The 54,266-nt window shown below is 63.0% G+C and carries 60 protein-coding genes and 1 tRNA gene (1 of these 61 running past the window's edge); 18 read left to right on the plus strand and 43 right to left on the minus strand.

All coding sequences use genetic code 11. The annotated features are described in order from the left end of the window. From AC1DVW_RS12085 to AC1DVW_RS12095, 3 genes are all read right to left on the minus strand, one after another. The coding region (locus tag AC1DVW_RS12085; RefSeq protein WP_477323787.1) for a helix-turn-helix domain-containing protein at positions 1-155 on the minus strand (155 nt) is incomplete at its 3' end. A gap of 165 nt (positions 156-320) precedes the next feature. Then, positions 321-396, minus strand: a tRNA-Lys gene (locus AC1DVW_RS12090). A gap of 345 nt (positions 397-741) precedes the next feature. Beyond that, complete coding sequence (locus AC1DVW_RS12095; protein WP_477323341.1) at positions 742-1,650, minus strand: PhzF family phenazine biosynthesis protein; 909 nt, start codon at positions 1,648-1,650, stop codon at positions 742-744. A gap of 101 nt (positions 1,651-1,751) precedes the next feature. Between AC1DVW_RS12095 and AC1DVW_RS12100 the strand changes: the two genes are divergently transcribed. From AC1DVW_RS12100 to AC1DVW_RS12110, 3 genes are read left to right on the plus strand one after another with little or no spacing between them, the layout of a single operon-like run. Then, a complete protein-coding gene (locus AC1DVW_RS12100) occupies positions 1,752-3,047 on the plus strand; it encodes an efflux RND transporter periplasmic adaptor subunit (protein WP_477323343.1) in 1,296 nt (431 codons plus the stop codon). A gap of 4 nt (positions 3,048-3,051) precedes the next feature. After that, positions 3,052-3,759 (plus strand): ABC transporter ATP-binding protein, encoded by a 708-nt coding sequence (locus tag AC1DVW_RS12105; protein ID WP_477323345.1) that lies wholly within the window; start codon positions 3,052-3,054, stop codon positions 3,757-3,759. 2 nt (positions 3,760-3,761) lie between these two features. After that, positions 3,762-4,979: an ABC transporter permease gene (locus AC1DVW_RS12110; RefSeq protein WP_477323347.1), complete on the plus strand. Its 1,218-nt coding sequence runs from the start codon at positions 3,762-3,764 to the stop codon at positions 4,977-4,979. A 117-nt stretch (positions 4,980-5,096) separates the two neighbouring features. Here AC1DVW_RS12110 and AC1DVW_RS12115 read toward each other — a convergent pair whose 3' ends face one another. Together AC1DVW_RS12115 and AC1DVW_RS12120 are read right to left on the minus strand one after the other, a co-directional pair. Then, positions 5,097-5,585: an SRPBCC domain-containing protein gene (locus AC1DVW_RS12115; protein WP_477323349.1), complete on the minus strand. Its 489-nt coding sequence runs from the start codon at positions 5,583-5,585 to the stop codon at positions 5,097-5,099. Positions 5,586-5,589: 4 nt separating this feature from the next. After that, on the minus strand, positions 5,590-5,955 hold the full coding sequence (locus AC1DVW_RS12120; RefSeq protein ID WP_477323351.1) for an ArsR/SmtB family transcription factor: 366 nt from the start codon (positions 5,953-5,955) through the stop codon (positions 5,590-5,592). A gap of 168 nt (positions 5,956-6,123) precedes the next feature. Here AC1DVW_RS12120 and AC1DVW_RS12125 point away from each other — a divergent pair, with 168 nt between their 5' ends. Further along, positions 6,124-6,366, plus strand: coding sequence for a hypothetical protein (locus AC1DVW_RS12125; RefSeq protein ID WP_477323353.1), 243 nt, complete (start codon positions 6,124-6,126; stop codon positions 6,364-6,366). A 27-nt stretch (positions 6,367-6,393) separates the two neighbouring features. On the opposite strand, the gene AC1DVW_RS12130 is transcribed toward AC1DVW_RS12125, so the two are convergent. After that, entirely contained in the window at positions 6,394-6,870 is a 477-nt protein-coding gene (locus tag AC1DVW_RS12130; protein ID WP_477323355.1) for an Lrp/AsnC family transcriptional regulator, read from the minus strand. Between the two features lie 146 nt (positions 6,871-7,016). On the opposite strand from AC1DVW_RS12130, the gene AC1DVW_RS12135 reads away from it, so the two are divergent. Continuing rightward, a complete protein-coding gene (locus AC1DVW_RS12135) occupies positions 7,017-8,138 on the plus strand; it encodes a 1-aminocyclopropane-1-carboxylate deaminase (RefSeq protein WP_477323357.1) in 1,122 nt (373 codons plus the stop codon). Between the two features lie 36 nt (positions 8,139-8,174). On the opposite strand, the gene AC1DVW_RS12140 is transcribed toward AC1DVW_RS12135, so the two are convergent. After that, positions 8,175-8,921 carry a hypothetical protein gene (locus AC1DVW_RS12140; RefSeq protein WP_477323359.1) on the minus strand — a complete coding sequence of 249 codons (747 nt, stop codon included), beginning with the start codon at positions 8,919-8,921 and terminating at the stop codon, positions 8,175-8,177. A gap of 7 nt (positions 8,922-8,928) precedes the next feature. Then, on the minus strand, positions 8,929-10,041 hold the full coding sequence (locus AC1DVW_RS12145; protein ID WP_477244833.1) for an endonuclease/exonuclease/phosphatase family protein: 1,113 nt from the start codon (positions 10,039-10,041) through the stop codon (positions 8,929-8,931). Between the two features lie 168 nt (positions 10,042-10,209). Between AC1DVW_RS12145 and AC1DVW_RS12150 the strand changes: the two genes are divergently transcribed. Continuing rightward, positions 10,210-10,815 carry a BA14K family protein gene (locus tag AC1DVW_RS12150; protein WP_477244831.1) on the plus strand — a complete coding sequence of 202 codons (606 nt, stop codon included), beginning with the start codon at positions 10,210-10,212 and terminating at the stop codon, positions 10,813-10,815. Positions 10,816-10,990: 175 nt separating this feature from the next. Next, positions 10,991-11,281, plus strand: a complete 291-nt coding sequence (locus AC1DVW_RS12155; RefSeq protein WP_477244829.1) for a PilZ domain-containing protein — start codon at positions 10,991-10,993, stop codon at positions 11,279-11,281. Positions 11,282-11,319: 38 nt separating this feature from the next. On the opposite strand, the gene AC1DVW_RS12160 is transcribed toward AC1DVW_RS12155, so the two are convergent. After that, on the minus strand, positions 11,320-11,811 hold the full coding sequence (locus tag AC1DVW_RS12160; protein WP_477244827.1) for a MarR family winged helix-turn-helix transcriptional regulator: 492 nt from the start codon (positions 11,809-11,811) through the stop codon (positions 11,320-11,322). 57 nt (positions 11,812-11,868) lie between these two features. Between AC1DVW_RS12160 and AC1DVW_RS12165 the strand changes: the two genes are divergently transcribed. Beyond that, on the plus strand, positions 11,869-12,288 hold the full coding sequence (locus AC1DVW_RS12165; protein ID WP_477244825.1) for a cupin domain-containing protein: 420 nt from the start codon (positions 11,869-11,871) through the stop codon (positions 12,286-12,288). A 119-nt stretch (positions 12,289-12,407) separates the two neighbouring features. Here the strand turns inward: AC1DVW_RS12165 and AC1DVW_RS12170 are convergent, their stop codons facing one another. Both AC1DVW_RS12170 and AC1DVW_RS12175 read right to left on the minus strand, forming a co-directional pair. Beyond that, positions 12,408-13,028: a hypothetical protein gene (locus tag AC1DVW_RS12170; RefSeq protein WP_477244823.1), complete on the minus strand. Its 621-nt coding sequence runs from the start codon at positions 13,026-13,028 to the stop codon at positions 12,408-12,410. Then, a complete protein-coding gene (locus AC1DVW_RS12175; RefSeq protein ID WP_477323361.1) occupies positions 13,021-13,542 on the minus strand; it encodes a hypothetical protein in 522 nt (173 codons plus the stop codon). Before AC1DVW_RS12175 ends, AC1DVW_RS12170 begins: the two co-directional genes overlap by 8 nt. A gap of 73 nt (positions 13,543-13,615) precedes the next feature. Here AC1DVW_RS12175 and AC1DVW_RS12180 point away from each other — a divergent pair, with 73 nt between their 5' ends. Next, on the plus strand, positions 13,616-13,975 hold the full coding sequence (locus AC1DVW_RS12180; RefSeq protein WP_477244819.1) for a hypothetical protein: 360 nt from the start codon (positions 13,616-13,618) through the stop codon (positions 13,973-13,975). Positions 13,976-13,994: 19 nt separating this feature from the next. On the opposite strand, the gene AC1DVW_RS12185 is transcribed toward AC1DVW_RS12180, so the two are convergent. The 5 genes from AC1DVW_RS12185 to AC1DVW_RS12205 all read right to left on the minus strand — a co-directional run bounded on the left by AC1DVW_RS12185 (position 13,995) and on the right by AC1DVW_RS12205 (position 17,789). Next, complete coding sequence (locus tag AC1DVW_RS12185; RefSeq protein ID WP_477244817.1) at positions 13,995-14,945, minus strand: DUF3592 domain-containing protein; 951 nt, start codon at positions 14,943-14,945, stop codon at positions 13,995-13,997. Between the two features lie 128 nt (positions 14,946-15,073). Then, complete coding sequence (locus AC1DVW_RS12190) at positions 15,074-15,382, minus strand: hypothetical protein (protein ID WP_477244816.1); 309 nt, start codon at positions 15,380-15,382, stop codon at positions 15,074-15,076. 98 nt (positions 15,383-15,480) lie between these two features. Continuing rightward, positions 15,481-16,500, minus strand: coding sequence for a ketol-acid reductoisomerase (gene ilvC / locus AC1DVW_RS12195; RefSeq protein ID WP_477244814.1), 1,020 nt, complete (start codon positions 16,498-16,500; stop codon positions 15,481-15,483). Positions 16,501-16,525: 25 nt separating this feature from the next. Next, the gene (locus tag AC1DVW_RS12200; RefSeq protein ID WP_477323789.1) at positions 16,526-17,176 is read right to left on the minus strand and encodes a TetR/AcrR family transcriptional regulator; all 651 of its coding nucleotides are present in this window, start codon (positions 17,174-17,176) and stop codon (positions 16,526-16,528) included. A 154-nt stretch (positions 17,177-17,330) separates the two neighbouring features. Beyond that, positions 17,331-17,789 (minus strand): MarR family winged helix-turn-helix transcriptional regulator, encoded by a 459-nt coding sequence (locus AC1DVW_RS12205; RefSeq protein ID WP_477323362.1) that lies wholly within the window; start codon positions 17,787-17,789, stop codon positions 17,331-17,333. A 97-nt stretch (positions 17,790-17,886) separates the two neighbouring features. On the opposite strand from AC1DVW_RS12205, the gene AC1DVW_RS12210 reads away from it, so the two are divergent. After that, positions 17,887-18,192, plus strand: coding sequence for a Rieske (2Fe-2S) protein (locus tag AC1DVW_RS12210; RefSeq protein ID WP_477277093.1), 306 nt, complete (start codon positions 17,887-17,889; stop codon positions 18,190-18,192). A gap of 1 nt (position 18,193) precedes the next feature. Continuing rightward, positions 18,194-18,925 carry a glutathione S-transferase family protein gene (locus tag AC1DVW_RS12215; protein WP_477323364.1) on the plus strand — a complete coding sequence of 244 codons (732 nt, stop codon included), beginning with the start codon at positions 18,194-18,196 and terminating at the stop codon, positions 18,923-18,925. On the opposite strand, the gene AC1DVW_RS12220 is transcribed toward AC1DVW_RS12215, so the two are convergent. Both AC1DVW_RS12220 and AC1DVW_RS12225 read right to left on the minus strand, forming a co-directional pair. Beyond that, positions 18,873-20,108, minus strand: a complete 1,236-nt coding sequence (locus AC1DVW_RS12220; RefSeq protein WP_477323366.1) for an FAD-dependent oxidoreductase — start codon at positions 20,106-20,108, stop codon at positions 18,873-18,875. The genes AC1DVW_RS12215 and AC1DVW_RS12220 overlap by 53 nt on opposite strands. 71 nt (positions 20,109-20,179) lie before the next feature. Then, positions 20,180-20,590: a winged helix-turn-helix transcriptional regulator gene (locus tag AC1DVW_RS12225; RefSeq protein ID WP_477323368.1), complete on the minus strand. Its 411-nt coding sequence runs from the start codon at positions 20,588-20,590 to the stop codon at positions 20,180-20,182. A 138-nt stretch (positions 20,591-20,728) separates the two neighbouring features. Between AC1DVW_RS12225 and AC1DVW_RS12230 the strand changes: the two genes are divergently transcribed. Continuing rightward, a complete protein-coding gene (locus tag AC1DVW_RS12230; RefSeq protein ID WP_477323370.1) occupies positions 20,729-21,622 on the plus strand; it encodes an SDR family oxidoreductase in 894 nt (297 codons plus the stop codon). Here the strand turns inward: AC1DVW_RS12230 and AC1DVW_RS12235 are convergent. From AC1DVW_RS12235 to AC1DVW_RS12245, 3 genes are all read right to left on the minus strand, one after another. Continuing rightward, entirely contained in the window at positions 21,515-22,708 is a 1,194-nt protein-coding gene (locus AC1DVW_RS12235; RefSeq protein ID WP_477323372.1) for an SDR family oxidoreductase, read from the minus strand. The two genes, AC1DVW_RS12230 and AC1DVW_RS12235, sit on opposite strands and share 108 nt — an antisense overlap. 137 nt (positions 22,709-22,845) lie before the next feature. Then, positions 22,846-24,765: a potassium transporter Kup gene (locus AC1DVW_RS12240; protein WP_477244798.1), complete on the minus strand. Its 1,920-nt coding sequence runs from the start codon at positions 24,763-24,765 to the stop codon at positions 22,846-22,848. A gap of 103 nt (positions 24,766-24,868) precedes the next feature. After that, positions 24,869-25,609, minus strand: a complete 741-nt coding sequence (locus AC1DVW_RS12245) for a pyridoxine 5'-phosphate synthase (RefSeq protein ID WP_477277104.1) — start codon at positions 25,607-25,609, stop codon at positions 24,869-24,871. 228 nt (positions 25,610-25,837) lie between these two features. Here AC1DVW_RS12245 and AC1DVW_RS12250 point away from each other — a divergent pair, with 228 nt between their 5' ends. Next, on the plus strand, positions 25,838-26,275 hold the full coding sequence (locus tag AC1DVW_RS12250; RefSeq protein ID WP_477323374.1) for a SpoIIAA family protein: 438 nt from the start codon (positions 25,838-25,840) through the stop codon (positions 26,273-26,275). Here the strand turns inward: AC1DVW_RS12250 and AC1DVW_RS12255 are convergent. The 12 genes from AC1DVW_RS12255 to tmpA all read right to left on the minus strand — a co-directional run bounded on the left by AC1DVW_RS12255 (position 26,238) and on the right by tmpA (position 39,788). After that, positions 26,238-27,365: an ATP-dependent DNA helicase gene (locus AC1DVW_RS12255; RefSeq protein WP_477244793.1), complete on the minus strand. Its 1,128-nt coding sequence runs from the start codon at positions 27,363-27,365 to the stop codon at positions 26,238-26,240. The two genes, AC1DVW_RS12250 and AC1DVW_RS12255, sit on opposite strands and share 38 nt — an antisense overlap. Positions 27,366-27,731: 366 nt before the next feature. Beyond that, positions 27,732-28,082 (minus strand): nitrile hydratase accessory protein, encoded by a 351-nt coding sequence (locus AC1DVW_RS12260; protein WP_477323376.1) that lies wholly within the window; start codon positions 28,080-28,082, stop codon positions 27,732-27,734. Continuing rightward, positions 28,069-28,728, minus strand: coding sequence for a nitrile hydratase subunit beta (gene nthB, locus AC1DVW_RS12265; protein WP_477323378.1), 660 nt, complete (start codon positions 28,726-28,728; stop codon positions 28,069-28,071). Before nthB ends, AC1DVW_RS12260 begins: the two co-directional genes overlap by 14 nt. Next, complete coding sequence (nthA, locus tag AC1DVW_RS12270) at positions 28,725-29,330, minus strand: nitrile hydratase subunit alpha (RefSeq protein ID WP_477323380.1); 606 nt, start codon at positions 29,328-29,330, stop codon at positions 28,725-28,727. Before nthA ends, nthB begins: the two co-directional genes overlap by 4 nt. 62 nt (positions 29,331-29,392) lie before the next feature. After that, the gene (locus AC1DVW_RS12275; protein ID WP_477323382.1) at positions 29,393-32,560 is read right to left on the minus strand and encodes an efflux RND transporter permease subunit; all 3,168 of its coding nucleotides are present in this window, start codon (positions 32,558-32,560) and stop codon (positions 29,393-29,395) included. Next, positions 32,557-33,822, minus strand: a complete 1,266-nt coding sequence (locus AC1DVW_RS12280) for an efflux RND transporter periplasmic adaptor subunit (protein ID WP_477323384.1) — start codon at positions 33,820-33,822, stop codon at positions 32,557-32,559. The genes AC1DVW_RS12275 and AC1DVW_RS12280 overlap by 4 nt, the downstream gene beginning before the upstream one ends. A 318-nt stretch (positions 33,823-34,140) precedes the next feature. Beyond that, the gene (locus AC1DVW_RS12285) at positions 34,141-34,737 is read right to left on the minus strand and encodes a LysE family translocator (RefSeq protein ID WP_477323386.1); all 597 of its coding nucleotides are present in this window, start codon (positions 34,735-34,737) and stop codon (positions 34,141-34,143) included. A gap of 136 nt (positions 34,738-34,873) precedes the next feature. Beyond that, positions 34,874-35,077, minus strand: coding sequence for a hypothetical protein (locus AC1DVW_RS12290; protein WP_477323388.1), 204 nt, complete (start codon positions 35,075-35,077; stop codon positions 34,874-34,876). Positions 35,078-35,187: 110 nt separating this feature from the next. Continuing rightward, the gene (gene ilvN, locus AC1DVW_RS12295; protein WP_477244780.1) at positions 35,188-35,760 is read right to left on the minus strand and encodes an acetolactate synthase small subunit; all 573 of its coding nucleotides are present in this window, start codon (positions 35,758-35,760) and stop codon (positions 35,188-35,190) included. A gap of 84 nt (positions 35,761-35,844) precedes the next feature. Continuing rightward, positions 35,845-37,626: an acetolactate synthase 3 large subunit gene (locus AC1DVW_RS12300; protein WP_477323390.1), complete on the minus strand. Its 1,782-nt coding sequence runs from the start codon at positions 37,624-37,626 to the stop codon at positions 35,845-35,847. 429 nt (positions 37,627-38,055) lie between these two features. Next, complete coding sequence (tmpB, locus tag AC1DVW_RS12305; protein ID WP_477323391.1) at positions 38,056-38,640, minus strand: (R)-1-hydroxy-2-trimethylaminoethylphosphonate oxygenase; 585 nt, start codon at positions 38,638-38,640, stop codon at positions 38,056-38,058. Then, positions 38,637-39,788 carry a 2-trimethylaminoethylphosphonate dioxygenase gene (tmpA, locus tag AC1DVW_RS12310; protein WP_477323393.1) on the minus strand — a complete coding sequence of 384 codons (1,152 nt, stop codon included), beginning with the start codon at positions 39,786-39,788 and terminating at the stop codon, positions 38,637-38,639. Before tmpA ends, tmpB begins: the two co-directional genes overlap by 4 nt. Positions 39,789-39,908: 120 nt before the next feature. Between tmpA and AC1DVW_RS12315 the strand changes: the two genes are divergently transcribed. Beyond that, positions 39,909-40,784: a LysR family transcriptional regulator gene (locus AC1DVW_RS12315; RefSeq protein WP_477323395.1), complete on the plus strand. Its 876-nt coding sequence runs from the start codon at positions 39,909-39,911 to the stop codon at positions 40,782-40,784. 175 nt (positions 40,785-40,959) lie between these two features. Beyond that, positions 40,960-42,762, plus strand: a complete 1,803-nt coding sequence (locus tag AC1DVW_RS12320; RefSeq protein ID WP_477244771.1) for an NAD(P)-binding domain-containing protein — start codon at positions 40,960-40,962, stop codon at positions 42,760-42,762. 7 nt (positions 42,763-42,769) lie between these two features. On the opposite strand, the gene AC1DVW_RS12325 is transcribed toward AC1DVW_RS12320, so the two are convergent. The 3 genes from AC1DVW_RS12325 to AC1DVW_RS12335 are packed head-to-tail and all read right to left on the minus strand — an operon-like array spanning position 42,770 to position 44,199. Beyond that, positions 42,770-43,297: a GNAT family N-acetyltransferase gene (locus AC1DVW_RS12325; RefSeq protein ID WP_477323397.1), complete on the minus strand. Its 528-nt coding sequence runs from the start codon at positions 43,295-43,297 to the stop codon at positions 42,770-42,772. Positions 43,298-43,319: 22 nt separating this feature from the next. Continuing rightward, positions 43,320-43,628 (minus strand): hypothetical protein, encoded by a 309-nt coding sequence (locus tag AC1DVW_RS12330; RefSeq protein WP_477277136.1) that lies wholly within the window; start codon positions 43,626-43,628, stop codon positions 43,320-43,322. A 4-nt stretch (positions 43,629-43,632) separates the two neighbouring features. After that, entirely contained in the window at positions 43,633-44,199 is a 567-nt protein-coding gene (locus AC1DVW_RS12335) for a helix-turn-helix domain-containing protein (RefSeq protein ID WP_477323399.1), read from the minus strand. Positions 44,200-44,350: 151 nt separating this feature from the next. Here AC1DVW_RS12335 and AC1DVW_RS12340 point away from each other — a divergent pair, with 151 nt between their 5' ends. After that, positions 44,351-46,177 (plus strand): ATP-binding protein, encoded by a 1,827-nt coding sequence (locus AC1DVW_RS12340; RefSeq protein WP_477323401.1) that lies wholly within the window; start codon positions 44,351-44,353, stop codon positions 46,175-46,177. Positions 46,178-46,452: 275 nt separating this feature from the next. On the opposite strand, the gene AC1DVW_RS12345 is transcribed toward AC1DVW_RS12340, so the two are convergent. Together AC1DVW_RS12345 and miaA are read right to left on the minus strand one after the other, a co-directional pair. Beyond that, on the minus strand, positions 46,453-47,244 hold the full coding sequence (locus tag AC1DVW_RS12345; RefSeq protein WP_477277143.1) for a GGDEF domain-containing protein: 792 nt from the start codon (positions 47,242-47,244) through the stop codon (positions 46,453-46,455). Positions 47,245-47,373: 129 nt separating this feature from the next. Next, positions 47,374-48,342: a tRNA (adenosine(37)-N6)-dimethylallyltransferase MiaA gene (miaA, locus tag AC1DVW_RS12350; protein ID WP_477323403.1), complete on the minus strand. Its 969-nt coding sequence runs from the start codon at positions 48,340-48,342 to the stop codon at positions 47,374-47,376. On the opposite strand from miaA, the gene serB reads away from it, so the two are divergent. Together serB and AC1DVW_RS12360 are read left to right on the plus strand one after the other, a co-directional pair. Continuing rightward, positions 48,332-49,219, plus strand: coding sequence for a phosphoserine phosphatase SerB (gene serB / locus AC1DVW_RS12355; RefSeq protein WP_477323404.1), 888 nt, complete (start codon positions 48,332-48,334; stop codon positions 49,217-49,219). The two genes, miaA and serB, sit on opposite strands and share 11 nt — an antisense overlap. Then, positions 49,216-49,788 carry a GNAT family N-acetyltransferase gene (locus tag AC1DVW_RS12360; RefSeq protein WP_477323406.1) on the plus strand — a complete coding sequence of 191 codons (573 nt, stop codon included), beginning with the start codon at positions 49,216-49,218 and terminating at the stop codon, positions 49,786-49,788. Before serB ends, AC1DVW_RS12360 begins: the two co-directional genes overlap by 4 nt. 46 nt (positions 49,789-49,834) lie before the next feature. Here AC1DVW_RS12360 and AC1DVW_RS12365 read toward each other — a convergent pair whose 3' ends face one another. The 5 genes from AC1DVW_RS12365 to AC1DVW_RS12385 all read right to left on the minus strand — a co-directional run. Next, positions 49,835-51,352, minus strand: coding sequence for a DegQ family serine endoprotease (locus AC1DVW_RS12365; RefSeq protein ID WP_477323408.1), 1,518 nt, complete (start codon positions 51,350-51,352; stop codon positions 49,835-49,837). 123 nt (positions 51,353-51,475) lie between these two features. Continuing rightward, a complete protein-coding gene (locus AC1DVW_RS12370; RefSeq protein WP_477244753.1) occupies positions 51,476-51,667 on the minus strand; it encodes a DUF2065 domain-containing protein in 192 nt (63 codons plus the stop codon). 6 nt (positions 51,668-51,673) lie between these two features. Beyond that, positions 51,674-52,606: a protease modulator HflC gene (gene hflC, locus AC1DVW_RS12375; RefSeq protein ID WP_477277153.1), complete on the minus strand. Its 933-nt coding sequence runs from the start codon at positions 52,604-52,606 to the stop codon at positions 51,674-51,676. Beyond that, the gene (hflK, locus tag AC1DVW_RS12380) at positions 52,606-53,724 is read right to left on the minus strand and encodes an FtsH protease activity modulator HflK (protein WP_477244750.1); all 1,119 of its coding nucleotides are present in this window, start codon (positions 53,722-53,724) and stop codon (positions 52,606-52,608) included. Before hflK ends, hflC begins: the two co-directional genes overlap by 1 nt. A gap of 154 nt (positions 53,725-53,878) precedes the next feature. Further along, positions 53,879-54,266, minus strand: the 3' portion of a protein-coding gene (locus AC1DVW_RS12385) for a dimethylsulfonioproprionate lyase family protein (protein ID WP_477323410.1). It continues 227 nt past the right edge of the window; the window shows 388 of its 615 coding nt (coding positions 228-615); its start codon lies beyond the right edge, outside the window; the stop codon is at positions 53,879-53,881.

The raw sequence follows: 54,266 nt of genomic DNA on the forward strand, positions 1-54,266 counted from the left end.
GCAAGGCTACTCATGTCGCGCAACCGCTGCACCCACCTGATGACGGTGCTGATACCAACCCCATAGCGTGCCGAGGCCTGCCGTCGCGACAGCCCCTCCCGCTCAACCGACGCAACAACCCGTTCGCGAAGATCCATCGAGTAAGGCTTGCCCATCCATGCTGACCTCCTTGTCTCAGCAAGAAGGTTGAATCAGATTTGCACGCCTAAGGGAATCCTCGCCGATTCAGCCTCAATTCATCCCGCTCTAACGGCCGCGACAAAGTCGAAACCGGCTATCGCCGCTTTTCTAAGGTCTTTCCACCAAATCCGGAAGATTTTTGGTGGGTGCGCACAGGATTGAACTGTGGACCCGCTGATTAAGAGTCAGCTGCTCTACCAACTGAGCTACGCACCCACTCGACCGGCAAAAACCGGCGTTGGCGGGCATATAGCCGCCGATACCGGCCGTGTCCAGCCCTGCCGGAATCATTTCCCGACAAATCGCTCCGGGGGTTCGTCATCCCAGGGCGAAGCAGGAGCGAAGCTCCGTCGCGAAGACCCTGGGATCCATGCCGGGGCGTCAACCGAAGAACGCGACGACGCAGAAAAGCATGCACCTGCCAACGAACAGAAAACGGCCGACACGGTGCGCTCAATCTGCACCGTTGGTATTCTGCCGGACGATCGCGGCATGGATCCTAGGGTCTGCGCTGCGTCGCTTCACTCCTTGCTTCGCCCTAGGATGACGACCTTGGCGCGGTCACACGAACAGCTTGCCTTCCGCCACCTTGATGGCATGGCCGCCGATGCGCGCCGAGGCCAGTTTTCCGCCTTGCACCGTCAGTTCGAGGCGGATGCGCGACGGCCGTCCCATCTCCAGCCCTTGCTCGATCCAAAGCTGCGAACTGCCATCCGTCGGGGCGTCGAAATGCATGATGGCGCCGGCAAAGGCGGCTGCGGCCGAACCGGTCGCCGGGTCTTCATAGGAAGGCGTGCCCGGCACGATCATGCGGACATGGAAGGCACTGTCGTGGTTCACCGTCTCGCGGCAATAGACATACGGGCTGGCGAAGGCCCAGTCGCTCTTGCGCGGCGCCAGTTCCGACCAGGCCTGGTTGTCCAGTTTGATCCGCGCCGCCGCCTCCAGATTGGCGACGGGAATGGTCACATAGGGCACGCCGGCCGACCAGAACGAGACCCGGTGATTCTCGAAGCCGATCTCATGCGGCGTCAGGCCAAGGGCCGCACCAATCGCCTCCGGGTCGGCGGACAGTTCCAGCGGCTCCGGCAGTTTGGCCAGGTCGAACTCGGCGAAGGTGGCGCCATCGTGCTTGCTGACGGCGCAGCGCACCGGGCCGATATTCTCTTCCAGCACAAAGATGCCGGCGCCGCCCTCGCCCGCCAGCTCGGCGAGCGCAATGGCCGAGCCCACGGTCGGATGGCCGGCAAACGGCATTTCGTAGTCGGGCGTGAAAATGCGGATGCGGTTTCGGTGCTTGGGATTGTCCGGCGGCAGCACGAAGACCGATTCGGACAGGTTGAACTCGCGTGCGATGGCCTGCATGGCGGCGGTGTCCAGCCCCTTGCTGTCCAGCACCACGGCCAGCGGATTGCCGGCCAGCCGATCGGTCGTAAACACGTCGTAGAGCAAGTAGTTCCTGGTTTTCATTCTTGCCTCAATCCCAACATGGGCGAAATTTAATTTGATATTCGAACCAGCAAGCCTGATCTGTGCACTGATAGGGACATTGCGCATCATAGGGGTCCGGCGTGGACCAGATTGTCAATCTGCCAAAGACGGAATCGGATTCCGCCATCGAGACGGCGCTCGGCCTTGATCACACAGGGCGGCGCAAGACACGTCGCCGTGGCTGGCTCTATGGCCTGCTGGCGCTGATCATCATCGCCGCAAGCCTCGCCGGTTACCAGTGGTATGCCGGGTCCCCTGCCAAGATCGACTACACCACGGCGCCGGCCGCTGTCGCCGATCTCACCGTCGCGGTCTCCGCGACCGGCACGCTGCAGCCCCTCACCCAGGTCGACATTTCCAGCCAGTTGTCCGGCGTCGTCCGCTCGGTCTCGGTCAACGAGAACCAACAGGTCAAGAAGGGCGACGTACTGGCCGCGCTCGACACCGCCAAGCTGGAGGTGCAGATCGAACGGGCGCAGGCCTCCGCCAAGGCGGCCGCCGCCAATGTCGAGGACGCCACCGTCACGCTGACCGAAAACGAAAAGGCGCTGGTGCGTGCCGCTGAGCTGACCAGGCGCGGCATGGCGACCGACCAGTCGCTCGAAGCAGCGACCGCGACGCGCGACCGCTCCAAGGCGGCGCTCGATAGTGCCGAGGCCAATCTCGCCATCGCCAATGCCGATCTGAAATCACAGCAGACGGACCTTGCCAACAGTACCATCTATGCCCCGATCGACGGCATCGTGCTGACGCGCTCGGTCGATCCCGGCCAGACCGTCGCCTCCTCGCTGCAGGCGCCGGTGCTGTTCATCATCGCCGCCGATCTCAGGAACATGGAACTGGTGGCGGCGGTCGACGAAGCCGACATCGGCGCCGTCAAATCCGGCCAGCATGCCCGCTTCACCGTCGATGCCTTCCCCGACCGGCCGTTCGACGCCGAGATCCGCGACATTTCCTTTGCCTCGCTGACCACGGACGGCGTCGTCACCTACAATGCGCGGCTCGAGGTCGACAACAACGAGCTTTTGTTGCGGCCGGGCATGACCGCCACCGTTTCCGTCGTCACCAGGCAGGCCAAGGGCGTGCTCACCGTGCCGTCCACCGCCTTCCGCTATCGCCCGGCACAACAGGCCGCCCGCGGCTGGAGCCTGAGCGACCTGTTCACCGGCCGCATGGGGCGTCCGGGCGGCAATCGCCAGCGCCAGCAGCAGCCGACACCGCCCACCGACGGCTCGCGCACACTCTACGTGCTGGAGAACGGGCGGCCGCACCCGGTCAAGGTCAAGATCGGCTCCACCGACGGCGAACTGACCGAGATCACCTCCGGCCTTGACGAAGGCGCACTGGTCATCACCGCGTCGCAGCAGCGGAGCTAGTGCCGTGGCGACGGGCGCGACCCTCATCAGCTTCGACAAGGTCTGGAAGACCTATGGCCAGGGCGAAGCCAAGGTGCATGCGCTGGCCGGCGTCGATCTCGCCATCCGCCGCGGCGAGTTCGTCGCCATCATGGGCCCGTCCGGCTCGGGCAAGTCGACGGCGATGAACATCATCGGCTGCCTCGACACGCCGACGGCCGGCACCTACTCCTTCATGGGCATCGACGCCGGCCGGCTCGACCGCAACCGCCGCGCTTTGCTGCGCAATCTCTATGTCGGCTTCGTCTTCCAGGGCTACAATCTCTTGCCACGCACCACGGCGGCGGAAAATGTCGAGCTGCCGCTGATCTATCGTGGCGTCGCCGCCCGCGAGCGCCGCGCTCTCGCCATGGAGGCGCTGGCCGAGGTCGGTCTGGTCGGCCGCGAGCACCACACGCCGGCCGAACTCTCAGGCGGCCAGCAGCAGCGCGTGGCGATCGCGCGCGCCATCGTCACCCGGCCGACGCTGCTCGTCGCCGACGAGCCGACCGGCAATCTCGACACCGCCCGCACCCATGAAATCATGGAACTGTTGACGCGGCTCAACAGCGGGCTTGGCCTGACCATCGCCATGGTCACGCATGAGGCCGACGTCGCCGGCTACGCCGAGCGCACGATCCGCTTCCTCGACGGCCATGTCGCCTCCGACACCAAGAAATTTGAGGTGGCGTAACCATGCTCTGGGAAACCGTCCGCCTGTCGCTCATCTCCATCCGCCGCAATGTGCTGCGCTCGTTCCTGACGCTGCTCGGCATCGTCATCGGCGTCGCCGCCGTCATCGCCATGCTGACCATCGGCTCGGGCACCACCGAGAAGGTCAAGACCGACATCTCCAAGCTCGGCAGCAATCTGCTCGTCGTCCGCTCCGGCCGCCCTGCAGGTCCAGGCGGACCGGGCGGGCTCGACCAGATCGTTCGTCCGCTGGCCGAAAAGGACCTTGCCGCACTGGTCGCGCATTTGACCGGCGCGCGCGCCATTTCGCCGGCCTCGCAAAAACAGGTCCGCGTCATCTTCGGCACCGAGAGCCTGACCTCGGGCGTCACCGGCACCGACAGCGCCTATCTCGATGCGCGCGACTGGAAGCTGGTTTCCGGCCGGCCGTTCAGCGATTCGGAGACACGCTCGGGCACCGGCGTGTGCCTGATCGGCGAGACGGTACGCCAGCAATTCTTCGGCGCCGGCGACCCTGAAGGCGAGATCATCCGCGTCAACCGCACCTCCTGCAAGATCATCGGCCTGCTCGAACCGAAGGGCTATACCGGCTTCGGCCAGGACCAGGACAATGTCGTGTTGATGCCGCTCGCCGCCTACCAGCGCCGCATCGCCGGCAACCGCGACATCGACAACATCTACGTCGCCGCTGATGACCGGACGCCGACCAGCGAATTGCAAACGCGCGTCGACGATATCCTGCGCGACTCTCGCCGCATCCCGCCCGACCGCGAGGATGATTTCTCGATCCGCGACATGACCCAGATCGCCGACGCCATGGCCAGCGCCACCACCACCATGACAGGCATGCTGGGTGCGGTCGCCGGCGTCAGCCTGCTGGTCGGCGGCATCGGCATCATGAACATCATGCTGGTGTCGGTCACCGAGCGCACCCGCGAGATCGGCATCAGGCTCGCCATCGGCGCGCATGAGAAGCACATCCTCATCCAGTTCCTGGTTGAGGCGACGGTGCTGTCGCTACTCGGCGGCATCATCGGCATCCTGATCGGCCTGGCGCTGGCCGGCCTCGCCTCGCTGACGCTGGCCATCCCCTTTGCGCCGAGCCCGGCGGTCATCCTGCTCGCCGTCGGCTTCTCCGCGCTGATTGGCATGGTGTTCGGTTTCTTCCCGGCGCTGCGCGGCGCCAGGCTCGATCCGATCGACGCGCTTCGGCACGAGTAAGATCAGGCCAGCTCCACCACTGCGACCACCATCCGCAACCTTGGATGTTGCCGATTCCCACAATGGTGTCGCCGTCCGATCAGCGACCGGTCAACGCTGCTCCATGCGTGGACGACTTCATGACCCTCCGCCGCCCGCGCCCAGGGCGACGAGAAGTTCATCCAGTTGCTCGAACTGCTCGCCCATCGCATCCGCCGCCCCGGTCCCGGCAGCGTCGAGAGCTTCCTTCGAGGGATAGAGCTCGTGCAGGACCACCAGCGTCTTGCCACCCTTTTCCTCGAAGGTCACCGTGGTGACGGGTCCAACATCACCAACTTCGTCATTGGTCCAGACGATGCGCGAGTGCGGTATCACTTCGATATACCTGCCGAAGAACTCGTCAGAGTTTGAGGCATCGTGGCCGAACGCCAGGCGGTACGTGCCACCGGTACGAACATCCATCTCGCAGGAACGCAGGAACATGCCCATCGACTTCGGCGCCCACCACCGCTTGAACAGCTCGGGCTTGGTCCACGCCTCGAACACGATGCGCGCCGGGCCGTTGACGGTTCGCGTAACGACCAGCTCTCGGTCGGACTTCCGTTCGACCGTCGTGCGGTTGTTCATGGGCTCACTCTCGCTTCTTTTGTCCATCGGCTTTCTCCTTCTGTTTCAATTCCTCGACAACCTTGTCCAACGCGTCGAAGCGTGCGTCCCAGACCTGGCGGTACCTCTCGATCCATGCCGCCTCTTCCTCCAGTCGGCGCAGGCCGAGCTTGCAGGTTCGCACGCGCCCGACCTTTTCCGTGGTGACGAGCCCCGCCTGCTCCAAGACGCCGACATGCTTCTTCATGCCCGTGAGGGTCATGTGGAACTTCTCGGCGAGCTCCGTGATCGAAGCATCGGAACGTCCGAGCTGCTCCAGAACGCCGCGTCGGGTGGTGTCCGAGAGCGCGGCGAACGAGGCATCGAGATGGGGGCGAATATACTGAACCATATGGTTCAGTATCTAGCAGACGAATTGGCGGCATGCAAGGGGGCCCGAGCCCGTGCCGCGTTGCCGGCCGCCTTCGCTCCCAAATCGACGTCATTCGATGTAGATTCGATCGACTCGGCGATCTCCTGGCCCTAAGGCAAGATATCTTTGGTCGGAGGCGAACAACGCATGAGCAAGAAGGCACGACTGATCTTGGTGATGTTCATCATCGAGGCCGCGCTGGCAGGCCTCTGGTGGTATCTCGCCCGCTACGGCATGGCCAACCCCGATCGCGTCCACGCCGACTTCCAAGAGGTCGTCGGCCAGACGATGGGAATGGCGATGGGCGGATTGCTCGGTCTTGGCGTCATCCTGTTCTTTGTCGCCGCCCGCAACGACCGCAAGGCAGCGCAGAACAAGGCGCCGCACTGACCCTCGCTCGCCGTTTGGTTGCCGCTGTCAAAACGGAAGCCGCGCATTCTCCTTGACCTCCTTCATGACGAAGAAAGTCCGGGTTTGCCGAACACCAGGTAGCGCAATCAGCTTCTGCCCGTGGAGCTTGTTGAAATCCGCCATGTCGCGAACTCTTATCTTCAACAGATAGTCGAAGTCGCCGGCCACGAGATTGCAATCCAACACCTCGTTGAGCTCGTGCACGGCCGCCTCGAAAGCGGCGAAGCTTTCTGGTGTCGAGCGGTCGAGCACGACGCCGACCATCACCAGCGCGCCAAGCCCCACCGCAGCGGGCGCGATCTCGGCCCTGACCCCTTTGATGTAGCCTTCATCGAACAGGCGTTGTGTGCGCCGATGGCAGGTGGCTGCGCTGACATTCACGCGGGTCGCCAGGTCCGCATTGGTCAGCCGTCCCTCGGCCTGAAGGAGGCGCAGGATCCTGACGTCGACGCGGTCGAGAGCTTCATCGGAAGATTCTTCCATTTCTTAGGATCCAAGTGGATGATTAGGCCAATGATACCGCAATTTTTTGTATTGCGTGTAAATTCCACAAGCAAGTTCGAGAGCACCTTTCGCATGAGTCCGCTTATGATCAGCCCATAGAAAACGACCACGGCGGAGACAGATCGATGTCACTTCTCGCAAAGTTCGAACGCTATCCGCTGACCTTCGGCCCCACGCCGATCGAGCATCTGCCGCGGCTGAGCGCGGCGCTGGGCGGGAAGGTGCAGGTTTACGCCAAGCGTGACGATTGCAATTCCGGGCTCGCAATGGGCGGAAACAAACTGCGAAAGCTCGAATACATCGTGCCTGACGCTATTCGCTCCGGTGCCGACACGCTGGTGTCGATTGGCGGTGTCCAGTCGAACCATACGCGCATGGTCGCCGCGACGGCCGCCAAGATCGGCATGAAGTGCGTGGTGATCCAGGAGAAGTGGGTGCCCCACTATGATGCGGTCTACGATCGGGTCGGAAACATCCTGATGACGCGCTTGATGGGTGCGGACTGCCGGCTCGTCGACGACGGTTTCGACATCGGCATCCGCAAAAGCTGGGAGGACGCGATCCAGTCGGTCAAAGACGCAGGCGGCAAGCCCTATCCAATCCCGGCCGGCGCCTCGGTGCACAAGTTCGGCGGGCTGGGCTATGTCGGCTTCGCCGAGGAGGTAGCGAGCCAGGAGGCCGAGCTCGGTTTCACCTTCGACTACATCATCGTGTGCGTCGTCACTGGTTCGACGCAGGCCGGCATGATCGTTGGCTTCGCCGCACAAGACCGCGCCGACCGGGTGATCGGCATCGACGCCTCCGGGACTCCAGACCAGACTCGCGCGCAGGTCCGCCGCATCGTCGACGACACCGCCGCCCTCGTCGGGCTTGGCCGCACTGTGCGCGACGACGAAATCGTGATCAATCCGGACTATGCCTATCCGGCCTATGGCGTTCCGTCGGACGCCACGAACGATGCGATCAGGCTGGCAGCCCGAACGGAGGCCATGATCACGGATCCGGTGTACGAGGGGAAATCGATGCAGGGCCTGATCGATCTAACTGCGAAAGGCTTTTTCCCTGAGGGCTCCAGAGTTCTCTACGCGCATCTGGGTGGCGCCCCGGCCATCAACGGTTACAGCTATTACTACAAGGACGACGGCGCCCGCCTTCCGAACCGGCCGAACCAAGCGGTGGTCCCAGCGGACGAACCTAGCAGCCGGGACAACTCGCAGTACGACGCGCTGCCGCCACTCTTCCCGTAGTTCGGTTTCGATTCAGGCGCTCACTCTGACGACGAGTCACCGCTCGGCGACATCACAGGCCGGGTCCAGTTCACCACCCGCAAAATGCCACTCGACCAGCGGCTTCATGTGCGGCGATAGCCCGTCCGGCAGGTCGGTGGCATGGCGGATGATGACTGGCCCCTCGATCTCCGGATCGGCCTCGGTCGAGACGAAGGCGCTGATGCGTTGAGCGATCTCGTCGGCGGGCGCAGTCTCGTGATAGCGGCGGAAGATCACCGTGCCGCTGTTGGTCGACAGGGCATGCCAGCGCTTGCCGCGTTTTGCACCGGACAGGTCGAGGCCGGTCTCCTCGCGCACCTCGCGGATCATGTTGAAATCGACATCGACCAGCCCGTCGCGAAAATCGATCGGTTCGAACGAGCCGGCGGCGAAATAGACACGGCCGGCATTGACCGTGTGCGCGCTCATGCGGATCGCCACCAGCGCATTGTCACCGGCCACCAGCATGGCATGGGCATAGGCGTGCTCGGCGCCGGAATTCTCGCGCCGCTTGCGCCAAAGCATGAAGGTCGAATAGCCGACGGCGTGGCAGCGGCCGACGAGGCGGTTGTCGCGCCATGCAAGTTGCGAGAGCAACACCACCGTGCCGTCGAACAGGGCCGGGTTGGCTATTGTCTCGCGCTGCCAGTTTTCGGCAATCGCCTCCGCATTATCCAGCGCGAACGGGTGCGGGCCGGGATCCAGCCGCACGTCGATGGCGTCGACCGGCAGGATGACGTTGCGTGGCAGATCGAAACTCAACGCAGCCTCAGACCATATCCAGGGTGATCGCCACCGGGCAATGGTCGGAGGCCTTCGGCCGGTCCCAGCCGGCGCGCGGAAAGCGGTCCACCGCCTGTCCCGCCGGGAATATGGTGCGCCAGGGTTGGCCGTTGCGGATGATGTCGGGAACGGCCGTCGCGTTGCTGGCCGCCAAACCCTTCGACAACAGGATGTAGTCGAGCTGGCACAGATGCCGCTCCTCCGGTCCGCGCGTGTGATAAAAGCTCCAGCGGTCCATTTCCGGCCGCCGCTCAACGACGTTTTCGCAAAAGCCTCCAGCGGTGAGCACATTGAGGCAGGACTGGCTCTCGTCGACCACCGTGAAGCGATAGCCATCGATATTGTCGCCCTCGATCTTCACCCGTTGCCGGTAGTCGTTCATGTCGCCGCAGATCGCCCAGCGCTTGTCGGCGGCATGGTCCTTGCTGAAGCGCTCCTCGATGATGCGGCGCACCGCTTGCGCCTCGGCGATACGCACCGGCATTGTCGCCTCGCGTCCGTCGAGACCGTTGCGCGGCGAGCCCATCGATTTGAAATGCACGAGGTAGAGCGTCAGCGGCACGCCACCCACCGTCACATCGACCTCGAGGCAGTCGCGCCGGAAGATCCGCTCATTGGCCTGGTTTCCCAGTGCCGCCAGCTCCGGCGTATGCAGGCCGAACTGCTCGAACGTGACATAGGCATGGCTGGTCATGCGCACGAATTCGATCGGCTGGCCCTGCGCGGTCTCGTTGCGCATCATCACCGCAACGTCGATGCCGCGCGAATCATTGCCGGCGGTTGTGTATTTCTGCCGGTAGCCCTGCCCCACCATCTTGAACAGATAGCCGTATTCGAAAGCCTTCAGCGCCTCGATATTGTCGACCTCCTGCATGCAGATGATGTCCGCGCGCGTCGCAGCTATAGCCAGCGCCGTCAGCTGGCGCGTGTCGTCGGACTGCGCGATGGCGCGGGCCTGCTCCAGCATCTTGTATTCGGCCTCGCTCTGGATATCGAAAAGCGCCAGCGTGCGATCTTCGTTGAGCTGGTTGCGGTAGCCGGAGAAATCGAACCTGTTCATCAGGTTTTCGACATTGAAGGTAGCAAGGCGCAGCGACATGACCGTGACCTTTGCCTGCAAGCGGCCGCGAAGACAAGGGGCCGCTCCCATGCCCGTCATGGTTGATGGAACCTTTCCGTTCATCCTCCGTTCAGACGGGAAGTTCCATCAATACGGTTCTTCCCCGGGGTAGTCTGGGCGTGGGGCCTGTATCTCCAGGAGAGTGCAATGAACTCGCTCTTTTTGTCTTCTGTCCGGTCCGGGGTAATGACCCTCGGTCTTTTGGCGAGCCTGACGGCCCCATCCCTGGCCGGGCCCATCCTGCAACCCGATCCATCGGTCCCGGCCAATGCCGCGGCGCCGGAAATCATACCTGTCCGCGACGAGTGGGCCGGCAGCGGCCCCAACGGGCAAAACGAGGAGGATTGGCGCTGGCGCCGCCACGATGGCCGTCGGTGGTCCAACAATTTCGGCGAGCGCCGTTTTACCCGGTCGAACGATTGGGACAATGGCAACTGGAACGGCGGAGACAACTGGCGTTGGCGCCATCATCGCCATCATCGCGGCGGCGATTTTGATGGCGGCGCCGCGATTCTCGGCCTCGGTCTAGGGCTCGGCCTCGGCAGCATCTACAACAATGGGTACTACAACAACGGCTACTACAATGGCGGCTACTACGTGCAGCCGGCACCGCGCCGCTACTATCGGGCGCAGCGGCTTTCCAGCGCCCATGTCCAGTGGTGCTATGATCGTTACCGGTCGTATCGGGTTCGGGACAACACCTTCCAGCCTTACAACGGCCCGCGCCAGCAGTGCTGGTCGCCCTATAGCTGAGCAAGGCAGCCTGGCGAATTCCCTACGGCGCCGCGCATCGCGGCGCCGTTTTTCGTCAGCAGGCACCACAAAATCTGCGCAGCATTCCCGACGCTAACGCTATGTTTATCCGGCAGGACTATCGCTCAATTGATCAGACCGCTCCCCACGCGACGATCGCCCGGGATTTTGTGCGATGGCCGACGACGAACACGAACACAGAGACAAACACAGACAGCGCGTCCTCAAGGGCGCGACGATCCTGACCGGCCTGACCAATTCCGAGGTCAAGTGCACGGTGCGCAACATGCATGCCGGCGGTGCCGAGCTGAAAGTAGCGATCGACGCGCGCGTGCCGGACGAATTCCTGCTCTACGTGCCAACCGACGGCATCGGCTACAAGGCGGTGGTCCGCTGGCGCCGTGAAGACCGCATCGGCATCGTGTTCACCGGCACCGAGCCGAAACCCCACTGGCACTACGGCTGAACACAACACACCGTCGCGATCGTTCGGCTTGTTGACTGCTAGCCTGGATCTTTGGCGTGGTCCTCCTGCGCCCTGGCGGACAGCTGCTTCAACACGTCAAGGAAGGCGTTGAATCGCTCCTCACCGATCTCCGCCGCCCATTCCGCGTGCAACCGCCGCAGGCAGGTGAAAATCGTCTCGACAAGCTGCCACCCGCGCGCGCTCAGGTAGATGAGGCGCCGGTCGCTGCCCTCGGGAGAGCGCCGCTCGATATAGCCGAGCTCCTCGAGCTGGATGAGGAGGTAGTTGATCGCCTGCCTCGACATTCGCTTCTGGCGAGCCAGTTCCGACGGCCTTACGCCATCCGGAAGGGGATAGGAGAACACGGCGAAGTGAGCGTCCTGGAAGTCGGTGAAGCCGGCGTCATGAATGGCCTTGTGCATCTGGTTGCGAACGTGCTGCCAGGTGATGCGCAGGAGAGCCCCGAAGAAGGGCGGGCGCAGCTCCCTGTCGGGCTTCGGCGGTTCTTCCGTCTGACTGGCTGTTGACATTGTTGTAAAGTCCTTTTACAAATTCTGTAAAACCACTTTACAACAAGGAGCATGTCGATGGAAGCGGGTACACAGAGCGTCTTGAGGATCGGTGAGCTGGAATTGCGCTTCCTGGTCACCGACAAGGGTGCAACCGTGTTTGAATTCGTTGTCCCGTCCCGCGCCCGCGTACCGGCGCCCCACTTCCATCAGGAGGCGGACGAAACGCTGTATGGGCTGGAGGGCATTTTGACGATCACCGTTGATGGGCGAAAGCAGGAACTCGGCGCCGGCGATGCCATCTTCATTCCGCGTGGAAGTGTCCACCACCACGAGAACCTGCACGACGATGTGTCGCGGACTTTGGCCGTGATGACGCCGGGGTCCATCGGGCGCAGCTACTTCGACGAGATTGCCGAGGTGATCAACGTCCCCGGCAAGCCCGACCTGGCCAAGGCGAAGGAGGTCATGCTGCGCCACGGGCTCGTGCCCGCGTAGGTCCCCAGCTGCGACGACCGCGTCGGCGTGCTGTTCACCGGCACCGAGCCAAAACCGCGCTGGCACTACGGCTGAACACCTCCGGGAATCGCTACTCTTTGCAGCCGGCGAGCGCGCGTCTAGCCAGGCGGCAGGATTTTCAGTGTCTGCTCGTCAAACAAGGGTTCGTCCTGGCCGACGCGAACAAACAGAAGTCTATCCGACTCGGACGATTGCACCTCGAAATACTGGATGCCATCGGGGGCTTCACCCCATTCGCCGCAAGGCGGCTCGCCAACCTCATCGGGATTGGCAAGGGCCTTCAACTCCTTTGCATAGGCGGCATTGGGGCTGAAAGTGTAGCGGATGACCCCCGCGGGCGTGGTCCCTTCGGTGTAACGCGTCAGCTCGCAGCGTTTGGCGACAGCCTTGTCGGTCTTTTCCTGGAATATGCGCTGCAATGCAGCCTCGGCGGTTTCGCCCGGCTGGACGTCGAAGACCTCGACCAGCGGATCGGCCGCGCCGCCATCGCTGTATTTGATGGCAAGTGCTCTGCCGACAAACTCGAAATGGATCTGGCGAAAGCCGAAATCACAGCGCTGCACCCAGGCGGCAAGCCCGACGCCCTGGTCCGCCAGCCTTTCCCAGGCGCATTTGTCGACAGGCGGACGTGACGGCTTGCCTTTGGCGGCATGCGCCCCGCCAGACATGGCGACAAGCGCCAACAGGGCGCGGGCGAACAATCTCACGCTTCTATTCATCGCTGCATCCAGTCAAGGTGAAGGCATCCCAGGCCGCGCTGTCGGGATTGGCATTGGCAAAATCGGGCCATTCGACAAAGGTCGCACCAAAATCCGGCAGCAACAGCCCTGTCGGCGCCGGCGACGCCTCATGGGCGTTCAGTTGCTCGGCACCACCTGCGTTCAACGCATAGACCTGCCCGTCCCACACCCGGCACAATCCACTGCCATCCTCGCGGCCAGCGTCGCGGTCATCGTCGGTGCAGGGATGCCGGATCGTGCCCAGTGGAAAAGAGTTCTTGCCATTGGTCCAGGTGATGTCGGACGGCAAACGGATGTCGGTATTGGGCACCGTCAGTGAAAACACCTCGGTCGTGAGCGCCGCCGGCTCGTTGGCGATGGGCCGGAACTGCATGGTCGCTCCCGAGCGCGGTTCGCGATAGGTAGCGTGGCTCAACAGACATTCCTTCGCATTCGCGACCTGCAACAGGCTGAGCATGCTCAGAACGATGACGCCTGCCTTGCGGATGATCATTGATTTCCCCCGTGAAGCATCAAGCGTGTAGCATCCGACCAGGGTCGTGGCCAAAGGGAAAGAAAATCCGGTGATGCAGCGTCTGATGGTGACGATCTCGATATGCGCATTGCTGGGCGGTCCTGCCCTCGGCGCCGAGCCCTATGTCGGCACCTGGTCTACGAATCGGCTGAACTGCACGGCTGCCGCCGACGTCCAGCGCCAGACGGTCTACACTCTGTACCGGAAAGCCCTTTCGGCTCCCGATCTCGGCTGCGAGCAGGCGAAATTTCGCAAGGACGCCACAGGCTGGCTGGTGCGGGCAAGCCAATGCTACGGCTCCGATCCATCGGCCGAAGAGCCATTCTCGCGGATCATCCATGTCGTTACCGACGGAGCGCTGTTGCGGTTGACCTGGCCTGGCTTCGACAGTGGACCGCTGGTCAGATGCTGAAGACAGTCGAGCTTGTCCCCTAGATCAGCCCGACGAGCAGCGCTGCCCCGCCAAGGAAGCCGGCAGCGCAGACCCAGAGAACCCATAGACCCCACACCTTGCATTCGAGCACGGCCGCGGCGGGATTGGCGGGATCATAGTGCACATCGACCTTGCTGCCCTCGACATAGCGTTTCGACTGGCCGCCGACGAGGCGCGGCAGCGTGGCCGTCAGCGTTCCACCGAAGGCGACGCGATCGGCGCTGTAGCGCTGGCCGGCGACGCTGTAGCTGTAGACGATTCGGGATTTGAAGACCGTGCGCCAGGGGCGGTAGCCACTGTTGCGGGTTTGAAATTCCTGCAGGCCGGAGGTGTCGATGCGTCCGGCGGTGACAGGCCATTTGGCCGCCTGTTCCGCCAGCGACTTCTGGGCAAAGCCCATGCGCAGGATGAACAATCCCATGACCAGCAAAAGCACCGCGGCGCTAAGGTTCTGCGGCTTGGGCAAATGCGGCCCGATCGCTTCCAGCGCACCGCCGACGGAAAGGACCAGCACAAGCGCACCAACCACCAGCCCCGTGGAGAGCGTGGCCATGAACTTGAAGGCGCCTTCAGGCATGGTGCGCTCGATCACGGCCTTGGCCGGATTGGACGGGTCGTAGAAAACGGTGACGGCGGCCCCCTTGGGAAAGCGCGCGAGGGTTTCAGGCACCTCGAAATTTCCGAGGTTCTCCTGCACACTGTAATGCGAACTTTGAAATGACTTGCCACCCACCTTGTACTGAAAGGTGATCGCCGGAAAATTGCGGATCTCGGTCGAAGTGCTGCTGTCCGAGCCGGATCCCGAACTGGTCACCTCACGGGCTTCCACCCGCGACGAGATGATCCTGCCCGGCGTCGGCAACCAGCGGCTGACCGCGCGCACCTCTCGCCACTTCAACAACGTCACAAGGCTGAGCCCACCGGCGCCCAGGCATGCGAACCCGATCAACAGAAACTTGATATCCAAAACGCACCCCCTGGCATGCATGCCCAGGACCAATTGGTCCTACCCTGCACACGCATAGCACGGATGGTGAGAACAACGCGTCTGTTCAAAAACCTTGGGGAGATCGCGCCTCAGTCGACGAATTCGACGCCGACAAGCGTCATCGAGCGCCAGCACACGCGTGCTGCACGGCTTCGCGCCGCACCGTTGATCGCCAGATCGAACCCCGAAGGCACGCCGGTTGCATCGCCGAAGCTCAGCAGTGTCCCATTTTCGGACTCATTGCGGACGACGCCTTCCATTGTGCCAAAGCCTCTGTTGAAGCGCAGCACAGCGCCTTTGAGTGCGCGCCGCCGCCGATCCACGCGGCGCTCGCTGATCGCGTTGCTGTCAACCGTCATCTGCATCGTCCCAGCTCCGTTACCGTTGATGACGGTCAAGCGAGTTTCGTGCCAGTCTCTTCGTGCCGGAATGGCACGACCGCAAAAAGCCGGCGGATCGCTCCGCCGGCTTTCTTGTGCAGTGATGAAATTGCGAACTAGTTCTTGGCCTTGTCGACCAGCTTGTTCTTGGAAATCCACGGCATCATCGCGCGCAGCTTGGCGCCGACTTCCTCGATCTGGTGGCTGTCATTGTTGCGGCGGATGCCCTTGAAGCGCGACATGCCGGCGCGGTATTCCTGCATCCACTCCGAGGTGAACTTGCCGGTCTGGATGTCCTTCAGCACGCGCTTCATCTCGGCCTTGGTGTCGGCGGTGATGATGCGCGGACCCGAGACATACTCGCCCCATTCGGCGGTGTTCGAGATCGAGTAGTTCATGTTGGCGATGCCGCCTTCATAAATCAGGTCGACGATCAGCTTGACCTCGTGCAGGCACTCGAAATAGGCCATTTCCGGCGCGTAGCCGGCTTCCACCAGCGTCTCGAAACCGGCACGGATCAGCTCGACCAGACCGCCGCACAAAACCACCTGCTCACCGAACAGATCGGTCTCGCATTCCTCGCGGAAATTGGTCTCGATGATGCCCGAACGGCCGCCGCCGACGCCGCAGGCGTAGGACAGAGCCAGATCCAGCGCATTGCCCGAAGCGTCCTGGTTGACGGCGACCAGGCACGGCACGCCGCCGCCCTTCTGGTATTCGCCGCGCACCGTGTGGCCAGGACCCTTCGGCGCGATCATGACGACATCGACGGTCGACTTCGGCTCAATCAGGCCGAAATGCACGTTGAGGCCGTGGGCGAAAGCGATCGCCGCACCGTCGCGGATGTTCGGCGCGATCTCGTTCTTGTAGATGTCGGCCTGCAATTCGTCAGGCGTCGCCATCATCATCAGGTCGGCCCATTTGGCAGCGTCCGCCACGCTCATCACCTTGAGCCCGTCGGCCTCGACCTTCTTGGCGGTCGCCGAGCCGGCCTTGAGGCCGATGGCGATCTCCTTGGCGCCGGAATCCTTGAGGTTGAGCGCATGCGCCCTGCCCTGGCTGCCATAGCCGATGATGGCGACCTTCTTGCCCTTGATCAGGTTGAGATCGGCGTCGCGATCGTAATAGACACGCATCTTTTGCTTCCTTCCCGTTTGAAGATCAGAGGCCCTGGGGGCCGGTTTTTGCTCCGTAGAGAGCGAGAAACTGCTGCGTCGCCCGCGCGGCATCGCCGCCGATTGCCGCGTCAGTCGATTCCAGCCGGTCGCCGAGCAGCAGACGGATCTGCACGTCGCGGGCGACCAACCCGAAAAAGGTACGGAACGCCGTTTCGGCATCCGTAAAGTCGAGAAACCCCGCCTGCTTGCCGGCTTCCAACACCGGCTTCAGCCGCCTCGCCAGCGCGAAGCGGCCATTCTCCAGCACGATGGCGCCGAGATCGTCCTTGCCCGAGCCAGCATGACTGACCGCCACGCGGTTGAGCGCGATCGAGGTGTCGCTCGAAATCACCTTTAGCCAGTCGCAAGCGAAGCGCTCGAGGCTCGCCGTCAGCGAGGCGAGATCGAGACCCTTGCGGTCGACCTGTGCCACCCGCACCTTCGAGGCCTGCCACTGCACGGTCGCCGTCAACAGCCCGTCGCGGTCGCCGAACCATTTATAGAGCGTCTCCTTCGAGCAACTCGCCCGCCGCGCCACGGCGGTCATGGTCAAATGATCGCCCTCCTCGACCAGCAGGCGCAGTGCGGCATCCAGCACGGCCTTCTGCCGTTCTGTCAGCGCATCGCTGGTGTCGATGTCGGCGCTTGCCTGCAACAAGACTGTTTCCTGCCCGATGACGAGTGACGCTTAGCCCGAAGGCGTACCGTACGTTACGGTTCGGCATATTGCGCAATCCGGCGTCCGGTGCAAGAGCCGATACGGAAAAAATCACCAACTGCAGATGCCCAATGCCCGCTAAGGCCTTGGCTCAGTCGCTTGCGGGTGGGAGGCGCAGCCGTCCAAGCAGGCCAGACAAGGTGTCGAGTTCATTCTGTGAAAGCCTGGCACCGACCAGATCGGCGATCGACTTTCCGTAAACAGTCCACATCTGGCGGCGGGTCTCGCGACCCTTGGCGGTGATGCGGATGGTTTGTCCGCGGCCGTCATCGGCGACCCTGAGCTTCTCGACCAGGCCGTCGGCCTCGAGCCGCGCCAGCAGCCGCGAGATGTTGTATTGCGCAAACAAGGTGCGCTCGATGAGCTGGAACGGCCGCAGCCCGCCCTCGCCCGCCTCGGCAAGCTCATGCAGCACGTCGTACCAGGCAAGCGGCGGTAGGCCACCGGCCTTCAGCGACTCTTCAGCACTTTCCGCCAGCTGGCGCGAAACCCGCATCAGGCGGGCCCAGCCTTTGATGGCCGCCGGCGAAGGCGTGGCTTTCTCTGTCATGGCCATATCCTAGGCGATAGATGCAGTTGCATCAAGCTTGACGATCAATGCATATGCATCTATATAGATGCAATTGCATTAACTGAGAGAAATTCCGATGAAGCACGAAATCTGCAAACTCGCCGACATCCCGCAGGCAGGCAGCCTGATCGCGCCGTTCTTCGGCCGCGAGGTGCATGTCTACCGCAGCGGCGACCGGATCCGCGCCGCCGCCAATGTCTGCCTGCATTTCGGCGGACCGCTCGACTGCAAGGACGGCAAGCTCGTCTGCCAGTGGCACGGCGCCTCGTTCGATATGGAAAGCGGCGACCGCCTCGAAGGCCCGGCGCCAAAAGCCTCCCGGCTGATGTTCCTCTCCACCCGCGTCGAGGACGGCGCCCTGAACTATGTCTGGGGAGAGTGAGATGACCGACAAGCTCATCCTCGTCAGCCATCATCTTTGCCCCTATGTGCAGCGCGCCGCGATTTCACTGGCCGAGAAGGGTGTGCCGTTCGAACGCGTCACCATCGATCTTGCCAACAAGCCGGACTGGTTCAAGGCCATGTCGCCGCTCGGCAAGGTGCCGCTGCTCATCGTGCGGCATGACGGCGATGAAACGGTGATTTTCGAATCGGCCGTCATCCTCGAATTCCTCGAGGAAACACAGGCCAACCCCCTCCACCCCGCCGACCCCTATGCCCGCGCCCGGCACCGCGCCTGGATCGAATTCGGCTCGGCAACGCTCAACGCTATCGGCCGATTCTATTCGGCGCCGACGCAAGGATCCCTGCTTGCCGAAGCCGAGGCGCTGTCGGCGATGTTCGATCGTCTCGAAGCTGAACTCGCGGATAGTATCGATCGGTCAGGGCCATGGTTCGCCGGCGAGCACTTTTCACTCGTCGATGCGGTCTACGGGCCGATCTTCCGCTACTTCGATGCCTTCGACCGGATCGCCGATTTCGGCATCCTGAGCGGCAAGCCGCTTGTTCAGGCCTGGCGCAAGGCATTGGCCGAACGTCGGGCGGTGAAGAACGCGGTCGCCCCCGACTATCCGCAGCGCCTTGATGCCTTCCTGCTGGCCAAGGGCTCGCATCTGTCGGCCCTCATTCGCCGAAACGATCCGGCCACTGTGCTTCAACAAGCCCGATCCGCCTGAACGGATCGATCAGCGTTCCGGCCACCATCGAGGCAAGCACGCTTGGCACTGGCGGGATTCTAGCGATGGTCGCCACCAGCCTGTCACGGAAAAAGGGAAGCATCGTTCCGTCCGACTGGTAGAATGGCGTCAGCGCCAGCGACAGCAGTTGAAAGACCCGGATATGCCATCGCCGCGCCCGGGCGTAGGCTTCCAGCGCCGCCTCGACGCTGCCCGCTTGTGCCAATGCATGGCTGAGCGCGGCCGCGTCGAGCAGCGCCATGTTAGCGCCCTGCCCAAGCTGCGGGCTGGTCGAATGCGCGGCGTCGCCGATCACCGCCAGCCTCCGGCCGGCCGGCAGCTCCATCGTGTGATGGCCATAACGCGCCAGCGACAGCTGGTCGAAACTGTCGATCTGGCTGGTGAACGCCTCGCACTCCGGCCATAGCGAAACCAGTCTTGCTTTCCAGGCGTCGAGTCCTGCTGCCCGAACCTGTTCGACATCCGCCGGCTTCAGACTCCAGAAAAACGCTGCCATCTTTTCAGCACTCGGCTCCGGCCGGCCGATCGGCAACACGCCGATCATCACGCTGGCCTTGTCGTAGCGCTGCAACAGCGCGTTCTCGTCAAACCCTTCGCGCCAGCCGAACGACGCCCAGAACGCGCCGTAGGTAAGCGGCCGCGGCTCGGCTGGATCGTTCAGGCACTGGCGCAGCTTCGAGCGCGAGCCACTGGCGTCGACGACGAGGTCGAACGGCCCTGCCTTACGGCCATTATCGAAGATCAGGCTCGCCCGCTCGCCCACGTCCAGCGTCTCGATCTCGACGCCGGTTTCGATGGCTATGCCTTGGCGCTGCGCGGCGCGGAACAACACGTTGAACAGCGCCGCCCGATGCACCGCCAACCCAAAGCGTCCGCCGCTCTGCGCATCGTAGCGCACGGCGAGCACGGTGCGGCCGGTGCTGGCGTCGGCGCCATGCAGCCGGTCGATGCGGCTGCCCAGCGCCAGGATGTCGTCGAGCAGGCCGAGATCGGCAAGCACCGTCAGCCCCGTCGGCTGCAGGATCAGCCCGGAACCGACGGGCTTCGGCTCCTCGAAGCGCTCGAAGACGGTGACCCGGTGCCCGGCGCGCTGCAGATAGAGAGCGGCGGCCAGTCCGGCCGGCCCGGCGCCGGCAATCGCGATGTCGAGAGAAATGCCCATTGCCCGCCGAGTCTTGCCCAGGCCGGACAATCCTTCAGCGATCTCAGCAAATCAAGTTGCGGTCTGGGCTTTCACGCCTGGTCAGCATCAAAAACAGCCCGCGCATTGCGCACTGCATCGTGGTTTAGCTCGGCCCACTGGATCAACTGGTGCAAGGCGCCGAACATCGAGCGCCCGAGATCGGTGAGACTGTATTCGACGCTTGGCGGTTTGGTCGGGAACACCTGGCGACGCACATAGCCGTCGCGCTGCAGGTCGTGCAGTGTCTGGGTCAGCATGCGCTGCGAAATATCAGGGACCAGGCGGCGCAGCTCGCCGAAGCGATAGGTTTTTTCGGCAAGGGCCATCATCAGCAGCGAACTCCATCGGCTGCTGATGCCCTGGATCACATCGCGCACCGGACAGTCGGCAAGATTTCCGCCGCCGCTCTGCGCTTTGTAGATCTCGAGTTTCGACCTCAGATTGATGATGCTGCTGTCCACGGCTGGTTCCTTGCCTGTGCCTACCTCCCGCAAAACTGCCTTCTTTACGAGGGTCGGTCAATTCCTATTTTAGTGCTGGTCTCTTTTTGAGACTGGCATATAGCACTCACCGCTTCGGCGCAAAGACAGGACCTCCCAATGACCGAAACCCTTCTCGTCACCGGCGCCGCCGGCCAGCTCGGCCGCGGCGTCATCCATCACATGCTGGACACGCACAAGGTTGCGCCGGCAAACATCATCGCCACCACTCGCAATCCTGAAAGCCTGTCCGATCTGGCGGCGCGCGGCGTCGATGTCAGGGCCGCCGACTTCAACGACGCGGCCTCGCTGGAAAGCGCATTCAAGGGCGCCGACAGGGTGCTGATCATTTCGACCGGCGATCTCGACATCAAAAGCGGCAGGCGTCTGAAGCAGCATGAGACGGCTGTAGCCGCGGCGAAGCAGGCAGGCGTTTCACATCTACTCTACACATCGATGCCCAATCCGGAGCCGGGTTCACCGGTGCTGTTTGCCGGCGACCACTACGGCACCGAGCAGGCGATCAAAGCCAGCGGTATTGCCCATACGATCTTCCGCAACGGCTGGTACCAGGAGAACCTGTTCATGGCGCTGCCGCACGCCATTGCCTCGGGACAGTGGTATACGTCGGCAGGCGACGGCCGCGTCGCCCATGGTGCGCGCGACGACATGGCAGCAGCCATTGCCGCAAGCCTCGCTTCCGGTTCGACCGACAGCAAGACCTACACGCTGACCGGCCCGCAAGCCTATACGACGGCCGAGATCGCCGCCCTGGTCAGCGAAGTCACCGGCAAGAAGCTGGACGTCATCCAACTGCCTGAAGAGGCCCTGATCGAAGGCGTGAAAGCGGCCGGCGTTCCCGAGGATTTCGCCAGCGTCATCGTTTCCTTCGACACCAACACGCGCTCAGGCCGCATCGCCCTGGTGACGGACGCGGTCGAGAAATTGTCCGGCAGAAAGCCGCAAACGCTGAAGCAGTTCCTCGAGGCCAACAAGGCCGCCTTGGCCGGTTGAAGCCTGCGCTGCGGGGAGCCGAATTCGAGTTCGGCTTCCCGCACTGCTACTTCGATTTCTTGAGCAACCCCGTCGGATCAGGCTTTCGCCGGTTGCAACGATGGCCTCTTCCCGCGAGCGTGGCGCCCAGCCGAGCATGCGCATGGCCTTGGCCCCCGTCGCGTTCCTCGCCTTGCCGAGCTCGGTCACGATCTGGGCTGCCTGCCCGTCGAACAGTCCGACGATCCTCACCAGCCAATCCGGCAGCACCCGCGTCGGCACGCGCGAGGCCGCATTGCCCAGCCGGGCTTTCAGCGTCTGTGCAATCTCCAGCATCGTCATGAAATCGCCGCTGATGGCCAGGAACCTCTCGCCCTTGGCCAGCGGATTGGTCATGGCGCGCAGATGCAGGTCCGCCACGTCCCGCACGTCGACCACGCCGAACAGCATGTGCGGCAGGCCCGGCATTGCGCCGTCCATCAGGCGTCCTATGAACTCCGTGGAGGTCGAATGATCCGGCCCCAGGACCGGTCCGAAGATCCCGACCGGATTGACGACCGCCAGCTCCATTGCGCCGCCTTGACCGGCAATGAAATCCCAGGCTGCGCGTTCGGCCAACGTCTTCGATTTCACATAGGCGCTCACCTTTTCCGCCAGATTGGTCCAGTTCTCCTCAGTGAACGGACGGCCGGCAACCGGCGCCTGGCCATAGCCGATAGCGGCGAAGGACGAGGTGAGCACGACGCGCTTGACGCCGGCATCGCGCGCGGCCCGCAGCACGCGCAGGGCGCCTTCGCGAGCCGGGATGATCAGATCGTCTTCATGCCTGGGCACATCGGGCGGGAACGGCGAAGCGACATGAAGAACATACGCGCATCCGGCGACGGCTTCCGGCCAACCCGTGTCGGTCATCAGATCGGCATAGGCGAATGAAAGCGCTTCGCCGGGCTCGGCGCCGCCGACCTTCAACATAGCGAGAACATCGGCTTCACGCTTGGCTGATCGCACCGTGGTGCGCACGCGGTAGCCTGCATCCAGCAAAGCCAGGATGCAGTGAGCGCCGAGAAAACCCGATCCGCCGGTAACAAGCACCAGTTCGCCGCTCATGCCCGCCTCCGCGATGATCCAGAGCAATTCCAGGAAAAGTGTGAAACGGTTTTCCGACCGGAATTGCGTTAAAACAACGAGATAGAGCGGCTCTGCGTTTCCGTGAAACGATGAACCGCTCTATGCGTTCGAGACCCTCAAATCGCCACCTGCGTTCCGATCTCGACCACGCGTCCGGTCGGGATCTGGAAATACTCCGTCGCATCTGCTGCCGTGCGCGCCAGGCCGATGAACAGCTTGTCCTGCCACACCGGCATGCCGGAATTGGGCGAGGCCTTGAGCGAGCGCCGCGACAGGAAGAACGACGTGGTCATGATGTCGAACTTCCAGCCCTGCTTGCGGCAGATCGCCAGTGCACGCGGAATGTTGGGCTGTTCCATATAGCCGAAGGTCAGCGTCACCCGCATGAACAGCTCGTTGACCGTCTCCATCTTGACGCGGTCGCTGTCGGGCACCACCGGCTGCGGCGCCGTCACCACCGAAAGGATGACGTTCTGTTCGTGCAGCACCTTGTAGTGCTTCAGGCTGTGCATCAGCGCGGTCGGCGCGCTCTGCGGATCGCTGGTCAGGAACACGGCCGTACCGGACACCAGCTGCGGCTTCTTCTTCAACAGATTGCCGGCCAGGAAATCGAGCGGGATCTCGTTCCTGCGCGTCTTGTCGAACAGATAGCGGCTGCCGCGCACCCAGGTAGCCATGGCCAGAACGATGGTGAAGGCCACCGCCAGCGAAGCCCAGCCGCCCTCGAACACCTTGACGATGTTGGAGGCGAAGAAGCCGATGTCGATGAACATGAATACCGCCGTCATAGCGATTGCCACCCAGAGCCGCCATTTCCAGATGCGGGTCATCACGACATAGAGCAATACCGTCGTCACCAGCATGTTGCCGGTCACCGAGATACCGTAGGCGGAGGCCAGCTTGCTGGATTCACCGAAGCCGACCACCAGAAGCATCACCACCAGCGCCAGCAAAAGGTTGACGCGCGGCATGTAGATCTGGCCGGACTGCCGTTCCGACGTATGCAGGATTTCCAGGCGCGGCAGCATGTTGAGCTGCACCGCCTGCCGGGTCAGCGAGAAGGCGCCCGAAATCACCGCCTGGCTGGCGATGACGGTGGCGGCGGTCGCCAGCAACACCATCGGGATCAGCGTCCAGCCCTGGTTCATCTCGAAGAACGGATGGCCCACCACGCCGTTTTTCGCCAGCACGAAAGCGCCCTGTCCGGCATAGTTGAGCAGCAGGCAAGGGAAAACGATAGCCAGCCAGGCGAGCACGATGGGCTTGCGCCCGAAATGGCCGAGATCGGCATAGAGCGCCTCTGCGCCGGTGACGGCGAGGAAGATCGCGCCAATGGTGACGAAGGCAACATCGGGGGAATTGATCAGAAACGCGACAATGTAATGCGGGCTGACAGCCCAAAGGATTTCCGGATCGGCGATAATGTGGTTCAAACCGGAAAGGCCGATGGCCAGGAACCAGACCGCTGTGATCGGTCCGAAAATCAGCGCAACGCCACCGGTTCCGAACCGCTGCACCGAAAACAGGATCGCCAGGATGAGCAGTGTCAGCGGCACCACATAGGGCTGGAAGGTCGGCGTGACGACATTCATGCCTTCCACCGCCGAAAGCACCGAAATCGCCGGCGTGATCACGGCATCGCCATAAAACAGCGACGCGCCGACCATGCCGATGCCGAGGATCAGCGCGGAGCGTGTCGGGAAACTGCCGCGCGCCAGCGCCATCAATGACAGCACCCCGCCCTCGCCGCGGTTGTCGGCCCTGAGCACGAAATTGATATATTTGATGGTGACGATGATCGTCAGCGACCAGATGATCAGCGACAGCACGCCAAGAATATCGCCGCGGTCGGCGACTTCGCCCCCGGACGACGCCACCAGCGCCTCACGGAACGCATAGATCGGGCTGGTGCCGATGTCGCCATAGACCACACCGAGCGCGCCCAGCATCAACACCTTGGTGCTATGCTGTTCGATCTCTGGATGGCTCGATTGTTCGACGGGTTCTGCCTCACTACCAGTGTTGGTAAGGGCCATGGACGACACTCCGATAAGCGCGCGGTGCTCTACGCTTGCTGCGATGCAATATCAAGTGCCCTCACGTAATGGCTGCCATGCCTTAACGCCAGGGTTCTTCACTCTACCACCCGCAAGCTTTCAGAAACCGCCCCACCGTGCCGGCCATGCCATACTCCAACGCATCGGCTGTCAACCCATGTCCGATTGACACTTCGGCCAAGGCCGGGATGCGCTTTGCCAGTGCCGGCAAATTATTGACCACCAGGTCGTGCCCGGCATTAACCTGGAGCCCGGCAGCAAGGGCTGCGTCAGCGGTTTTTCCCAATCTTTCCAGCTCCTTGGCTGCTTTGGCGAAATCGGAATGGCAGCTGCCATAGGGACCAGTATAGAGCTCGATCCGGTCGGCGCCGGTATCACGCGCCGCCGTAATGCCTTCAGGATCGGAGTCGGAAAACAGCGATACGCGAACCCCCGCCTTTTTCAGGCGCTTGACGATGGGCGTGAGGAACGCAGCCTCGGCGACAAAGTTCCAGCCATGATCGGAGGTCGCCTGCGACGGGTCGTCGGGCACCAGCGTCACCTGTTCGGGCTGGTGCTTTTCCACGAGCACCAGAAAATCCTCATTCGGGTAACCCTCGATGTTGAACTCCGCTTTGGGGAACTCGTCATCGATCAGCGCCCTGATCTGCGGCAGGTCGGAGTGCCGCGTGTGGCGTTCGTCGGGGCGCGGATGCACCGTCAGCCCATGCGCGCCGGCGGCAAGAGCAAGGCGCCCGAGCCCGATCACGCTCGGCCATGGCAGGTCGCGCCGGTTGCGCAGCATGGCGATGGCGTTGAGATTGACGGAAAGCTTTGCAGGCATGGGCTTCGGGTCCGGTTTGGTGCTTGTCGCCCAAAACTGCGCAGCGGTTTTGGGGCAACGACATGCATGGAAACAGAGATTTGCAGCGCATCTATACTGCCTTTGATGGGAACAGACAGGGGGTTTCGGGTGTTCCAGTCAGGTACGAGCAATTCCAGGAAAAGTGAGAAACGGTTTTTCGTCCGGAATTGCCTCTAAACCAATGTGCCGTGCAAGCTGAGGACAGCCATGAATTTTCTCGACACTGTGCCGGCGATCCGCCGCATCGACACCGACCGCGAGGACCTTTTCGCCATCGAAATCGTTGGCCATGTCTCGGCGGCCGACGCGGAAAATCTTTTCGGGTTGCTAGAGGCAGCCTATGCACTCCACTCCCAAATAGACGTGCTGGTGCGGCTGACCGACCACGAGGGCGTCGACTGGGCCGACATCGCAGACGACACGATAAAGCAGGGAACCGTCCACGCATTGGCGCATATCGGACGCTGCGCGGCGGTCGGCAAGCCGAACTGGGTCGCCGACGCGCAAAGCTTCCTGCCCGCTTCACCATCCATCGATCTCAGGCATTTCAGCGCCGACGACGAAGCGGCCGCCTGGCTATGGCTCGGCGCCCGGCCAATCGAAGCCGCTACCTTACGATCGTCAGCCGTTCGGCGGCGCGGGTGATGGCGGTGTAGAGCCAGCGCTGGCGCGTTTCCTTGAACGCCCAGCTTTCATCGAAAAGCACGATCTCGTTCCACTGCGAGCCCTGCGCCTTGTGCACGGTCAGCGCGTAGCCATAGTCGAAATCATCAAAGCGCTTCTTCTGCTGCCAGGGAATATCGGCATCCGGATCCTCGAACGCCGATTTGAGCAGCTTGATCTTGGCAACGCCGCGGTCCGGATCGTCCTCTTCCGGCGACACCAGTAGGTTGATGCCGGGCTTTATCGTCTCGCGTGACGAGGTCATCACCTTCCACAGCGAGCCGTTGAGCAGCCCCTTGGCCGGGTCGTTGCGCAGGCAGACCAGCTTGTCACCGGCCTGCGGATAGTCGGCGTTGAAGCCCTTGAGCTCGCGCAGGCGCTGATTGTAGCGGCGGCGCGTGCGGTTGGTGCCGACCAGCACCTGGTCCGCCTTCAGCACCAGCTCCTGGGTGACGTCTTCCTTGCCGATCACTTGCGCGGTGCCGTAGTCGCCGCGCATGAATTCGCGGCCTTCCCGCACGTCGAGCGCCAAGCGCAGGATCGGATTGTCGCGCGCCTGGCGGTGGATTTCGGTGAGCAGGATGTCCGGCTCATGGTCGGTGAAGAAGCCTCCGCCGGAGATCGGCGGCAACTGGCCGGGATCGCCGAGCACAAGGATCGGCGTGCCGAAACTCATCAGGTCGCGGCCAAGTTGCTCGTCGACCATCGAGCATTCATCGATGACGACAAGTTTGGCGCGCGAGATCGGGCTTTGCCGATTGAGCGAAAAGGTCGGCGTCATCGAGGTCTTGCCGGTGACTTCGTCCGACACTGATTCCTCGCCCTTGGGCCTGTAGATCAGCGAATGGATGGTGCGGGCATTGACCGCGCCCTTGGAGCGCAGCACTTGCGCCGCCTTGCCGGTGAAGGCGGCAAATTGCACCTGGCCGTCGACATGTTCGGCAAAATAGCGCGCCAGCGTCGTCTTGCCGGTGCCGGCATAGCCGAACAGCCGGAACAGCTGCGGCCGGCCCTCTTTGAGCCAGCGCGCAACTGCCTGCAGCGCCTCATCCTGTTGGGGAGAGAATTCCATCAGCGCGAGAGACCGGATTCGCAAGGGAAAGACAAGGCCGCCACCATCAATGCCTTCAGGCGGTCAGGCTATCAGGGCTGATTTGGAACGTAAAGGGAACAAACGCAGCAAAGGAAGCAAATCGCACCCAGATAAAGGGCAACCGTCCGCGCTGCCCCTCATTGCCCTGCCGGGCATTTCTCCCCGTATAGGGACGGGGAGAAAGGGCTGGCCGCAGCCTCTGTGCCATCATGAGATGCTGGAGATTAGCGAAACCGTCGGCGACAGGCCCCCTCTCCCCGTCACTATACGGGGAGAGGATGCCGGCAGGCAGGTGAGGGGCAGCTCAAACGCCGCAAGGACTTCATCCACCGTCGAGAGACGAGCCTAATCGCCAAGCCCGGGATCGTTCTCCAACAAAATCGGCTTGCCGTGCGGCGTTGCATGCGCGGCGCGTTCCCAGGCGGCGGCAAGCGTGTCGACGTCGCCCTTGCCAGCGACACCCTTGGCCGACAGCAATTTTTCCAGCGCCGCCAGCCAGTGCTCGTAGTAATCATGGCCATCTGCCGCTGCACCCGGCTGCTTGACCTCGGCGGACAAGGCGTCCGCCCACTCGCTCCAGGAAAACAGGCCCTTGTCATGCAGCGCCACCGTCATGGCGAAGGCTTCGGCCTGCCATGGCTCCGAAAAAACCGGCTCGTCGAAACCTCTAGGCAATGCGCCCTCATGCCGGCTCAAGATAGCTCTCCCAGGCATCGATCGAAACCGTCAGCGTCGGGTCGGCGCCCTCGCCCCAGATTTCTCCGCCGGTGAAAGCCACCGTATAGACCCATTGCGGGTTCTCGCCCTGGCCATGCGCATTGCTGTCGGGAAACACGAAGCCGTCACGCACTGCCTCGATAATTCCCTGCTTGCCGCGCGCATAGCGCGGTAGCCGCGTGTGGCCGGCGGGACTAAAATTCTTCGTCCGCACGGCCTGCCCTGCTTTGAATCGCGCCGGTGTCGCAACCGGACGATCGCACGGCCCACCCTTGGCCAGCACCGCAGGTACGTTTTCGGCCTTCAGCACCCGTTTGGGTGGCGCGGCGGGATCGACTGCTTTGCCGGCTGCGAGATCGCGCTCACTGATGAAGCCATGTCGCTTCAACAGCACCTCCAGCGCCTTGATCCAGATCTGGTAGTAGCTTGATGAATAGTAGTCGGCGGGATGCAGCGATTCCCTGGCGTGTCGGCTTTCGTCGATGTTCCAGGCACCCATGGCGCCGGCGGTCAGCGTCACGCCGAGTGCGCGTCGTTCCCAGGCGGCGTGGAAATAGGGTTCGTCCGTTTCAGGCGCGACCGGCCCAAACCCCATCTGCCCGCCGAGATCCTGCGGCCCGTTCATGCCGGCTCTTTCGCCAGCGCTGTGCCGATCATCGCATCGCGGCTCACCAGATCGGCAAGCCGCTCCTCGTTCCAGCCCTCGGTACCCTCGGGCCGCATCGGCACCACGAGATAGCGCAGCTCGGCGGTCGAATCCCAGACGCGGATCTTTTTGTCGGCCGGCAAGGTCAGCCCGAATTCCTCGAGCACACCGCGCGGATCGATCACCGCGCGCGAGCGATAGGGCGGCGCCTTGTACCAGACCGGTGGCAGGCCGAGCACCGACCACGGGTAGCAGGAGCACAGCGTGCAGACGACGAGGTTGTGGGTCTCATCGCTGTTGAACACCGCCTGCATGTGCTCGCCTTGCCGGCCGGTGTAGCTCAGCGAGCTGATCGCCGCCGTCGCATCGCGCTTCAGCCAGGCGGCGAAGTCGGCATCAGCCCAAGCCTTGGCCACCACCCTGGCGCCGTTGCGCGGGCCGATTTTCGTCTCATAGGTGTCGACGATGACGTCGATCGCCAACGGATCGATCAGCCCTTTCTGGGTGAGGATCGTTTCCAGCGCGCGCACCCGCGCGGCAAAGGGGTCGAGTTCGTTGTCGTGGTCATGATCGTGTGCCATGGCCGCAAATTACGATCGGGAGCACGAGGCTGCAAGCACGACGGCTTGGGCCAGGACCGTCGCTATTCGGCGGCCGCCCTTTGCGGCTCGTCCAATGGCTCTTCTTTGGCGTCAAACAGCGAAGGCTGGTCGACGGCCTCGATCGGGCGCGGTTCGCTGCCCTGGGGCCGCGTCCACAGGCCAAGCAGCCAGCCGGAGAAGCGCTCCATGTAGACATAGATGACCGGTGTCACGAACAGCGTCAGCGCCTGCGAGGCGACAAGACCGCCGACGACCGCCACGCCGAGCGGCTGGCGCAGTTCGGCGCTGGCGCCGGTGCCGAGCGCGATCGGGATGGTACCCATAAGGGCTGCCAGCGTCGTCATCATGATCGGCCGGAATCGCATGATGCAGGCTTTGTGGATGGACTCGATCGGTGACATGCCGTCTCGTCGCAGCTCCAGCGCGACGTCGATCATCATGATGCCGTTCTTCTTGACGATGCCGATCAGCATCAGGATGCCGATGACGGCAATCACCGACAGGTCCATCCCCGCCAGCCGCAGCGCGACCAGCGCGCCCAGCACGGCCGAAGGCAAGCCGGTCAGGATGGTGAGCGGGTGGATGAAGCTCTCATAGAGGATGCCGAGCACGATGTAGATGGTGAGGATGGCGCCACCGATCAGCAGGCCCTGGTTGGCCAGCGAATCCTGGAACGTCTTGGCCGTGCCGGCGAAGCTGGTCGAGATCGTCGACGGCAGCCCGATCTTGTCCTTCAGCGCATTGATGCGCGTGACGCTGTCGCCTAGCGCCACGCCTTGCGGCAGATTGTAGGAGATGGTCACCGCCGGAAGCTGGCCGAGCTGGTTGACGGTCAAGGCGCCGGCGGTGCGATCGACACGCGCAAAGGCGCCGAGCGGCACCAGGCTGCCGCTGGCCGTCCGCACCTGGATGGCCAGCATTCTCTCGGGCGACCACTCGATCTTCGGATCGAGCTCCATGACCACCTGATAGCTGTCTGCCGAACCAAAAATGGTCGAGACCTGCTGGGTGCCGAAGCCGCCATAGAGGCTGGAGCGCAGCGTATCGGTGTCGATGCCGAGCGTTGCCGCCTTGTCGCGGTCGACCACCAGCGTCGCCTGCAAAGCGTTGTTCTGCAGATCGTTGGTGACATCGGTGAAGGCGCTGTGATCCGCGGCCATCGCATCCGACAGTTTTTGCGCCCAGATGTCGGTCGCGCCGGTGTCGAGGCCCTGCACGACGAGCTGATAGGCACTGGCGGAAGACCGCGATCCCAGGCGCAAATTCTGCACCGGCTGCATATAGGCCTCAATGCCAGGGACATTGGCCAGTTGCTTGCGCAGATCCGACTGCACCTTCTCGATATTGGGGCGCTGGCTCTTGTCCTTCAACTGCACATAGAGCTGGCCCTGGTTCAGCGCGTTGCCGCCGCTGCCGGCCGACCACGCCACATGCGAGACATAGGGCGAATGCGAAAAGACATTCGCCACCTGGCCCTGCAGCTTGACCATGGCGTCGAACGAGATGTCCTGGCGGGCGATCGTCGTCACCGAAATCTGGCCGATATCCTCCTGCGGGAAGAAGCCCTTCGGCGAGATCTGGATCAGCCAGACCGACGCTGCCGCCGTGCCGATGAAAACCAGGAAAACCAGAAACGTGTGGCGCAGGCAGAAGGTCAGCAGCCAATCATAGGCGCGCGTGACGAAGTCATGCTTGCGACCTTCGCCATGCGCGGCGTCGCGCTCGGCCTTCGACACCGACAGCAGCCGCGAGCACAGCATCGGGGTCAGCGTCAGCGACACGAACATCGACGCCAGGATGGCGACCGTCACCACCACGGCGAACTCGTTGAAGATGCGCCCGATCACCCCGCCCATCAAAAGCACGGGGATAAACACCGCCACCAGCGAGATCGAGATGGAAATGATGGTGAAGCCGATTTCGCGCGCGCCCTTCAGCGCCGCTTCCATGGCCGAGAGCCCGTCTTCCTCCATGTGGCGGAAGATGTTTTCCAGCATGACGATGGCGTCGTCGACGACCAGGCCAACCGCCAGCGTCAGCCCCATCAGCGAGATGTTGTCGATGGAAAAGCCGAACAGGAACATCACGCCAAGCGTGGCGATGAGCGAGATCGGCACCGCCACCGCCGGGATGATCGTCGCCGTCACCCGGCGCAGGAACAGGAAGATCACCATCACCACCAGCGCGATGGTGAGCAGCAGCGTGAACTGCACGTCGTCGACAGCGGCACGGATCGAGGTCGAGCGGTCGTTAAGCAATTTGATGCTGGCCGCCGCGGGCATCTGCTCCTCGAAGGACGGCAGCATCGCCTTGACGCGGTCGACCACCTCGACGGTGTTGGCATCGGGCTGGCGTTGCACGGCCAGGATGACCGCGCGGGTGCCGTCATACCAGCTTGCCGTCGTCGTCGTCTGCACCGAATCGATGACGCGCGTCACCTCGCCGAGCCGCACCGGATGGCCGTTCTTGGTGGCGATGATCAGATTGGAAAAGCCCGCGGCATTGGTCAGCTGCGTGTTGGCCGTGATCGTCAGCTGCTGCTGATCGTTCTGCAGCACGCCGAGTGGCGTGTTGCTGTTGGCCGAGGCGATGGCCGTCTGCAACTGGTCGATCGAGATGCCGCGCGCGGCAAGTGCTGTCGGATCGATCTGGATGCGCACGGCGTATTTCTGCTGCCCGAAGATCGAAACCTGCGCCACGCCGTCGAGCGTCGACAGTGAGGGCGAGATCACGTTCTCGGCGAAGGCATCGAGATCGGTCAGCGGAACCGTGTCGCTGACCAGCGACATCAAAAGGATCGGTGCATCGGCCGGATTGACCTTGCGATAGCTCGGCGGGCTGGTCATCTCCGGCGGCAATTGCCGCTGCGTGCGGGCGATCGCCGCCTGCACGTCCGCCGCCGCGGCATCGATGTCGCGGTCGAGCACGAACTGGATGGCGATCGAGGTGGAGCCGAGCGAATTGGTGGTCGAGATCGAATCGATGCCGGCGATGGTGGAGAACTGCTTGATCAGCGGCGTTGCCACCGAGGTCGCCATGGTTTCCGGCGAGGCACCCGGCAGTGACGCCGAGACATTGACCACCGGAAATTCGGCGCTCGGCAGGGCCGCCACCGGCAGGAACTTGTAGGCAAACAGCCCGCCCAGAACCAGGGCGAACGACATCAGCAGCGTGGCGACGGGCCTGCGTATGCAGAATTCGGAAATCATGGACGCCCCCCGCCGGCTTTATCGGCGCCACCGGCTTTGTCGGCTTCCGCGACCTTCGGCGCCGCCTGGTCATCGGCGGCAGTCGCCTTGCCTTCATGGACAGCCGCGCCATTCTTCAGCCTGGTCTGGCCCTCGACCACGACCCGCTCGCCACTCTTGAGGCCCTGGCTGATGGCGCTGTTGCCGCCTTCGGTCAGCGCCACCTGCACGGGCCGCATCTCCACCGTGCTGTCGGCCTTGATGACATAGACGAACGGCCCCTTCTGGCTGGGCTGGACCGCAACCGTCGGCACGGACGTCATCTGCGGCATGGTGCCGGCATCGATCACGACATTCACATACTGCCCGGGCCACAGCGACAGATCGGCATTGGGTATGCTCGCCCGCGTTGCGATGGTGCCGGAGGCGGTGTCGACGCTGGAATCGACGAAGTCGAGCGTGCCCTTGCCGATCGGCGCCGGGTTGCCGTCCTTGGTCAGCGTCACCCCACCCACCAGCGGTGCCGCCAGCGCCTTGTGCAGCAAGGCCAGATCGCTTTCGGGAAGATTGAAGTTCACCTGCAGCGGGTCCATTTCGGTGATCGTGACCAGCGGCGTTGCGGTGCTACTGTTGCCGTTGCTGGTGGTGACGAGATCGCCGACCGCGACGTTGACCGCACCAAGCCTGCCGGAAATCGGCGCCGTGATGGTGGCAAAGCCGAGCTGCACCATATCGGCATCGAGCGTCGCCTTGTCGGCATCGACGGTGGCTGCGGCCGCCTTTTGCGCCGCGACCGCCTGATCGTAGGTTTGCTGCGTGCCGGCCTGCTTGGCGACGAGGTCCTTGGCGCGCTGAAGATCCGACTGCGTGCTGGCGAGCAGCGCCTGGTCCTTGGCCAGCGTCGCCTGGTCCTTGGCCAGCTGCGCCTTCAGCGCGCGATCGTCCAGCGAGAGCAGGACATCGCCTGCCTTGACCATCTGCCCGTCCTTGACGGCGATCGACACGATCTGGCTGGAAACCCGGGCGTTGATGCTGACGACGGCCGGAGACGAGACAAATCCGATGGCATAGCGCCGGATCGGGAAATCGGCCGTCGAGGCGGTGGCGGCAAGCACCGAGGTCGAACGCGCGGCGTTTGCGCCTGCCGCCGGCTTGTCCGCCGCCGCCGTTTGCTTGCCTGCCAGCATTTGCTGAAGACTGCCCATGGCGGTGGGCGAAAGATAGAGCCAGGCCGCCACGACGCAGGCCACGGCCACCACCGCCAGAACGATCTTTCCACGCATCGACAACATGCCTTCTTCATCCGACACGCCGAAGCCGGTGGTCGCATTCTAGCGTAACTCGCAAGCTCTTGCCGCGATTTCGCCGAATAGATAGGACGCGCCTTTGTCGGAAAAGGGCCAAAACACGGCATTACGAAGATTTAATGTGCACTGCACAATAAGGCTGCAGTCGAACTAAGGTGTGTTGAGGTTCAGGTCAGGCTGAGCCGAAAATGGTGGTTTTCGAGAACCGGAGCGGAGCGTACTTTTTGTACGTGAGCACCGGAAGCCTAGAAAACCACCGTTCGCAGGCCGGCATCACCTGAATATCAATTCACCTTAGCGCAGCATCGGCCACAGTGTCGCCGCCAGCAGCACACCCATGGCGATGTTGAACCATTTCAGCCGCACCGGGTCCGACAGAAAACCGCGAAGCGCAGTGCCGAAACCGGCCCATACCGAAACGCTCGGCAGGTTGACGACGGTGAAGGCGATCGCGACCAGCGCCACCGACAGAAACGGATGCTCGGGATTGGCATAGACGGCCATGGCGGTGATCGCCATCACCCAGGCTTTCGCATTGACCCACTGGAATGCGGCCGCTTCGATGAAGCGCATCGGCCGCGCTTCCGTCTCGCCCTTGCTGGACAGCGAGCGCGACATGGCGATCTTCCAAGCGAGATAAAGCAGGTAAGCGCCGCCGGCGATCTTCAATCCCGTATGCAAGGCCGGAAACGCCGTCAGCACCGCGCCAAGGCCGAAGCCAACGGCCAGCAACAGCACCAGGAATCCCATGCTGATGCCGAACATGTGCGGAATAGTCCTGACGATGCCGAAATTGACGCCCGACGTCAGCAGCATCAGGTTGTTCGGCCCCGGCGTGATCGAGGTGACGAAGGCGTAGACCAGCAGGGCGAGGAAGGCGTCTAGGGACATCGCGGCTCACAAAGGTCAGGCGTGCTGACTTAAATCGGCAGAGCGCTGGACGCAACGGCATTCGATTGGTCCAATGTGCCCGCCGTGATCCGGCGACTGATATCCCCGGTGCGTCTGACCGGATGAATTCTCGAGATCAATCTCGACGGCGATATTTCAGCGCCCAAAGAAACCAACTGAAGATGACGATGGATCCGGCGTGGAACAGGATCCCATCCCAGAATCTGGCTGGATTGTCCGCATACGCAACCAGGTTATAGGTTCGTCCGACAGGAACCGTCATCGTCACCCAAGCATGGGCAAGCACCCAGATCGAGAATGCGATCAGAGCGTACATCATCACATGTATCACAAGCTCTTGTCGCGGGGTCATGCGCCACCAATTCTCAGATCGGCTTTCAGTCTGCTCTGGCCAACCGTGATTGCTGAACTTTAATTTCGCATGAATGCCTACATGCCCTGCGCGCCGCGGTTCAATGCCGCCACGCCGGTGCGGCAGATCTCGACCAGGCCGAGCGGCTTCATGATGGCGATGAACTGATCGATCTTGGAACCCTTGCCGGTGATCTCGAAGATGAAATGCTCGGTGTTGGCGTCGATGACGCTGGCGCGGAAAGCGTCGGCGAGCCTGAGCGCCTCGACACGGGCTTCGCCGGTGCCGGCCACCTTGACCAGCGCCAACTCCCGCTCCAGCGGCCGCTCCTGGCCGAGCTCGTGCGAGCGCACGGTAAGGTCGACGACGCGGTGCACCGGCACGATGCGTTCGAGCTGGTGCTTGATCTGCTCCAGCACATGCGGCGTGCCGCGCGTCACGATGGTGATGCGCGAGAGATGTTTCTCATGCTCTGTCTCGGAGACCGTCAGGCTCTCGATGTTGTAGCCGCGCCCGGAAAACAGGCCGATGACCCGGGCCAGCACGCCCGGCTCGTTGTCGACCAGCACGGAGAGCGTGTGGTTCTCCGGCTTTTCCGTTTCCTTGGCGATGAAATAGGCCGAGCCGGTCGGCTGAAGCTGTGCGTTCATGACATGAATCTCGATTTCAAACTTTTGAGCTAATTCTCTGTTTGCGCACGGCTTCTCTAGACAAGCCCTGCCTCGGCTTGTTGGCTACACCAGTTCCCTGCCCTTGGCGTCGATGGCGTTGGCCACGGCCTCGTCGGTGGCTTCGTCCGGCAGGAGCATCTCGTTGTGCGCCTTGCCCGACGGGATCATCGGGAAGCAGTTGGCGAGCGTCGCCACGCGGCAGTCGAAGATCACCGGCTTCTTGACCGCAATCATCTCCTTGATGGCGTCGTCGAGCTCGTCCGGCTTTTCGCAGCGAATGCCGTGGCCGCCATAGGCCTCGGCCAGCTTGACGAAATCCGGCATCGCCTCGGTGTAGGAATGCGACAGCCGGTTGCCGTGCAGCAGCTGCTGCCACTGCCGCACCATGCCCATATACTGGTTGTTGAGGATGAAGATCTTGATCGGTGCATTGTGCTGCACCGCGGCACTCATCTCCTGCATCGTCATCTGCACCGAGGCGTCGCCGGCGATGTCGATGACCAGCGCGTCGGGATGCGCGATCTGCACGCCGAGTGCGGCCGGCAGGCCGTAGCCCATCGTGCCCAGCCCGCCAGAGGTCATCCAGCGGTTCGGCTTCTCGAAATGATAGTGCTGCGCCGCCCACATCTGGTGCTGGCCGACCTCGGTGGTGATGTAGGTGTCCATATGCTTGGTCAGCTCATAGAGCCGCTGCACGGCATATTGCGGCATGATCACGTCGTGGTTCATCTTGTAGGCGAGCGAATCCCGCGCCCGCCATTTGGCGATCTGCTCCCACCAGGGGTGCAGCGCCTTCTTGTCGGTCTTGGCGGACGCCCGCCACAGCCGCACCATATCCTCCAGCACCCGGCCGACATCGCCGATGATCGGCACTTCGGTGTGGACGTTCTTGTTGATCGACGACGGATCGATGTCGATGTGGATCTTCTTCGAGTTCGGCGAGAACGCGGTCAGCCTGCCGGTGATGCGGTCGTCGAAGCGCGCGCCGATGCAGATCATGACGTCGCAATCATGCATGGCCATGTTGGCTTCATAGGTGCCGTGCATGCCGAGCATACCCATCCAGTTCTTGCCCGATGCCGGATAGGCGCCGAGCCCCATCAGCGTAGAGGTGATGGGAAAGCCGGTGAGATCGACCAGCTCGCGCAGCAGATGGCTCGCCTCCGGGCCGGAATTGATGACGCCGCCGCCCGAATAGATGATCGGCTTTTTGGCACCGGCCATCAGCTCGACCGCCGCCTTGATCTTTTCCAGGTCGCCCTGGACCTTCGGCTGGTAGCTGGTGCGCGGCGCCGTCTGCGGCGGCACGTAGATACCCCTGGCGAACTGCACGTCCTTCGGAATATCGACCACGACCGGACCGGGACGGCCGGTGGTGGCGACATGGAAGGCCTCATGGATGGTGGCGGCGAGCTCGTTGACGTCCTTCACCAGCCAGTTGTGCTTGGTGCAGGGGCGCGTGATGCCGACGGTGTCGCACTCCTGGAAGGCATCGGAGCCGATCAGTGAGGTCGGCACCTGCCCGGTCAGGCAGACCAGCGGGATCGAATCCATCAGCGCGTCCTGCAGCGGCGTCACCGCATTGGTGGCGCCCGGCCCCGAGGTCACCAGCATGACGCCGGCCTTGCCGGTCGAGCGCGCATAACCTTCCGCCGCATGGCCAGCGCCCTGCTCGTGGCGGACCAGGATGTGCTCGACTTCGTCCTGCTGGAAAATCTCGTCATAGATCGGAAGCACAGCGCCGCCGGGATAGCCGAAAATATGCTTGACGCCATTGTCCTTCAGCGCCTGCACCACCATTTCGGCGCCCGTCATCTCACGCCGTTCGTTCTGTCCGTTGCTCATCGGTCTGGTCCCGTACTGTCGCCGTTTGGGCGTTGCCATTTGGGTGTTACTGGTCGTTTAGTCGTGTTTAGGGCAATAAAAAAGGCCCCCGAGGGAGCCTGTGTCGTGCGCATGGGGGGATTTCGCCCGGCGGTTACACCGCCTTGCCCACGCGCTTTCCTACGAGAATGAGTGCCTTTTTCATGGTCGCGGACAATAGAATTGGTTTTGCGCGGATGTCAACGGCGAATGTGCACGTCCTCGGCCTGTCCGGACGCGCAGATCATATCAGGTTCAATCAACTTGCCGGGAGGAGACGTTGGTAGCGCAGCGGGGCTGCTTGTGGCTGGCAGGCGTTCCCGGCAGTCGGCGGGCCGGTATGCAGCCACCGTCCCTTCACCATCGAAGCAAAAACACATGGGCTGTCTCCTCACCGGTGATCCGTCACCGTCAGGCGCGTTTTTTGAAGTCGCGAACAACCCGCCGCAGCATCGGCACGTAGTCGCGGAACGCCCGCGTCTTCATGTTGGCGACCTTGCCGCCGTCGTCCCATCTGCGGACTCGCACCGCTTCTTCATGGTACGGATTCTCACGGAACTCGGCGACTTCCTCGGCGTTCATCGGCCCGCCCTGCAGCGACAGCGTGTGAACCGAAGCCGGCGACAGCCGGGAGAAATACGTTGGGTCGGTGGCGCAGAGATAGCGCTTGGAGGACACGTGCAACCTGACGCATTCGACGATGACCGGCGGGAAGAACGGCGCCAGCACCTCACCGCCGGCTTCGTCATGGTGCTTGTCCTCGACATCGTCGGGCGAATAGGTGCCGAACTCGCTGGTGTAGTGGCCGATATCGTGCAGCAGGGCTGCCGCTATCAGGACGTCGGGCGCGCCATCCCGCTCGGCCAGCCAGGCGCCTTGCAGCATGTGCTCGGACATCGTCACCGGCTCGCCAAGATAGGACTCGGCACCGCGCCGCTCAAAGATGTCGGCGATGAATTCGACGATGGTGTCGACGGTCGGTTGTTGCTTGCTCATTCGGCTGCTTCCTTGAACCCATGTTCGATTGCGGCCAGCGTCGACAGCAGCCCGTCCTTGTCGGCGTAGCATCCTTGCAGCCAGCGCCTGCCGGTGCCTGAAAACGCCTTGCGCGCATGCATGACGCGGGTGTTGTCGACGATGAAAGCCTGTCCCGGTTCGAGCTTGAAGGTTACCTCGAAGGCGGGATCCTCGATCAGTTCGGCAAAGCGGCGATAGGCGGCGTAGTACGCTTCCATATCGGCGAACGGCACGTCGGTGGTGGCGGCAAGCGAGCGGTTGTTGAAGCGGATGGCGATCAGTTCGCCGTCCGGGCCGAGCTCGATCATCGGCCGCTTCGACTGAAGCCGCACACCGGACGAGCCGGCATATTCGAAACGGGCCGGACATGAGCTCAACAGACGAAACCCCTCGGGGTTTTCGGCTTGCAGCGCGGCGGCAACCGCAAAACCGTCGACGACGCTCGATTCACCGCCCTCGACGGTGTTTTCGATGCAGGCCAAAACCTGCAGCGTCGGCACCGGATCGCGATAGGGGTTGTCGGTATGCGCCTGCAGGCCGAGATTGGTGTAGGCGAGATTGCTTGGGTTGACCTCGGCGCGCACCTCGAACCAGCGCCCGTAATTGGTCTCCCTGATGTAGCCGAACAGGTCGACGACCTTGCACAGGGCTCCGGATTCGGTCGGCAGGCCATCCATCACGGCAAAGCCATAGCTCCTCACCGCCGCCAGCCAGCCTGCCAGCACCGCGGGATGGCGAGCCGCCGCGGCATAGCCGGCAAGTGGCAGTGTGTCCTGCATCGTCGCCTTGGTCCAGCGCCGGATGGTCTCGCCGGTCCAGCCTGCCGTGTCTGGCGCCTGGCGATCATAGCTGTTTGCGCTCAGCCACGCCGACGGGAATGTCACGTCCTTGCCTTCGGGCAGGAAACGCAGCCGCAGCTCGCCGTGTTCGATCGTAGCTTGGTCGATCCAGGTCTCCGCCGGAATGTCGAGAATGGTGATCAGCCGCTGGCCGTTGCCGGGGCTGCGTGTCTTGTCGTCGAGCGCGTTGTCGCGCAGCCAGATCGCATGAAAGCGGCCACGCTTGCCGCCGCTCCAGCTCAGTTCAACCGTTCGCCCGTCCTCGGCGATTTCCACATTGGTCAGCATGATCGGGGTCCCTGCCTGGCTTCCACCATTGCAACCTGACCCCTAGGCATGCATAATTCAAGTTATCATTTTACGACCTAAGGCCATAGAAATTTTATGACTAGTGCGTCAGCAGGAAAGATGCCGCCACTGGACTGGCTGCGCAGTTTCGAGGCCGCCGCGCGGCTGTCGAATTTCACCGCTGCCGCCGCCGAGCTCGGCCTCACCCAAGCGGCCGTCAGCCAACATGTCCGCTCGCTTGAAGATCGGCTCAGGCAGCCGCTGTTCATCCGCCTGGCGCGCGGCGTCGAATTGACGCCGGAAGGTGCTGCCTACCTGCCGCATCTGCAATCGGCCTTTGCGGTGATCGGCCACAGCACGCGGGAGCTGTTCGAACCCAAGACGCTGCAGAGCGTGACGATACGCTCGCCGATTTCGTTTGCCGTGCTGATGATCGCGCCGATCCTGCCTGAAATGGCCAAAAGCCTGCCCTTCGTCCAGTTGCAGATCGAGACCATCCACACGCCGGCCGACTATGGCGAACGCTCCGGCGTGCTCGACATCCGCTTCGGCAACGGCTCTTTTACCGGCCGCCAGGCGGATCGCCTGACCCGCGAGACATTGATCCCGATGGCGGCGCCCAGCCTCGCCAAAACCCCGGATTGGACACAGCTGCCGATGCTGGGCGTCGTCGGCGCGCGCGAAATGTGGGGCGAATGGTTCGCCGCCGCCCGAATGACGCCGGCGATCGGTCCGACGCACAAGTTCGACAGTTTCGTCACCGCGCTTGAAGCGGCAAAACACGGCGCCGGCATGGTGCTCGGCTCACGCCCGCTGGCTAACGCGGCACTTGCCGACGGATCGCTCGTGACGCTGTCGGATTTCGCCCTGTCGAGCGGCGCCGGCCATTATCTGACCGCACCTTCCGGCGCCCATCTCAGCCGCGCGGAAGACGATGTCCGTCAATGGTTCGCGACTGTGTTCGCCCAACGCATGAGCGACCACCCCTCGCATTGATCCCGGCAGGGTCAGTCTCCCCGACTTTCCCGATAAGCCGCTGAAAACGCGCCAAACTATTTGACGACGTGACGCGGCGCCCAGTTTGCCGCGATACTGCGCAAGGCCGGACATCAAGCTTCGGCAGGTTCCGCTCATCCCAAGCGGCCACGAAAAAAATTGCGGAGGAAATTTGATGCTCGACAAGGCCCCCAACAAGAAGCTTTCCGACCTGCTCGACAAATTCGGCGCGGCACTTGCCGCCGGCGATATCGACAAGGCCGTCGCCTGCTTTCAGGAGGATTGCTACTGGCGCGACCTCGTCACCTTCACCTGGAACATCAAGACAATGGAAGGCCGCGACCAGGTGCGCGCCATGCTGGTGAGCCAGTTGGCGAAGACAAAACCATCGAATTGGGAAATTGCCAAAGGCGAAGACGCCAGCGAAAGCGACGGGCTGCTGGAAGGCTGGATCAGCTTCGAAACAGAGGTGGCGCGCGGCTTCGGCCACATCCGGCTCAAGGACGGCAAGATCTGGACGCTGCTCACCACCATGGTCGAACTGAAAGGCCATGAGGAACCGGCCGGCTTCGACCGCCCGCTCGGCGCCAAGCACGGTCATGGCAAGAACCGTCCAACCTGGAAGGAAGAGCGCGAGAAGGAGGCCGCCGAGCTCGGCTTCAAGACGCAGCCCTACACGCTGATCATCGGCGGCGGCCAGGGCGGCATCGCGCTCGGCGCCCGGTTGCGGCAGCTCGGCGTTCCCACCATCATCGTCGAAAAGAACGAGCGCGCCGGCGACAGCTGGCGCAAGCGCTACAAGTCGCTCTGCCTGCACGATCCGGTCTGGTACGACCATCTGCCCTATATCGATTTCCCCAGGAACTGGCCGGTCTTCGCGCCCAAGGACAAGATCGGCGACTGGCTGGAAATGTATGCCAAGGTCATGGAGCTGAACTACTGGTCGTCGACGGAGGCGAAGAGCGCCGTCTATGACGACAAGAAAAAGGAATGGACCGTTGTGGTGCGCCGCGACGGCAAGGACATCACCCTGAGGCCGAAGCAGCTGGTGCTGGCCACCGGACAGTCCGGCAAGGCCAATCTGCCGAAATTCAAAGGCATGGAAACCTTCAAGGGCGATCAGCACCACTCCTCGAAACACCCCGGGCCGGACGCCTATGCCGGCAAGAAGGCGGTTGTCATCGGCTCCAACAATTCCGCCCACGACATCGCCGCCGCACTTTGGGAAGCCGGCGCCGATGTCACCATGGTGCAGCGCTCGACCACCCATATTTCGAGATCCGACACGCTGATGGAAATCGGCCTGGGGTCGCTCTATTCGGAGAAGGCGGTGCAGAGCGGCATAACCACCGCCAAGGCCGACCTCATCTTTGCCTCCCTGCCCTACAAGATCCTGCACGAGTTCCAGATCCCGGCCTATGCCGAGATGAAGAAGCGCGACGCCGAGTTCTACAAGGGCCTGGAGAAGGCCGGCTTCATGCTCGACTGGGGCGACGACGAGTCCGGCCTGTTCATGAAATATCTCCGGCGCGGCTCAGGCTACTACATCGATGTCGGCGCCTCCGACCTGATCATCGACGGTTCGATCAAGCTGAAAAGCGGCGTCGACGTAAAGGAGATCAAAGAGCATTCGGTGCTGCTCTCCGATGGCTCGGAACTGCCGGCGGATCTCATCGTCTACGCCACCGGCTACGGCTCGATGAATGGCTGGGCGGCCGACCTGATCTCCAGGGATGTCGCCGACAAGGTCGGCAAATGCTGGGGCCTCGGCTCGAACACCACCAAGGATCCGGGCCCGTGGGAGGGCGAGTTGCGGAACATGTGGAAGCCGACGCAGCAGGAGGCGCTGTGGTTCCACGGCGGCAACCTGCACCAGTCACGCCACTATTCGCAATTCCTGTCGCTGCAGTTGAAGGCGCGGCATGAGGGCATCGCGACCCCGGTCTACGGGCTGCAGCAGGTCCATCACAAAAGTTAGAGGAGCCTCATCCAGGCTGGCCGATGCGCTTCCAATAAATGAGTGTGCCGGTCAGCCCGCCATGCGGCTTCAAGGCAAAGTCCGGTATTTCGCCGGTGAGCGTGAAACCAAGCCTCTCGTAGAGACCGGCAGCACCCTCCTCGGTGGCGGTGTCCAGCACCAGCAAACTGCGGCCTTTCTCGACGGCAAGGTCCTCGGCGGCTCGCATCAGGCGGGTCGCGATGCCTTTGCCGCGATGGTCGACACGGGTCATCAGCTTGGCGATCTCGGCCCGGTGCGGCTGGTTGGGCGGACAATCGAGCAGCACAGTGACGGTGCCGACCAGAACCTCGCCATCCCATGCGCCGAGCACCGCTCTTTCGCCCCTCCCCGCGGCCGCCAGCGACTTGTTCCAGAAGTCTTCCGCCGCTTGCCTCGACAACGGATGTATAAAGCTGACCGATCCGCCGGCCGCGACCGTCTCGATCAGCATGTCGACCAGCATCGCCTGCGTCGCGGCAGCCTGGCTCAGAACTTTGATTTCCATGGAACCCATGCGTCCTGTGTCCTTGCTGTCTTCAATCCACACGACTGACCCGGCGTCGCTTCCGCGCAGCCTTGATCGCGGCAATGCGATCGGTGTCCTTCGGCTGCAGATGCAGCCCGCGTTCGAGGATTTCGAGCGTGTATTCCTCATAGGTCAGGCCCAGCCGTTCGGCCTTTTCCATCCGCATCAGCATCACCTCGCGGCTCGGCGCTTTCCACGCCTTGGCGTGCGCGGCCTGCCAGGCGAGGAAGATGTAGGGGTCGCCCTTGCCCCATGGCGGCCCCTTGTAGTCGTCGAGCGGCGGCCCTCCATTGTCGGAGCGTTTGGGACGGCGTGCCATGCGTTCAGCCCCTGACCAGCGCGACCAGATAGTCGGCGGCGTCCGGCCCGGCAGCGTGGAAGGTGCAGTCCGACGGCGCCCCGAGCGCCAGGCAGTCGCCAGGCTCGAGATTGTGCACGACATCGCCCTCGGTGAATTCCAGCTGCCCGGAGATCAACCACATCTGCTGCTTGATGAAGGCGTAGGATGCCGCCGGAAAGCTTACCTTGGCGCCGGCCGGCAACTGCACCCTGACCAGTTCGAGCGGCATGTCCGACACCGGCGACAGATGCCGCCGGACATAGCCCGTGGCGGGATCGCGCCACAACGGCTGATCGCCTTCGCGAAGCAGGCCACCGCCTTGCAGTTCCGCCCGCGCGATCAGCGTGGAAAGCGTCATGCCGAAGGCTGCCGCGATGCGCACCAGCAGCGCTGCAGTCGGGCTCGTCTTGCCGCGTTCTATGGTGCTGAGCATGGCTTTCGACACGTCGGAGCGGTCGGCGAGCTCAGCCAGGGACCAGTCCCGCAAAGTCCTTTCGGCGTGTATTCTTCTGCCGATGGTCGAGGAGATATCATTCGCTATATCAGTCATTCGTCCAATATATCGAATTCCTGAGGCGAGAAAAGAGGCTGATCGAGTCAATTTTCACGGGGAGCTTAACGCCCCCTACACCATCCGACCTCACCCCGCCTTAACCCCGTCTGTGTAGGGTCGAAGCTCAGGGAAATGGGGACGGCTATTGATGTTTGTCGAACGCGAAGCCTCCGTCGGAGAACCGACATCGCAGGAGCGCCGCCACGCGGAGCAGAACGACAAGCGCATTCTCGGCAATGTCGTGCAATGCGACGGCGCGCGCGCCACCATCAGCGCCTATGCCGACGACATAGAAGGCGCCATCACCGGCCTGTGGACGGTCGGCAAGATGATCTCCATCAATCTCGGCACGTCGCGCACCGTCGGTCTGGTCTATGAGATCGGCAAGTCGGATCGTGCCTGGAGCAATGAGGGCCAGAACCCGATCGAGGTCAGCGTCGAGCTCATCGGCGAGGTCCGCGACGGCGCCGAGCCTGGCGCCAAACCGATTTTCGACCGCGGCATCACCACCTATCCGCATATCGGCGCCATTGCCCACCGCATCCGCAGCCGTGACCTGCAGGCGGTCTACGATCTCGCCGGGCGTCATTCGATCACCATCGGCACCCTGTCGCAGGACGAGGCGATCGACGCCAACATCGCCATCGACGATACGCTGGCGCGCCATTTCGCCATTGTCGGCACCACCGGTGTCGGCAAATCCACCGCCGTCTCGCTGCTGTTGCGCAAGTCGATCGCCGCCCGGCCCGACCTGCGTATCCTTATTCTCGATCCGCACAATGAATTCGCGGCATCGCTGCCCGAATATTGCGTCAGGGTCGATTCAAAGACGCTGGACCTGCCGTTCTGGATGTTCAGGCTCGAAGAGTTCGCCGAAGTGCTGTTTCGCGGGCGCGAGACTGTTCCGGAAGAAGTCGATGTCCTGCGCGATCTTATCCCGGCCGCCAAGAACCTGTACCGCAATCCGAATTCGGGCGCCTACATCAAGCGTGGCAGCGATGCGCTGACCGCGGACACACCGGTGCCCTATCGCATGGTCGATCTCATCAAGCAGATCGACGAGCGCATGGGACTGCTGGAAAGCAAGAACGACCGCCCCACGCTCAAATCGCTGAAGACGCGCATCGAATCGGCGGCATCCGATCCGCGCTACCGCTTCATGTTCAATTCGCGCCTGATCGAGGACACCATCCACGAGACGATCGGCAACATTTTCCGCGTCCCGCACCATGGCCGCCCGGTGACCTGCTTCGAGATGGCGGGCATGCCGTCCGAAGTGGTCAATTCCGTCTGTTCGGTGCTGGCGCGCCTGGCCTTCGACCTTGCTCTGTGGAGCGAAGGACGGCTGAAGCTGCTCCTGCTGTGCGAGGAAGCGCACCGCTACATGCCGGCCGATCCTCGCCTTGGCTTCGCGCCGACCCGGCACGCGCTGTCGCGCATCGCCAAGGAAGGCCGCAAATATGGCTGCTATCTCGGTGTCGTCACCCAGCGCCCTGGCGAACTCGACCCAACCATCCTGTCGCAGTGCTCGACCTTTTTTGCCATGCGGCTGGCCAATGAACAGGACCAGGCGATCATCCGCTCGGCGATCGCCGATTCCTCGGCCTCGACGCTGGCGTTCCTGTCGTCCATGGGCCAGCGCGAAGCCATCGCCTTCGGTGAAGGCGTAGCGACCACCATGCGGCTCAAATTCGAGAAACTGTCACAAGAACTGATCCCCGGCACCGCCAAGCGCGACGATCTTGAGTCCGAAACCAGCGGCGATGTCGATCTTGCCGCGATCGTCGAACGGCTGCGCAACGTGCCAAAGGCGCAATCTGCGATGGCTTTTGCCGAAGTCGTCGATTCGGGCCGGCAGGCCGGCGATCCCGACTACCGCAAGCCGCCCGCGACGCGCATCCAGCCGGACGACGATTTCGACTTGCGCTACGGCCTCAAGCCCGCAACTTTCGGCCTGCGCCCGCAGAACGACTGAGGCGAGAGGCCCACTCCACCGAACGATCGAGAAGCCGCGTCAAGCTCTTGTTCGTTGGCCCGCTTGGGTAAATCCCGTCAGGAAATTCGTCAGGCTGAGTCGGTTGGTGTCGACTTCGAGAACCGGGGCGGAGCGGACTTTTGGGTCCGTGAGCACCGGCCTACGCCGGCCGTAGCCTTGACAGTCACACCACTCATGAGTGCTTCGGCCGGCGAAGGCCGGAAGCGCAGAAGCCGGCATCAAACGGCCAGCATCACGAATTTAATGACGGGATTTTAGGCGGAGACGCGATTGCGTCCCTGCCTCTTGGCTTCATACAGCTGGCGATCGGCGCGACGATAAAAATCCTCCGCCGTTTCCTTGCGGTCCCAGACGGCCAGGCCGACACTGGTGGTGATCTTCAGGCGGACATTGCCTGACAGCACCGACATGTTGGCGACCGCCTTGCGGATGCGCTCGGCAAATTTGGCCAGAAGCTCGGCGTCCATATTGGGCGTAACCACGGCGAACTCCTCGCCGCCGAGCCGCGCCACCACATCGTGATAGCGTGTGATGCCCTTCAGGCAACCGGCGACGGCCCTCAGCACCTCGTCGCCGACATCGTGGCCATGGGTGTCGTTAACCTGCTTGAAATGGTCGAGGTCGAGGATCATTAGCCCGACGGGCTTCTCGATGCGGCGGAATTCCTCGAGATATTCCTTCAACGCATCGTCGAAATAGCGCCGGTTCTGCATACCCGTCAGGCCGTCGGTCAGCGCTGCGTGCTCCAGCGAATCCGAACGGGCGCTGAGCGAGACCGTCATGGCGCGCAGCTTGCCCTCTTCAGCCGCCTGCCTGCGGATCATCGGGTAGATGAAGAAAATACCGAAGAACAATGCGGTCGCCAAAAGCACGCCGGTCGCCAGCAACAGCTTGTTGAGATAGGCGATCTCCTCGGTCTTGGAAGGCGTGTGGACCTCGTCGGCAAAGGCTTGCAGAAGTCCATAGGCATGAAGCGTCACCAGGCCCGCGGCGAGGATCACGAAGATAAAGACGAAAAATGCGGATTCCGCCTTGTGGAAACGCATCTGCTCCCCGTTGGAAAAGTGCCCACAGACTTTATGGCATGCAGGGCCTTACGGAGGGTTAACCAGGACAACCTCGACGGGAAATCTACAATTAACGTCAACTTTTAAGATTGGTTGAGAAGCGTCGACTCAGATGGCGATTTCCGAGATGTCGCCGGGCAGCAATCTGCGCCATTGCGGGCCTAGCTGGTGCCTGAACCAGGTCGCCTGACGCTTGGCATATTGCCGTGTCGCGATCTTGGCCCGTTCGATGGCTTCGGGAAAGCTCATGTCCCCGGCCATCGCCGCCTGCAGTTCGCGCACGCCGATCGCCTTCATCGCCGGCATATCAGGGTCGAGGCCGAGCGCCATCAACTGTTTGACCTCTTCCAGCGCGCCCTGGTCAAGCATGCGGTCGAACCGCGCCTCGATGCGTTCCACCAGGGCCGCGCGGTCCGGCTCGATCACCAGGAATTTTGCGCTGCCGCGGTCGATCAGCGGCCGGCCGCGCGCCGCTTGCCACTCCCGGATGGAACGGCCAGACGCATCGAGCACTTCGAGCGCGCGCACGATGCGCTGGCTGTCTGTCGGCTTCAGCGACATGGCAACCGCCGAATCCTCATGCAGCAGGATGCGGTGCAGCTTTTCCGACCCCTGCTCCTTGAGTTCATAGCGCCAGCGGTCGCGGATCGGCTGCGGAATGTCGGGCATTTCCGAAATGCCTTCCGCCAGCGCCCGGAAGTAAAGCCCGGTGCCGCCGACGAAAATCACTGGCCGTTCGAAGAACGTGCCGTCAGGTCGCCCGGAAAGCGTGCCGTCGTCGATCAGCTTCATCACGTCGCGCAACCACGCGCCGGTGGAATAGGCAGTCGACGGAGGAACGTGGCCGTAGAGGAAATGCGGCGCGCGGGCGAGCTCGGCCGCACGCGGCCGCGCCGTCAGCACGTCGAGCACCGAATAGCACTGCATGGAATCGGTGTTGACGATGACACCGCCCTTGCGCTCGGCGAGATCGAGCGCCAGCGCCGACTTGCCGCTGGCGGTCGGCCCGGCTATCAGGATCGCGTTCTTCACGCGGCCCTCGCCCGCCTGCTCGTCGGAATTTTCAATGCCGCTCATCGCCACGCTTGTGTCCCATCCCGCCGGCCACGCATTGTCGGCCTCGCTTGCGAATATGGCGTCACGGTCGGTCGGCGCAAGCGCTGTTCGCTGGCTGGCCGAAGGCATCGCTTGCGATCTTGTCCTGCCCGAGGCCGCCAAAGCCACGGAGACGACCGCCAGCCTGCGCATCGCGCTGGCGTCCGAACCGCTCGACGTGATCGTCCAGCCATCTGACGGCAGGCGAAAAAAGATCCTCATCGCCGATATGGATTCGACCATGATAGACCAGGAGTGCATCGACGAGCTTGCCGACGAGATCGGCGTCAAGGATCGTGTCGCCGCCATCACGGCGCGCTCGATGAATGGCGAGATCGCGTTCGAACCGGCCCTGCGCGAGCGGGTGGCGTTGTTGAAAGGCCTCGACACTGCCGTGGTCGACCGCATCATCGCCAATCGGCTGACGCTGGCCTCCGGCGGCCGCGCTCTGGTGCAGACGATGCGGAAGAACGGCGCCTGGACGGCACTCGTCTCCGGCGGCTTCGACGTCTTTACCAGCCGCATCGCGGGCATGCTCGGCTTTCAGGAAAACCGCGCCAACCGCCTGATCGAGGAAAACAGGCGCTTTGCCGGCCTGGTCGCCGAGCCGATCCTCGGCCGCGCCGCCAAGGCCGATGCCCTGAACGAGATTTCGGCCCGCCTGGGCCTGACTGCGGCCGACGCCATTGCCGTCGGCGACGGCGCCAACGACCTCGACATGATCCGGCTGGCCGGCACCGGTGTTGCGCTGCACGCCAAGCCGACTGTGGCCGCGCAAGCCAAGGTTCGCATCGACCATGGCGATCTGACGGCGCTGCTCTATCTCCAGGGCTATCACCAGGAGGAGTTTGCCGGATGAAACCTATGCGCACCGAGCGCCTGATCCTGCGCAACTGGGAAGACCGCGATCGCGAACTCTTTCATCGCATCAATTCGGACGAGCGGGTGATGGAATTCTTTCCGTTCCGCCGCGAGCGTGCCGAGACGGATGCCAAGATGGACGAATTTCGGGGCTGGATCGCCGAGGACGGCTTTGGTTTTGCCGCCGCCGCGATTGCCGCGACGGGCGAATGCATTGGCTTTGTCGGCCTCTTGGAGACCGATCACGTGCCGTCCATGCCTTCAGATACGATCGAGATCGGCTGGCGGCTGGCGCCCGAATTCTGGGGCAAGGGCTATGTCACCGAGGCCTCCGAAGCCTGGCTCGCCTTTGGCTTCGAAACGCTTGATCGCGACGAAATCGTCTCCTTCGCCGTCGCGGCCAACCGCCGCTCGACGGCCGTCATGGAGCGTCTCGGCATGACCGCCGATCCATCGAGAGACTTCGATCATCCAGAGATTCCCGACAGCCACCCTCATCTCAAGAGGCACGTCCTCTACCGGCTTTCGCGGCAGGACTGGCAGGCAAGAAAAAAGGCGGCTAAGTAGCCGCCTTTTTCATATCAGGATCAGAGCGTTATCGGCCCTTCCGGATTCAATCCATGCGGATCGTAACGAACCGCAATTCGCCGGTCTTGGACGCCAGCATCAACAGCGCGTTCTTGCGCCCCTGCTCCTTCAGCGCGCCGATCCGGTCCATGACGTCCTTGGGCGTGGCAACCGATTCCTGCGCGATCTCGGTGATCACCTCGCCGGCCTGGATGCCGCGTTCGGCCGCGGCCGAATCCTTGGTGACGTCGGTGATGACGACGCCGGAAACGTCGGCGGCGATGCCGAACTTGGTCCGCGTCTCGTCGTTGAGTTCGCCGACGGTCATGCCGAGCACCGAAGCCGTTGAAACCGCCGGCGCCTTGTCGCCGCCCTTGTCCTCGTCGGCAGTGCCGTCTTCGCCGCTGGCGAGCTTTTCACCATCCTCGAGCCGGCCGAGCGTCACCTTCACCGTCTGCTCGACGCCCTTGCGCACGATGATCACGTCGACCGCCTTGCCGACCGGGCTTTCCGCCACGACGCGCGGCAGGTCGCGCATTTCATGGATGTCCTTGCCGTCGAACTTGATGATGACGTCGCCGGCCAGGATGGTGCCGTTGTCGACCGGTCCACCCTTGATGACACCGGCGACCAACGCGCCCTTGGCTGTCGCCATGCCGAGGCTTTCGGCGATGTCGTCGGTCACCGGCTGGATGCGCACGCCAAGCCAGCCGCGCCGCGTCTCGCCGAACTGGCGAAGTTGGTCGACGACGCCCGAGGCGAGCTGCGAGGGGATCGAGAAGCCGATGCCGATAGAGCCGCCTGACGGCGAGATGATCGCGGTGTTGATGCCGATGACCTCGCCCACGCTGTTGAACAGCGGTCCACCGGAATTGCCGCGGTTGATGGCGGCATCGGTCTGGATGAAGTCGTCATAGGGGCCGGAATTGATGTCGCGGTTGCGGGCCGAAACGATGCCGACCGTCACCGTGCCGCCGAGGCCGAACGGATTGCCGATCGCCATCACCCAGTCGCCGACACGCATCTTGTTGGAATCGCCGAACTTGACCGCTGTCAGCTTGTGCCCTTTCGGGTCGACCTTCAGCACGGCAACATCGGTCTTGGTGTCGGTGCCGACCAGCGTCGCCTTCAGCGTGATGCCATCGGAGAAATTCACCTCGATATCATCGGCGTCGGCAATGACGTGGTTGTTGGTGACGACGATGCCCTGCTCGGCGTCGACCACGAAGCCGGAACCCAGCGACTGCACTTTCTGCGCGCCGCCATCCTTGTCGCCGCCACGGTTCTTGAAGAAATCGTCGAAGAAATCCTGGAAGGGCGAACCTTCCGGAAGCTGCGGCATCGGCACCGCGCCCGGACCTTCCGTGCCCTTCACCGTCTGCGAGGTCGAGATGTTGACCACCGCGCCAAGCAGGCCCTCGGCAAGGTCGGCGACCGAAGCCGGCCCGTCCGCGGCCACCGTCGGCGTCACGAAGGACGGGACGGCAACGGCGCCGACGAGAAGTGCCGCTGCGCCGGCGATGAACGTCCGCCTCGCTGCGCGCAGAAGGGTGTTGGATGTCATCGAGAAGCCTCCCGGTGTTTTAAGAAAAAGAAAAGCGCTTTGGCAAAATGCCGCGTCGCGCCATGTTGGCAAAAAATACGGCACGTTTGCGGCTATGACTACCGGCAGAGGATAAATCCTCCGTTACAGCCAACCGCGCACCAGCCAGACGATGCCGACACCGATGGCGATCGCAGCCAACCCGGCAATGCGCAGCGCATTCTCCGGCATCGACAGCACCTCCCCGGCAAGTTTTTTGGCGAGGTTCGGAAAGCCGCCATAGACCAGGCCCTCGATGACGAGGACCAGGCCTATTGCCGCCAGGAAATCCTGCACCGGCCGTTACTGGCCGGTGCTCGGCTGTGTAGCCGGTGCAGCGGGTGCTGCCGGCGGAGCCTTGCCGTCGGGGTCGCGGAAGAAGCGGAAGAACTCCGAGTTCGGCGACAGCACCATCGTCGTGCCGCTATTGTCCAGCGCCGTGCCATAGGCGCTCATCGACCGGTAGAAATCGAAGAAGGCCGGATCGCGTTTGTAGGCATCGGCGAAGGTGGCGCTGCGCTGGGCTTCGCCCTCACCGCGCAGTATCTCCGATTCCTTCTGTGCTTCGGCGACGATCTCCACCACTTCACGGTCGGCGCGGGCGGTGATGCGCTGCGCCGCCTCTTTGCCGCGCGCCCTGAGCCGCTCGGCCTCGGCCAGACGTTCAGCCTTCATGCGGTCGAACGTCTGCTGCGAAACCTCGGCCGTCAGGTCGGTCCGGCGGATGCGCACGTCCTCGATCTGCAGGCCGAGCGAGGTGGCGTCGGGCCTGAGCTGATCGCGCACTTCGCGCATCATCACGGCACGCTCCTCAGAGAGTGCTGCCTCGAAGTCGCGCAGACCGTAGACACGGCGCAGCGCCGCATCGAGACGCGTCCGTAGCCGTGCCTCGGCCAGTCCGATCTGACCGGATACGGCGGCGCGGAACACGCGCGGATCCGAGATGCGATAGGCGATGAAAGCGTCGACCTCATAGAACTTGCCGCCCGAAACCTGGACGCGGATGTTATCGAGATCGAAGCGCAGCACCCGGTTTTCGATCAATTGCACGCTGTCGGCATCGAAGAAGGCGAAAGGCGCCTTGAAATAGATGCCGGGCTCATTCTTGACGTCGACGATCTCGCCGAAGCGCAGCACCAGCGCCTGCTGGCGTGCGTTGACGACGAAGACAGACGAATAGATCAGGAACAGGATGACCGCGGCGACGACCGCGAGGATGGGGAGACGGTTGGCCATCACTGGGCTACTCCCGTGGTCGTACCCAGCGCAGAAGGCGCCGGCGCCTTCTGCTGCAGTGCCGGCAGCGGCAGATAGGGAACGACCCCTTGCCCGTTGCCCTGTTCGACGATGACCTTGTTTGAGTCTTTCAGGACCTTCTCCATGGTTTCCAGATAAAGCCGCTTGCGCGTCACATCCGGCGCCTTGGCGTATTCGTCATAGACCGAGATGAAGCGCTGCGCCTCGCCTTCGGCCTCCTGCACGACACGGTTCTTGTAAGCGGCCGCATCCTCGCGGACCTGTGCCGCCGCGCCGCGCGCCTGGCCCAACTTCTGGTTGGAATACTGGTTGGCCTGCTCGACGAACTTGTCCTCGTCCTGCTCGGCGCGCTGCACTTCGTCGAACGCGTCGGCGACATCGCGCGGCGGCGCCGCGTCCTCGATCGAAACCGCATTGACGTTCAGGCCGGCCTTGTAGCCGTCCAGGGTCGTCTGGATGATTTCGCGCACCGACGCTGCAATACCCTGGCGGTCGTCGCGGAAGATGTCCTGGGCCGGTCGCCGGCCGACGGCTTCGCGCATGGCGCTTTCGGCGACCTGCTGCAGCATGCCTTCGGGATCGGAGACGTCGAACAGATAGGCCCGCGGATCGGAAACCTGATAGGCCACCGAGAACTGCACGTTGACGATGTTCTGGTCGCCGGAAAGCATCAGGCCGTTGCCGCTGGTGTTGCCGCCACCGATATCGACGAGCTGCTCTGCGATGTTGGCCGTCTCGACCGTTTCGATCGGCCACCAATGGAAATGCAGGCCGGGTTGCGAGAGTTCGGCCTTCGGCTTGCCGAAGCGCAACTCCACCGCAACCTCATCGGGTTGCACGGTGTAGACCGCCTTGAATGCCCACAGCACGACCAGTGCGGCCGCGATCAGTGCGAAGACGGCGGGGCTGGCGCCGCCACCGCCGGGCAGCGCGCGCCGGAGCCTGTCCTGGCCGCGCCGGATGATGTCTTCAAGATCGGGAGGCGAGCCTTGCGGACCGCTCGGTCCCTTTGGTCCCTGCCCCCAGGGCCCCTGATTGTTGCCGCCGCCGCCGCCCCATGGGCCGCCGCCACCGCCGCTTTTATCGTTCCAGGGCATGAATGTCCTTTCGCTTGGAATTCCCTCGGCGCCGGCGTTGCGGCGCGAAATCCAGTTGTTCTTCTATAGGGATGCCCGGGCGCGCTTTCAACGCGATCCGACACTGCATTGTCCGATTTGAGCCGGCGAAAGCGGCAAATTCCAATAAGTCGCCCTATGAATGCGGCCCATTGTCTAAGGGCAGGCACCAAATAGCAAAAAGTGGCTTCGCGTTGGCACGCATGGCATGGACGATGTTAGCCGGATTGTAGACGACTCCGCCGACGCCCGGCTCGTGCCACGCGTCGGCATTCTGCCGCCACTCGCCCTGCGACAAGACAAGATAGAGCTCTTCCGGTGGATGCCTATGGTCGGGATACGTCGTGTGCGGCGCCATCACCGAGACTCCGATCTCGATTGCGCTGCTCTGGACGAAGCCGCGCGGACCGACAATGAAGGAATCGGCGTAGTTCTCAGCCAACACCGCCGACTTGCGACGCTCGCTTTGGTTGTTCCAGCGGAGATTGGGTTCGATCTCACGCAACGCGACAGCGAGCTTGCCG

The sequence above is a fragment of the Mesorhizobium sp. P3_B5 genome (genome assembly GCF_056402815.1).

Coding starts and splice junctions, on each gene's coding strand:
- AC1DVW_RS12150 (WP_477244831.1), top strand. CDS start 10,210: ATGAACTCGCTCTTTTTGTCTTCTGTCCGGTCCGGGGTAATGACCCTC.
- AC1DVW_RS12145 (WP_477244833.1), bottom strand. CDS start 10,041: ATGTCGCTGCGCCTTGCTACCTTCAATGTCGAAAACCTGATGAACAGG.
- AC1DVW_RS12275 (WP_477323382.1), bottom strand. CDS start 32,560: ATGATTTCCGAATTCTGCATACGCAGGCCCGTCGCCACGCTGCTGATG.
- nthB (WP_477323378.1), bottom strand. CDS start 28,728: ATGAACGGGCCGCAGGATCTCGGCGGGCAGATGGGGTTTGGGCCGGTC.
- AC1DVW_RS12340 (WP_477323401.1), top strand. CDS start 44,351: ATGTTTGTCGAACGCGAAGCCTCCGTCGGAGAACCGACATCGCAGGAG.
- AC1DVW_RS12315 (WP_477323395.1), top strand. CDS start 39,909: ATGCCGCCACTGGACTGGCTGCGCAGTTTCGAGGCCGCCGCGCGGCTG.
- AC1DVW_RS12290 (WP_477323388.1), bottom strand. CDS start 35,077: ATGATGTACGCTCTGATCGCATTCTCGATCTGGGTGCTTGCCCATGCT.
- AC1DVW_RS12215 (WP_477323364.1), top strand. CDS start 18,194: ATGACCGACAAGCTCATCCTCGTCAGCCATCATCTTTGCCCCTATGTG.
- AC1DVW_RS12280 (WP_477323384.1), bottom strand. CDS start 33,822: ATGCGTGGAAAGATCGTTCTGGCGGTGGTGGCCGTGGCCTGCGTCGTG.
- AC1DVW_RS12120 (WP_477323351.1), bottom strand. CDS start 5,955: ATGGTTCAGTATATTCGCCCCCATCTCGATGCCTCGTTCGCCGCGCTC.
- AC1DVW_RS12155 (WP_477244829.1), top strand. CDS start 10,991: ATGGCCGACGACGAACACGAACACAGAGACAAACACAGACAGCGCGTC.
- AC1DVW_RS12365 (WP_477323408.1), bottom strand. CDS start 51,352: ATGACATCCAACACCCTTCTGCGCGCAGCGAGGCGGACGTTCATCGCC.
- AC1DVW_RS12210 (WP_477277093.1), top strand. CDS start 17,887: ATGAAGCACGAAATCTGCAAACTCGCCGACATCCCGCAGGCAGGCAGC.
- AC1DVW_RS12250 (WP_477323374.1), top strand. CDS start 25,838: ATGAATTTTCTCGACACTGTGCCGGCGATCCGCCGCATCGACACCGAC.
- serB (WP_477323404.1), top strand. CDS start 48,332: ATGCCGCTCATCGCCACGCTTGTGTCCCATCCCGCCGGCCACGCATTG.
- AC1DVW_RS12360 (WP_477323406.1), top strand. CDS start 49,216: ATGAAACCTATGCGCACCGAGCGCCTGATCCTGCGCAACTGGGAAGAC.
- AC1DVW_RS12300 (WP_477323390.1), bottom strand. CDS start 37,626: ATGAGCAACGGACAGAACGAACGGCGTGAGATGACGGGCGCCGAAATG.
- AC1DVW_RS12325 (WP_477323397.1), bottom strand. CDS start 43,297: ATGGGTTCCATGGAAATCAAAGTTCTGAGCCAGGCTGCCGCGACGCAG.
- AC1DVW_RS12115 (WP_477323349.1), bottom strand. CDS start 5,585: ATGAACAACCGCACGACGGTCGAACGGAAGTCCGACCGAGAGCTGGTC.
- AC1DVW_RS12255 (WP_477244793.1), bottom strand. CDS start 27,365: ATGGAATTCTCTCCCCAACAGGATGAGGCGCTGCAGGCAGTTGCGCGC.
- AC1DVW_RS12170 (WP_477244823.1), bottom strand. CDS start 13,028: ATGAATAGAAGCGTGAGATTGTTCGCCCGCGCCCTGTTGGCGCTTGTC.
- AC1DVW_RS12130 (WP_477323355.1), bottom strand. CDS start 6,870: ATGGAAGAATCTTCCGATGAAGCTCTCGACCGCGTCGACGTCAGGATC.
- AC1DVW_RS12220 (WP_477323366.1), bottom strand. CDS start 20,108: ATGGGCATTTCTCTCGACATCGCGATTGCCGGCGCCGGGCCGGCCGGA.
- AC1DVW_RS12110 (WP_477323347.1), top strand. CDS start 3,762: ATGCTCTGGGAAACCGTCCGCCTGTCGCTCATCTCCATCCGCCGCAAT.
- ilvC (WP_477244814.1), bottom strand. CDS start 16,500: ATGCGTGTCTATTACGATCGCGACGCCGATCTCAACCTGATCAAGGGC.
- AC1DVW_RS12095 (WP_477323341.1), bottom strand. CDS start 1,650: ATGAAAACCAGGAACTACTTGCTCTACGACGTGTTTACGACCGATCGG.
- AC1DVW_RS12135 (WP_477323357.1), top strand. CDS start 7,017: ATGTCACTTCTCGCAAAGTTCGAACGCTATCCGCTGACCTTCGGCCCC.
- AC1DVW_RS12345 (WP_477277143.1), bottom strand. CDS start 47,244: ATGCGTTTCCACAAGGCGGAATCCGCATTTTTCGTCTTTATCTTCGTG.
- AC1DVW_RS12330 (WP_477277136.1), bottom strand. CDS start 43,628: ATGGCACGCCGTCCCAAACGCTCCGACAATGGAGGGCCGCCGCTCGAC.
- AC1DVW_RS12230 (WP_477323370.1), top strand. CDS start 20,729: ATGACCGAAACCCTTCTCGTCACCGGCGCCGCCGGCCAGCTCGGCCGC.
- AC1DVW_RS12245 (WP_477277104.1), bottom strand. CDS start 25,609: ATGCCTGCAAAGCTTTCCGTCAATCTCAACGCCATCGCCATGCTGCGC.
- ilvN (WP_477244780.1), bottom strand. CDS start 35,760: ATGAACGCACAGCTTCAGCCGACCGGCTCGGCCTATTTCATCGCCAAG.
- tmpB (WP_477323391.1), bottom strand. CDS start 38,640: ATGAGCAAGCAACAACCGACCGTCGACACCATCGTCGAATTCATCGCC.
- AC1DVW_RS12240 (WP_477244798.1), bottom strand. CDS start 24,765: ATGGCCCTTACCAACACTGGTAGTGAGGCAGAACCCGTCGAACAATCG.
- AC1DVW_RS12160 (WP_477244827.1), bottom strand. CDS start 11,811: ATGTCAACAGCCAGTCAGACGGAAGAACCGCCGAAGCCCGACAGGGAG.
- AC1DVW_RS12320 (WP_477244771.1), top strand. CDS start 40,960: ATGCTCGACAAGGCCCCCAACAAGAAGCTTTCCGACCTGCTCGACAAA.
- miaA (WP_477323403.1), bottom strand. CDS start 48,342: ATGAGCGGCATTGAAAATTCCGACGAGCAGGCGGGCGAGGGCCGCGTG.
- AC1DVW_RS12235 (WP_477323372.1), bottom strand. CDS start 22,708: ATGAGCGGCGAACTGGTGCTTGTTACCGGCGGATCGGGTTTTCTCGGC.
- AC1DVW_RS12165 (WP_477244825.1), top strand. CDS start 11,869: ATGGAAGCGGGTACACAGAGCGTCTTGAGGATCGGTGAGCTGGAATTG.
- nthA (WP_477323380.1), bottom strand. CDS start 29,330: ATGGCACACGATCATGACCACGACAACGAACTCGACCCCTTTGCCGCG.
- hflC (WP_477277153.1), bottom strand. CDS start 52,606: ATGGCCAACCGTCTCCCCATCCTCGCGGTCGTCGCCGCGGTCATCCTG.
- AC1DVW_RS12335 (WP_477323399.1), bottom strand. CDS start 44,199: ATGACTGATATAGCGAATGATATCTCCTCGACCATCGGCAGAAGAATA.
- AC1DVW_RS12175 (WP_477323361.1), bottom strand. CDS start 13,542: ATGATCATCCGCAAGGCAGGCGTCATCGTTCTGAGCATGCTCAGCCTG.
- AC1DVW_RS12125 (WP_477323353.1), top strand. CDS start 6,124: ATGAGCAAGAAGGCACGACTGATCTTGGTGATGTTCATCATCGAGGCC.
- AC1DVW_RS12205 (WP_477323362.1), bottom strand. CDS start 17,789: ATGACAGAGAAAGCCACGCCTTCGCCGGCGGCCATCAAAGGCTGGGCC.
- hflK (WP_477244750.1), bottom strand. CDS start 53,724: ATGCCCTGGAACGATAAAAGCGGCGGTGGCGGCGGCCCATGGGGCGGC.
- AC1DVW_RS12285 (WP_477323386.1), bottom strand. CDS start 34,737: ATGTCCCTAGACGCCTTCCTCGCCCTGCTGGTCTACGCCTTCGTCACC.
- AC1DVW_RS12180 (WP_477244819.1), top strand. CDS start 13,616: ATGCAGCGTCTGATGGTGACGATCTCGATATGCGCATTGCTGGGCGGT.
- tmpA (WP_477323393.1), bottom strand. CDS start 39,788: ATGCTGACCAATGTGGAAATCGCCGAGGACGGGCGAACGGTTGAACTG.